The 57,671-nt window shown below is 42.6% G+C and carries 54 protein-coding genes (2 of these 54 running past the window's edge); 29 read left to right on the top strand and 25 right to left on the bottom strand.

Going from position 1 to position 57,671, the window contains the following annotated elements; genetic code table 11:
• The 5 genes from E0F88_RS27570 to E0F88_RS27550 all read right to left on the bottom strand — a co-directional run.
• Positions 1–318, bottom strand: partial view of a response regulator gene (locus E0F88_RS27570; protein WP_131961566.1) — the 5' portion only. 90 nt of this gene lie to the left of the window's left edge; 318 of the gene's 408 nt are visible here — the first part of the coding sequence; the start codon lies at positions 316–318; its stop codon lies off the left edge, out of view.
• A gap of 23 nt (positions 319–341) precedes the next feature.
• A complete protein-coding gene (locus E0F88_RS27565; protein WP_165940167.1) occupies positions 342–3,347 on the bottom strand; it encodes a PAS domain S-box protein in 3,006 nt (1,001 codons plus the stop codon).
• Positions 3,348–3,387: 40 nt separating this feature from the next.
• Positions 3,388–3,831 (bottom strand): response regulator, encoded by a 444-nt coding sequence (locus E0F88_RS27560; protein ID WP_131961564.1) that lies wholly within the window; start codon positions 3,829–3,831, stop codon positions 3,388–3,390.
• A gap of 14 nt (positions 3,832–3,845) precedes the next feature.
• A complete protein-coding gene (locus tag E0F88_RS27555; protein ID WP_131961563.1) occupies positions 3,846–4,874 on the bottom strand; it encodes a sensor histidine kinase in 1,029 nt (342 codons plus the stop codon).
• Between the two features lie 186 nt (positions 4,875–5,060).
• A complete protein-coding gene (locus E0F88_RS27550) occupies positions 5,061–6,284 on the bottom strand; it encodes an alginate lyase family protein (RefSeq protein WP_131961562.1) in 1,224 nt (407 codons plus the stop codon).
• Between the two features lie 260 nt (positions 6,285–6,544).
• Between E0F88_RS27550 and E0F88_RS27545 the strand changes: the two genes are divergently transcribed.
• The 4 genes from E0F88_RS27545 to E0F88_RS27530 all read left to right on the top strand — a co-directional run bounded on the left by E0F88_RS27545 (position 6,545) and on the right by E0F88_RS27530 (position 12,321).
• Positions 6,545–8,440, top strand: coding sequence for a hypothetical protein (locus tag E0F88_RS27545; protein WP_131961561.1), 1,896 nt, complete (start codon positions 6,545–6,547; stop codon positions 8,438–8,440).
• A gap of 277 nt (positions 8,441–8,717) precedes the next feature.
• Positions 8,718–10,013: a sensor histidine kinase gene (locus E0F88_RS27540; RefSeq protein WP_131961560.1), complete on the top strand. Its 1,296-nt coding sequence runs from the start codon at positions 8,718–8,720 to the stop codon at positions 10,011–10,013.
• 23 nt (positions 10,014–10,036) lie between these two features.
• Positions 10,037–10,885 carry an AraC family transcriptional regulator gene (locus E0F88_RS27535; RefSeq protein WP_131961559.1) on the top strand — a complete coding sequence of 283 codons (849 nt, stop codon included), beginning with the start codon at positions 10,037–10,039 and terminating at the stop codon, positions 10,883–10,885.
• A gap of 113 nt (positions 10,886–10,998) precedes the next feature.
• Positions 10,999–12,321 (top strand): amidohydrolase, encoded by a 1,323-nt coding sequence (locus E0F88_RS27530; protein WP_131961558.1) that lies wholly within the window; start codon positions 10,999–11,001, stop codon positions 12,319–12,321.
• 20 nt (positions 12,322–12,341) lie between these two features.
• On the opposite strand, the gene E0F88_RS27525 is transcribed toward E0F88_RS27530, so the two are convergent.
• Entirely contained in the window at positions 12,342–13,004 is a 663-nt protein-coding gene (locus E0F88_RS27525) for a dihydrofolate reductase family protein (RefSeq protein WP_131961557.1), read from the bottom strand.
• Positions 13,005–13,239: 235 nt separating this feature from the next.
• Here E0F88_RS27525 and E0F88_RS27520 point away from each other — a divergent pair, with 235 nt between their 5' ends.
• Positions 13,240–14,145 carry a TraB/GumN family protein gene (locus E0F88_RS27520; protein WP_131961556.1) on the top strand — a complete coding sequence of 302 codons (906 nt, stop codon included), beginning with the start codon at positions 13,240–13,242 and terminating at the stop codon, positions 14,143–14,145.
• A 270-nt stretch (positions 14,146–14,415) separates the two neighbouring features.
• Here the strand turns inward: E0F88_RS27520 and E0F88_RS27515 are convergent, their stop codons facing one another.
• The 3 genes from E0F88_RS27515 to E0F88_RS27505 form a co-directional block, all read right to left on the bottom strand.
• Complete coding sequence (locus tag E0F88_RS27515) at positions 14,416–14,637, bottom strand: hypothetical protein (RefSeq protein WP_131961555.1); 222 nt, start codon at positions 14,635–14,637, stop codon at positions 14,416–14,418.
• 1,117 nt (positions 14,638–15,754) lie between these two features.
• The gene (locus E0F88_RS27510; RefSeq protein ID WP_131961554.1) at positions 15,755–17,626 is read right to left on the bottom strand and encodes a RagB/SusD family nutrient uptake outer membrane protein; all 1,872 of its coding nucleotides are present in this window, start codon (positions 17,624–17,626) and stop codon (positions 15,755–15,757) included.
• A 21-nt stretch (positions 17,627–17,647) separates the two neighbouring features.
• Entirely contained in the window at positions 17,648–20,707 is a 3,060-nt protein-coding gene (locus E0F88_RS27505; protein ID WP_165940166.1) for a SusC/RagA family TonB-linked outer membrane protein, read from the bottom strand.
• A gap of 1,584 nt (positions 20,708–22,291) precedes the next feature.
• On the opposite strand from E0F88_RS27505, the gene E0F88_RS27500 reads away from it, so the two are divergent.
• Entirely contained in the window at positions 22,292–22,924 is a 633-nt protein-coding gene (locus E0F88_RS27500) for a hypothetical protein (RefSeq protein WP_131961552.1), read from the top strand.
• A 306-nt stretch (positions 22,925–23,230) separates the two neighbouring features.
• Here the strand turns inward: E0F88_RS27500 and E0F88_RS27495 are convergent, their stop codons facing one another.
• Positions 23,231–23,881, bottom strand: coding sequence for a hypothetical protein (locus E0F88_RS27495; protein WP_131961551.1), 651 nt, complete (start codon positions 23,879–23,881; stop codon positions 23,231–23,233).
• Between the two features lie 153 nt (positions 23,882–24,034).
• Positions 24,035–24,382, bottom strand: a complete 348-nt coding sequence (locus E0F88_RS27490; RefSeq protein WP_131961550.1) for a patatin-like phospholipase family protein — start codon at positions 24,380–24,382, stop codon at positions 24,035–24,037.
• A gap of 220 nt (positions 24,383–24,602) precedes the next feature.
• Between E0F88_RS27490 and E0F88_RS27485 the strand changes: the two genes are divergently transcribed.
• Both E0F88_RS27485 and E0F88_RS27480 read left to right on the top strand, forming a co-directional pair.
• Entirely contained in the window at positions 24,603–26,579 is a 1,977-nt protein-coding gene (locus E0F88_RS27485; protein ID WP_131961549.1) for a hypothetical protein, read from the top strand.
• Between the two features lie 101 nt (positions 26,580–26,680).
• Entirely contained in the window at positions 26,681–27,514 is an 834-nt protein-coding gene (locus E0F88_RS27480) for a hypothetical protein (protein WP_131961548.1), read from the top strand.
• 43 nt (positions 27,515–27,557) lie between these two features.
• Here the strand turns inward: E0F88_RS27480 and E0F88_RS27475 are convergent, their stop codons facing one another.
• Positions 27,558–28,073, bottom strand: coding sequence for a hypothetical protein (locus E0F88_RS27475; RefSeq protein ID WP_131961547.1), 516 nt, complete (start codon positions 28,071–28,073; stop codon positions 27,558–27,560).
• Positions 28,074–28,208: 135 nt separating this feature from the next.
• Here E0F88_RS27475 and E0F88_RS27470 point away from each other — a divergent pair, with 135 nt between their 5' ends.
• From E0F88_RS27470 to E0F88_RS27460, 3 genes are all read left to right on the top strand, one after another.
• The gene (locus E0F88_RS27470) at positions 28,209–28,748 is read left to right on the top strand and encodes a hypothetical protein (RefSeq protein ID WP_131961546.1); all 540 of its coding nucleotides are present in this window, start codon (positions 28,209–28,211) and stop codon (positions 28,746–28,748) included.
• A gap of 110 nt (positions 28,749–28,858) precedes the next feature.
• On the top strand, positions 28,859–29,395 hold the full coding sequence (locus E0F88_RS27465) for a hypothetical protein (protein ID WP_131961545.1): 537 nt from the start codon (positions 28,859–28,861) through the stop codon (positions 29,393–29,395).
• Between the two features lie 64 nt (positions 29,396–29,459).
• Positions 29,460–30,005, top strand: a complete 546-nt coding sequence (locus E0F88_RS27460; RefSeq protein WP_131961544.1) for a hypothetical protein — start codon at positions 29,460–29,462, stop codon at positions 30,003–30,005.
• On the opposite strand, the gene E0F88_RS27455 is transcribed toward E0F88_RS27460, so the two are convergent.
• The 5 genes from E0F88_RS27455 to E0F88_RS27440 form a co-directional block, all read right to left on the bottom strand.
• Positions 30,002–30,508, bottom strand: a complete 507-nt coding sequence (locus E0F88_RS27455; protein WP_131961543.1) for a glycoside hydrolase family 108 protein — start codon at positions 30,506–30,508, stop codon at positions 30,002–30,004. The genes E0F88_RS27460 and E0F88_RS27455 overlap by 4 nt on opposite strands.
• A gap of 29 nt (positions 30,509–30,537) precedes the next feature.
• On the bottom strand, positions 30,538–30,987 hold the full coding sequence (locus tag E0F88_RS27450) for a hypothetical protein (protein ID WP_131961542.1): 450 nt from the start codon (positions 30,985–30,987) through the stop codon (positions 30,538–30,540).
• The gene (locus E0F88_RS27445) at positions 30,980–31,195 is read right to left on the bottom strand and encodes a hypothetical protein (protein WP_131961541.1); all 216 of its coding nucleotides are present in this window, start codon (positions 31,193–31,195) and stop codon (positions 30,980–30,982) included. The genes E0F88_RS27450 and E0F88_RS27445 overlap by 8 nt, the downstream gene beginning before the upstream one ends.
• A complete protein-coding gene (locus tag E0F88_RS33815) occupies positions 31,179–31,334 on the bottom strand; it encodes a hypothetical protein (protein WP_165940165.1) in 156 nt (51 codons plus the stop codon). Before E0F88_RS33815 ends, E0F88_RS27445 begins: the two co-directional genes overlap by 17 nt.
• A 362-nt stretch (positions 31,335–31,696) precedes the next feature.
• Complete coding sequence (locus E0F88_RS27440; RefSeq protein ID WP_131961540.1) at positions 31,697–32,164, bottom strand: helix-turn-helix domain-containing protein; 468 nt, start codon at positions 32,162–32,164, stop codon at positions 31,697–31,699.
• Between the two features lie 59 nt (positions 32,165–32,223).
• Here E0F88_RS27440 and E0F88_RS27435 point away from each other — a divergent pair, with 59 nt between their 5' ends.
• Complete coding sequence (locus E0F88_RS27435; protein WP_131961539.1) at positions 32,224–32,988, top strand: transposase; 765 nt, start codon at positions 32,224–32,226, stop codon at positions 32,986–32,988.
• On the top strand, positions 32,952–33,887 hold the full coding sequence (locus E0F88_RS27430) for a transposase (RefSeq protein ID WP_131961538.1): 936 nt from the start codon (positions 32,952–32,954) through the stop codon (positions 33,885–33,887). Before E0F88_RS27435 ends, E0F88_RS27430 begins: the two co-directional genes overlap by 37 nt.
• A gap of 586 nt (positions 33,888–34,473) precedes the next feature.
• Here E0F88_RS27430 and E0F88_RS27425 read toward each other — a convergent pair.
• A complete protein-coding gene (locus E0F88_RS27425) occupies positions 34,474–35,589 on the bottom strand; it encodes an endonuclease/exonuclease/phosphatase family protein (protein WP_131961537.1) in 1,116 nt (371 codons plus the stop codon).
• Positions 35,590–36,286: 697 nt separating this feature from the next.
• Between E0F88_RS27425 and E0F88_RS35045 the strand changes: the two genes are divergently transcribed.
• Positions 36,287–36,673 (top strand): hypothetical protein, encoded by a 387-nt coding sequence (locus E0F88_RS35045; RefSeq protein ID WP_510185875.1) that lies wholly within the window; start codon positions 36,287–36,289, stop codon positions 36,671–36,673.
• 66 nt (positions 36,674–36,739) lie between these two features.
• On the opposite strand, the gene E0F88_RS27420 is transcribed toward E0F88_RS35045, so the two are convergent.
• Both E0F88_RS27420 and E0F88_RS27415 read right to left on the bottom strand, forming a co-directional pair.
• On the bottom strand, positions 36,740–37,291 hold the full coding sequence (locus E0F88_RS27420) for a hypothetical protein (protein WP_131961536.1): 552 nt from the start codon (positions 37,289–37,291) through the stop codon (positions 36,740–36,742).
• A 44-nt stretch (positions 37,292–37,335) separates the two neighbouring features.
• Positions 37,336–38,055, bottom strand: a complete 720-nt coding sequence (locus E0F88_RS27415; RefSeq protein ID WP_131961535.1) for an SOS response-associated peptidase — start codon at positions 38,053–38,055, stop codon at positions 37,336–37,338.
• A gap of 285 nt (positions 38,056–38,340) precedes the next feature.
• Between E0F88_RS27415 and E0F88_RS27410 the strand changes: the two genes are divergently transcribed.
• From E0F88_RS27410 to E0F88_RS27385, 6 genes are all read left to right on the top strand, one after another.
• Entirely contained in the window at positions 38,341–38,748 is a 408-nt protein-coding gene (locus E0F88_RS27410; RefSeq protein ID WP_131961534.1) for a hypothetical protein, read from the top strand.
• A gap of 6 nt (positions 38,749–38,754) precedes the next feature.
• Positions 38,755–39,198 (top strand): LexA family protein, encoded by a 444-nt coding sequence (locus E0F88_RS27405; RefSeq protein WP_131961533.1) that lies wholly within the window; start codon positions 38,755–38,757, stop codon positions 39,196–39,198.
• Positions 39,199–40,455, top strand: a complete 1,257-nt coding sequence (locus E0F88_RS27400) for a Y-family DNA polymerase (protein ID WP_131961532.1) — start codon at positions 39,199–39,201, stop codon at positions 40,453–40,455. It abuts the gene before it with no gap.
• 14 nt (positions 40,456–40,469) lie between these two features.
• A complete protein-coding gene (locus E0F88_RS27395) occupies positions 40,470–40,745 on the top strand; it encodes a hypothetical protein (RefSeq protein ID WP_131961531.1) in 276 nt (91 codons plus the stop codon).
• 130 nt (positions 40,746–40,875) lie between these two features.
• Positions 40,876–41,190 carry a hypothetical protein gene (locus E0F88_RS27390; protein WP_131961530.1) on the top strand — a complete coding sequence of 105 codons (315 nt, stop codon included), beginning with the start codon at positions 40,876–40,878 and terminating at the stop codon, positions 41,188–41,190.
• Positions 41,191–41,363: 173 nt separating this feature from the next.
• A complete protein-coding gene (locus E0F88_RS27385; RefSeq protein ID WP_131961529.1) occupies positions 41,364–41,720 on the top strand; it encodes a hypothetical protein in 357 nt (118 codons plus the stop codon).
• Between the two features lie 934 nt (positions 41,721–42,654).
• Here E0F88_RS27385 and E0F88_RS27380 read toward each other — a convergent pair.
• The 5 genes from E0F88_RS27380 to E0F88_RS27360 all read right to left on the bottom strand — a co-directional run bounded on the left by E0F88_RS27380 (position 42,655) and on the right by E0F88_RS27360 (position 49,552).
• A complete protein-coding gene (locus E0F88_RS27380) occupies positions 42,655–42,843 on the bottom strand; it encodes a DEAD/DEAH box helicase (RefSeq protein ID WP_131961528.1) in 189 nt (62 codons plus the stop codon).
• 717 nt (positions 42,844–43,560) lie between these two features.
• The gene (locus E0F88_RS27375; RefSeq protein WP_131961527.1) at positions 43,561–45,498 is read right to left on the bottom strand and encodes a sigma 54-interacting transcriptional regulator; all 1,938 of its coding nucleotides are present in this window, start codon (positions 45,496–45,498) and stop codon (positions 43,561–43,563) included.
• A 97-nt stretch (positions 45,499–45,595) separates the two neighbouring features.
• Positions 45,596–47,011 (bottom strand): alginate export family protein, encoded by a 1,416-nt coding sequence (locus tag E0F88_RS27370; RefSeq protein WP_131961526.1) that lies wholly within the window; start codon positions 47,009–47,011, stop codon positions 45,596–45,598.
• Between the two features lie 10 nt (positions 47,012–47,021).
• On the bottom strand, positions 47,022–48,800 hold the full coding sequence (locus E0F88_RS27365; RefSeq protein ID WP_131961525.1) for an amidohydrolase: 1,779 nt from the start codon (positions 48,798–48,800) through the stop codon (positions 47,022–47,024).
• A gap of 56 nt (positions 48,801–48,856) precedes the next feature.
• Positions 48,857–49,552, bottom strand: coding sequence for a hydrolase (locus tag E0F88_RS27360; protein WP_131961524.1), 696 nt, complete (start codon positions 49,550–49,552; stop codon positions 48,857–48,859).
• Between the two features lie 84 nt (positions 49,553–49,636).
• Here E0F88_RS27360 and E0F88_RS27355 point away from each other — a divergent pair, with 84 nt between their 5' ends.
• The 9 genes from E0F88_RS27355 to E0F88_RS27315 all read left to right on the top strand — a co-directional run.
• Positions 49,637–49,873, top strand: coding sequence for a hypothetical protein (locus E0F88_RS27355; RefSeq protein WP_220466390.1), 237 nt, complete (start codon positions 49,637–49,639; stop codon positions 49,871–49,873).
• Positions 49,874–49,936: 63 nt separating this feature from the next.
• Positions 49,937–52,234 (top strand): GAF domain-containing protein, encoded by a 2,298-nt coding sequence (locus E0F88_RS27350; RefSeq protein WP_131961522.1) that lies wholly within the window; start codon positions 49,937–49,939, stop codon positions 52,232–52,234.
• Positions 52,235–52,530: 296 nt separating this feature from the next.
• On the top strand, positions 52,531–53,367 hold the full coding sequence (locus E0F88_RS27345) for an alpha/beta fold hydrolase (protein ID WP_131961520.1): 837 nt from the start codon (positions 52,531–52,533) through the stop codon (positions 53,365–53,367).
• A 6-nt stretch (positions 53,368–53,373) separates the two neighbouring features.
• Positions 53,374–54,237: an alpha/beta fold hydrolase gene (locus E0F88_RS27340; protein WP_131961518.1), complete on the top strand. Its 864-nt coding sequence runs from the start codon at positions 53,374–53,376 to the stop codon at positions 54,235–54,237.
• 49 nt (positions 54,238–54,286) lie between these two features.
• A complete protein-coding gene (locus E0F88_RS27335; protein WP_131961517.1) occupies positions 54,287–55,096 on the top strand; it encodes an enoyl-CoA hydratase/isomerase family protein in 810 nt (269 codons plus the stop codon).
• 41 nt (positions 55,097–55,137) lie between these two features.
• On the top strand, positions 55,138–56,034 hold the full coding sequence (locus E0F88_RS27330) for an SDR family NAD(P)-dependent oxidoreductase (RefSeq protein ID WP_131961515.1): 897 nt from the start codon (positions 55,138–55,140) through the stop codon (positions 56,032–56,034).
• 13 nt (positions 56,035–56,047) lie between these two features.
• Positions 56,048–56,929: an alpha/beta hydrolase gene (locus E0F88_RS27325; protein WP_229213932.1), complete on the top strand. Its 882-nt coding sequence runs from the start codon at positions 56,048–56,050 to the stop codon at positions 56,927–56,929.
• A 46-nt stretch (positions 56,930–56,975) separates the two neighbouring features.
• On the top strand, positions 56,976–57,578 hold the full coding sequence (locus E0F88_RS27320) for a hypothetical protein (protein ID WP_131961513.1): 603 nt from the start codon (positions 56,976–56,978) through the stop codon (positions 57,576–57,578).
• Positions 57,579–57,628: 50 nt separating this feature from the next.
• Positions 57,629–57,671, top strand: partial view of a (2Fe-2S)-binding protein gene (locus tag E0F88_RS27315; RefSeq protein WP_131961511.1) — the start only. Its footprint extends 455 nt past the window's final position; only the first 43 of its 498 coding nucleotides appear in the window; the start codon lies at positions 57,629–57,631; the stop codon falls past the right edge of the window.

Here is a 57,671-nt window from a genome sequence, read left to right as displayed (position 1 = left end):
TTTTTCAATATCACTTGGATCAATCGAAGAAGAAAGAAGATAAATTCTGATCTGTTTATGGATTTTCTCTTCTAATCCTTCAAAGGCTTTAAGAAATTCCCATCCATTGATGATCGGCATGTTGATATCTAAAAACAGGATGCTACCACCATTTTCTGTTTGATGGATAAATTGTTCTGCGAGAAATTTTAGTGCTAGTTCAGAATCTGCAAAAAGCATGATCTGTGCCTCTTTATCAAATCTGAGAATTACGTGTTTGCAGACCAGATTATTTAAAGAATCATCGTCTACGACGATGTAGTGGTGTGGAATGCTCATTTTTGCGGAGGTTGTGATAAATATTAGACATTAAATTCGATCAAAAAGGTAGTTCCCAGGTTTACTTCACTGTTCACAGAAATGGTGCCACCCAGCATTTCGACCTGGGTCTTAACCATAAAAAGCCCCATGCCCTTGCCTTCCACGTGATGATGAAAGCGTTTGTAAAGCCCAAAGATCTGATCGGCTTTTTTATTCAAGTCGATACCCAGCCCGTTGTCTTTAAAACTGATGATCAGTTTGCCGGCTGTGAGGCTGCTTCGGATCTCAATCACGGGAGCAGTATCAGCTTTACGATATTTTATACTATTGAGGATAAGATTATAAAAAATACTGTGCAGATAGGTTTTCATCGTCTCAAATTCATCTGCTGCGGTAAAATCAGTGGTGATTCTGGCTTTCTCTTTTACGATCAAACTCTTTATACTCGACTGGATCGTGTCGACCAAAATCTGTAAATTAACCGTTTCTTTCTTTTCGCTGATTTGCCGTTTAACCTGTAATATCAGATTTAAATCAACGATCACATCATCCAGTCGCTGGACGTTTTCCAATATGCCATTCAAAAACTCCTGTCTGATATCAGAGGGGTAGGTTTCATCTTTTAGAAGTCCGCCCAGGCCTATAATATTAGCTACCGGTGCGCGCAGATTATGTGAAACCATGTATGAGAACTGTTCAAGACCCTTATTGGAAATAACCAGCTCGTTGGTATGTGCGCGCAGTTTATCGTTTAGATCATTTAGTTTTTTATCAGCCAGTTTTCTGGCGGTGATGTCTTTGAAAAAGACAGACAAACCGTTCGATGATGGATATGCGCTTACTTCCAGCCAGGAATCCATCGGCGGGTAATAGTCCTCAAAATGAACAATCTGCTTACTTTGAACGGCAAGATTGTATTTTTTATAGGATTCAGACCCGACGCTTTTGGGGAAAACTTCCCAAAGATTTTTGTTTAAAACATCCTCTTTTGTATGGTGTAAAAGCCTGTTGGCTTCCTTGTTCCAATAGTTGACTATCCAATCTTTGTCTACTGCAAAAAAGGCGTCTCCGATACTTTCAAGGATCACATTTTTTTCTTCGTAGGCCCTGAGTACTTCTAATTCCGTTTCTTTAATCTTATCGATGTCCTGAAAACTGCCATACAAAATACACTTTTCATTGACAAGTTCTGCTTCACCAATGACTCTGACCCACCGATCATTCCCATTCGCTGTCACAATCTGAAGTTCCAAATCAAAGGGCGTCTGATTTTTCATAACCAAATCAATGGCTTCCTGGACCTTCTGGCGGTTTAAGCCGGGCTTGTAAAAATCCAGGGCAGTTTTTGCCGTAGGAATAAAATCATGGTCTACTTCATGGATCAGTTTGGTCATCGGCGACCAGAAAAAAAGATCATTTGCCAGATCGACTTCGTAACTTCCGATCCGGGCCATGGTAGTGGCCTTGTCCAAAAGCCGCTCCAGTGCCTTTTTCTCTGTAATATCCTGGCAGGTTCCCATCAAACTGATAGGTAATCCGTTATCATCCTTTGAAACGATCCATCTTTGTTCTACCGTTTTTTGCGTGCCGCTGGCGGTTATGATGCGGTGCTCAATGTAATCAATCGAGGAGTCTTTCACTGAATCACGCAGTGCCCTGTCAACCTTTACGCGGTCATAGGGGTGACAAAACGCCAAAAATGACCGATGTGTCGGAGTAAACTGCTCATAATTGGTCTCGAAAATACGATATGCTTGCTCTGACCAGCTCAATTCAAAGCTTTGCAGGTCCATCTCCCAGCTTCCGATCTTGGCCATCGACTGGGCCTGTTTTAAACTTAACTCGCTCTGCGCCAAGCGTTGAATAGCAATTTTTTGTTCTGTAATGTTCTGATGTGAAAGTACAACTTTGGTCTGATCCTCACCAAATTTCATTACGTGAAGAACATACCATCTTTTTTCCTCAGGCGAATCGCACTGGTATTCCATTTCAAATACAGGTTTGTCCTTATTGAAAACGGATAGAACCCCATCTAATGCCTGTTTGGCAATCAAATCACCAGCTAGAATTGCTTTTTCGCAAATCTCAAAATAATTAGTGCCCTGCGAGGTCCTGGCAAGATTTACTGCGCCATTGGTTTTGCCAAAATCCGCCCATGCCTTGTTGACTGCTACAATAACGCCGGTATTGTCAATAACACAGATATGCGAGCCAAGTGAAGACAATATAGCGTTTGTAAACTTACCGCTTTCACTTAAAAGCTGCTCGCCTTGCACACGCTCTGTAACATCTCTGAAGTTATCGATGATTCCGTTTATGTCCGGATCATCCAGCAGGTTGGTAACGGTTGCTTCGATCCATCTCCAGCTTCCATCCTTGTGAAGCATTCTGCCCGTGTGACCGGGTATAGTTTTACCGGGATGGTTTAGTATTTTTTTTAGCATCAAGGTCATGTCGGCTATCTCATCAGGATGCATCAATGTAAATAAGTCCATATTAAGCACTTCATTTGGCTCATATCCTAAAACATTTTTTACCGATGCTGAGACGTATTTAGGTTTACCGCTTTGATCCAATATGACAACTCCGTCTGCACTATGTTCTATCAGGGCGCGGTACCGCTTTTCGCTTTTGATAAGGGTTTCTAAAAAGGTCTGATGGATTTTTTTTAGCCGAAACTTTTCAATAGCATTGGTAATGGCAACCGGCAGCCGGCTCAGACGGTCCTTGATAATATAATCGTCAGCGCCGTTAACGATCAGATCGACAGCGGCTTCATCGCTCATCGCCGCCGTTACGATAATAAAAGGGATGTTCAGATTGGCTTCTCTGAGGAGTTTCAGCGCTTCAATCGAATTGAAGGAAGGCAGTGAATGATCGGAAAGAATAATATCGGGTGAAAATGCTGTCAGTGCTGTGATAAACTTATCGCGGGTGTCGACGATCAGTTTGCGAAATGCAATGTTGGACTTTTTAAGTGTCTTTTCTACAAACAGCGCATCACTGGGCAGGTCTTCAAGATGCAGAATATTGATTGTCGTGTTCATGAGCTGCTTGATAGCGCGATTGGAAAATTGAAGCTGGTGCTCATTGTCTTGGTGCATTGTTGACCGCCAGCCAGTAAAATCCCAGTTCTGCAATGGTCTTAGAGAAATTGGCAAAACCAAGCGGTTTGACAACATAGCTATTTACGCCGAGCTGATGGCTTTCCATGATATCTCTTTCTTCATTCGAAGAGGTCATCATCACCACGGGTATGCGTTTGGTTCTCTCATCCGCTTTGATGATTCTTAGAACCTCCAAACCACTTATTTTAGGCATTTTTATATCCAAAAAGATGACTTTTGGTTTTATTTCCGGATCCCGGCTGGAGAATTCTCCCTTACCAAAAATGAAATCGATAGCCTGTGCACCATCAATGAGGTGAACAAGGTTATTAGCCAGGTTGTGCTTTTTTAACGCCCTGATTGTCAGTGCGGCATCGGATTTATTGTCTTCCACCAAAAGGATTTGAATCTCTTGATTTTCCATATTTTAAAGAAGGATTACGATGAGAAGGGTAGTGAAAAATAAAAACAGGCTCCTTCGTTGACCTGGGCTTGTGCCCAAACTTTTCCGCCATGTTTTGCTATGATTTTTTGAACGATTGCCAGCCCAACACCGGTACCTTCAAATTCGTTGCTGCTGTGCAGGCGCTGAAATACTCCAAAAAGTTTATCGTAATACATCATGTCAAAACCTGCTCCGTTATCTCTGATGGAGAAAATACAGTTGTTTTCTTCTCTGTGGCAGGCGATCTGAATCCGTGTTTTTTGCTTTTTAGAGGTGTATTTCAGCGCGTTGGATACAAGATTTACCAACACCTGTCTTAACATATTCCGGTCACCAAAACCGGCATCGGGGCAGTCAAATTCAAACTGAATTTCACGTTCTGGTTCGAGCCGACAGAGCTGATCTGTTACCGATCTAACAAGCAGGTCCAGGTCTACACGCGCAAACGAAATCTGTTGTTTGCTTAGACGTGAAAAATCAAGCAGATTGTCAATAAGCTGACCCATCTTTTTGGAATTTGCAATGATTTCGCCAAGAAGATATTGGGCATCCTCGCCGAGTTTTTCAATATACTCTTCCAGCAGAATTTCGGTAAAACCGTTGATGGCCCGCAGCGGAGCCCGCAAATCGTGAGACACAGAATAAGAAAATGATTCGAGTTCCTGATTTGCTGCTTGTAGAACCAGCGCTTGTCTTTGTTTTTCAAGATACGCTGTTTCCAGCTCCTGCTTTGCCGCCTCCAGGGCAAGGGTCAGCTCTTTGATTTCAGCGTTTTGTCTGAGAAGATCCGCATTAGCCAAAGTGAGTGCGGCAGCTCTCTTTTCGTTTTCTATATTTTGCAGTACAAGTTCGTGGTTTGCCACAATCAGCTCCTGTGCTCTTTTTTCTTTTTCGTCATTTTGAAAAACGAGCTCTTTGTTGGCTGTAAGAAGCTCCTGAGCCCGCTTTTCCTTCTCCTTATTTTGAAGGTCAATTTCATTTACCGAGACAAGAACAAGTTTCGGGTTCTTCCATTTGTCCATGCTGCTGCGAAGTAAATTCTGATAGGTATGAGAGGGTACGAAAATTGATTGTCATCCAATCAGGATTCCGAATTACTTCGACAATATAAAACAAATTTGATTTGAAAGCGGAGATAAATTTAATTCAGAGATACTTTTTATTTTTTTTTCTTGCAAACCAAAAGTTGCTCATGCCGCAAACCGTCCTTACTCAACAGGATATAGCAGTGCCGCGCGATTGGCCTGAGCCGATTCTTTTGGCAGAGATTCCAGCACTTTTAGCACAGACTTGTCTTGATATACATTTACTCCGATTCTGAGCGCACTGCACAAATCATAAGGATAGTAAACAGAAAAGTGGTCATAATCCTCATAGCCAAGACTTATTGCTTTCGGAGCGATCTGCTGAAATGGCCATGGATTTTTGTCATCTGCATAACCTGCCATAAATTTGATCGATTCAAGGATATTTTTTTTGCCCCCGGCGTTGTAGTGCCAAAGATCAATCCCGGTCAAATCGCCTATTTGAGCCAATGCGATCAGCGCATGCAGGTTGTAAAGACTGTAATCAAATGATTTTGTCCGCTTTAATTCAAGTTTTTGACGGCCCAGAGAATCGATTTGAATATCAAAGAAACGCCTCGAAGCGTTTACGGTTTCTTTGGCAATTGTTTCATTTCCGGTAAAAAGGGCATATCTGGCGATTTGTACTGCGCACCAGCTTCCGTGATTGTTATCCGCGGCAGCTTCGCTTCTGCCCAGCTTGCTTGTCAGAAGCCAGTCCAGGTAACCTTTGAACCAATTTTGCAGCTGCTTGTGATCCGTTTGGGAAATCATACCTGCACTGCTTAGAATGTCGTCAGCATCAATCACCAGGGTCAGCCACCTGGAATCAATGATTCCGATCGGTGCACCTTTTTCGATGCCTGGTGTACATTGGGCAAAATTCATGTTTGGATTCATTTTAGTGTTTGGATCCAAAAACCAGGTTCTGATCAGCGTTACAGCCCTTTGTGCATACTTTACATCTTTGGAGTATGCATAAGCCAGCGCAAGCGTATTTACTGCAACCGACATGCGGCGAAGAAGCGGTTTGTCGGACCTGGCTTCGGTTTGCGGGTTGGTACGCCCGTCGCGGTTGATGTATGGATAGCCGCTTTTGGTATCCGGGTTGGGCCACATATAAGGTGCCCAGCTGTAATAGTCGTGTTTGTCGCCCGCCGGGCTCAGCGCTGCGTTGTCGGTGACAGAATATGCTTTTACCTTCATGGCCAGTTCTGCATCAGCCATAAGCTGTTTAACCGCCTGAGGTGCTTTTAGGGCAGGTGCTAATTTTTGTGTTGATAAGAACTTAGGTTGATTTTGCGCCTTGGTGTGGCAAAACAAAAAGGTTAACAGAAGTGTAAATAGAAGACTTTTAAACCGGGTCATGCTTTAAAATTTATTGGCCGAAACAAAAACGGTTATCCCAATAAGTCTAAAACAGGCATTATTTACTGCGCGTACTTTTTGCATTTTGGCTTGTGTCAGCTCATTTTTGGGTGTGAGTACAGATTCATTAGGATATTCTGATTGAAAAACGTTCTGGCGGCATAAGTCTTCAATCGGTGGTGGATTCTCAGTGACCGCTAAATAAGTCAGACGAGCAAGTTCACAGCAATTTTTTTAAATTTCTAAGCTTAAATCCGGCTATGATGAAATATGAATGTCTTTTTATAATGCTCTTAACCTGCGCGGCACAAAACTGTCTGGCTCAGGGCCGTGCTGATCAGAACATTCAGGACAGCATCATTGGCTGGTGGGCAAATAACAGATTCGACCATCTCAAACCGCAAACCGATCCCGTAGCAAAAAGAAAGGAGGCTGTGCTCAATGAAATCGTCAAGTGGATGAAAACCAGTTATACGCCCGTTGGCGGTTTAGGTACGTCTTCACGCTACATTGGTAGCAGACGTTATGGTGTAAACTTTCTGGTATGGAATGTCAGTCATGATAAGCAGTGGACTGAACCCGATGGCCGTTTCAAACCCATACCCGAGGAAAATACAAGATTTGACATATCGGTCAACCAATTGTACGGCGCATTTCCGATTCATTTTATTAATACCGGCCGTGAATTTTACTTTACCATCCAGCCCGATGGCTATGCTGTTAGCAAACAGGTCCTTGACGGCCGCAAAGGCGCTGATGCGCGCATTCATCCCAATGCATACAAATATATTACCTGGATAAACGAGTGGTGTACGGTGTATTTGGCGCCGGATAATAAACTGCCATGGACTCCGGTAAGCACAGGGGAGCTGCTTGAAAAGGCTGAGCAGGGACTTGCAAAGGTGCTGGCTGACAAAAGAAAAGAAGCGGCTGCGCAGTGGCCCTCAAATCAAAAGACTCAGCAGGAATCGGTAGACCAGTTCATCAAAACTGATCTGGAAAAATACCGCAGCAAAATACAGTTGCTTAAAAGCAGGTACAGTAATTCTTTGCACGAAAATGCGCTTATCAGAAGTATGCAGCCGAACATGTATAGCTTTGATACAGACCCGGACTTGTTTCAAGCAACAGGATTTGAAAAAGGTTTAAAGCAGTTTTATCAGGTGTTTAAACTCGACTCGGCAAGCTGGGCGAAAGCAAATGATATCAATCCGCTGTGGGTGGCAGTTTCGTTCCCTTTTGAAAATAAAGAAAGCGGTAATCAGCTTTATGAACTGTTTACGTCTCTGTCTGAGAATATCAACTATGATTATATCTACAACTACTTCTTTAATCCTGAAAGTATCAAAGCCAAAGCATACAGTGCTGCCAATGCAGGCGAGTTAAAGGCAAGACTGGAAGCCTACCGGCACAATACCGCAGGCAGACAAAAAACGATAGCCAGAAAACAGACCCATGTTTCTTCAAATATGGTCTTGTTTGATGATTTTTCCCAGGAATCACCCGGCGCAAAACCAGCAGGATGGCATTTTAGCTCCATCGGTAAAGCCCATACGGTCAGTAAAGTGGAAGGGCAGAATGGCAATTGGCTAAAGCTCGGATATGGCAACCAGCTCACATCTGCGACCCTGGAGTCCCTGCCAGAGAACTTTAATATAGAATATGACATACTCACCTCAGGTTTTGATGGCAGATGGGGCGCTAATATCACCATGGAGCTAAAAGGAAGCAAAAAAGGAAGTGATGGTCTGCAATATGCTTCCTTTCTGAAAACAAGCATCACCGCGGGCAATCAAAGTGCGCTGGAAGCAAAACATGACTACCGCGGAGAGGTCAATATCGAGCTTGTCAATACGCCCTCAAAAATGGATTACAATGATAAAGGGGGCTATTTTACCGCTCCACAATCTGTTTTCACCAATTCCAAACGCAAAGTGCATGTGCAGCTTTTAAAGAAAGGCGGCAGTGTTGCTTTGTTTCTGGACGGAAAAGAGCTTACCAACTCTTTGCAGTTTAAGACCAAATACGGTAAGCCTTGTGGTGATTGCAGCATTCCTGAAGGGATTACCTACAACAGTTTTACGATACGAAGTTTTACGCAGGATGCGGACTTAGTGGATTGTTATATAGGAAATATCAAAATCAGCAGTCTTTGATTCGCTTTGGTGACTGAGCACTGACTAAATAATTGAGTTGTTTTTTATCCACAGCCATCATAAATCTGTTTTACGGATTCAGATTCTGGATCTTCCATCTTATAGAAAATTGTTTGTAGTCTATGTAAACGATGCTACACGAGGGTCAGAAAACTTCGCGGGGTGGTTTCCAACTTTTTTTGAAATTTTGGTTTCTTTCGGTGCTTGAGAGGGGACTTTATGACTAAAATTTTGAATATTTGTACTCAAACGTTGTGAGCCTCGCAGGATTAAACAAATGGATAAGACATCTTATTATTTTGAACGGTTAGTTGGGAGCGGATCTTTTTTTAAACTTGAGACAAGAATCTTTCATGCAGTGTGTTTGGCCCTTGTGGTCTGCATCTCGATAAACATACCGGTTGCGCTTTACTTACAGATCCCTTCGCTTGCTGTACTGCTATCTGCTGTGGTGGTAAGTGCTGGCATTTTATACTATCTGTCACGGATCAAAAGTATGCATCAGCTTAGCGCTGGTGTTTTCCAGGTCTTTGTCAATGTCGCTTTGGTTTTTAATTATTACTTCAATTCGGGGATAAACGGGCCGACCTACACGATTTTTTTGCTGGCATTTCTCGTTTGCGTCGTTACGAGCCCAACCAAACAATACTACTTGTGGTTACCCTTAAATATCTTGCTGGTAACCGGGCTGCTCACGGTAGAATTCCTGTTTCCTGAAACAATTAAACTGACTTATCCGGACAGTCAGGGCAGATACATCGATATGGTCTTCTCTTATTTGATCATCGCCGGCTTTGCCTTTATGGTCACGGTTTACATCATAAAAGCGTATAATAAGCAGCGTGAGGAGTTGATTATTAAAACACAGGATCTGGAGACGGCCAATGTCACCAAGAACAAGCTTTTATCTGTGATCGGGCATGATTTAAAAGAGCCGATTGCTTCCCTGCAGAGTTATCTGGAGGTGCTCGTCGACTTTGAGCTCGATGAACAGGAAAAGCAGCAGATCAAAAGCCAGCTGCTGGCGATGACGAAAAATGCATCGATGATGCTTTCCAACATTCTTCTTTGGACCAGAGGGCAAATGCAGCATTTTAATCCGGATCTGCATACGCTTTCTGTAAGTGAAGCATTGGAATCGGTAATCAGTCAGGTGCAACGTATTGCTGACAATAAACAAATTCGTTTTTGGATTGACATTCCCGCGGTAATCACAGTGAAGGCCGACCGGCAAATGTTCGAGCTGGTTGTAAGAAATATCCTGATGAATGCAATCAAATTTACTTCAAGCAGGGGTAACATCTGGTTAAGTGCAAATATTGAAAATCAACAGTGTGTAATCTGTATCAAGGATGATGGCATTGGTATACCTGATCAGTTGCAAAAGGATATTTTCTCGCTTTCGGTAAAATCCCAACAGGGCACCGATCTGGAGCGGGGCGTGGGACTTGGATTGATGCTTTGCAAGGAATTTACAGAACTGCAGGGTGGTGAAATTACGTTCAAGAGCCGGCTTGCAGAGGGCACTACTTTCCGTCTGAGCTTCCCAGTCGTTGAGAACGCCAATTCGTAAGCTGTGATTTTGTAATTTACGGCATGAAAACAAAAGTCGACATACCTACACTTGGTATTAGTCAGTTCCAAATGGAGCATCAGCAGGGGGAACGTTTTCAGTACCATCAGATTGATGGTGCGCGTTTTATTGAAAAGCCCCATAAACATGATTTCTTTCTTTTCCTTTTGTTTCAGCAGGGGAGTGGTAAGCACACAATCGATTTTGTTGATTATCAGGTTGGGCCAAACCAAATTCATTTGCTTTTTCCCGACCAGGTGCATTCCTGGAAGTTAGATCAGAGTACCAGAGCCTACCAGATCATGATAAGCAAGCGTAGCTTTGAAACTTTTTCACACGCTTTCAGCAACGATTTGATTCAGTATCAAAATCATCCTGTGCTGGGGGTGGATGATCAAACCTTTGAAAAACTCCTGTATGAATTCCAGTCTATAGCCAATGAGCTTTTATCAGGAAAAGTTCTTTGGGATATGCTCAGTGCAAGGTGTCAGATCATTGCGCACATTGTCAGCCGCCAGGCAGCGCAGATATTTGAAAAGTCAGCAAATGGCCACAGTAAACCTGTACTGGCTGCGTTTCAACTGCTGATCAACAAACATTTTAAAGAGCAAAAGTCTGTTTCATTTTATGCCAGCCAGCTCAATGTCTCCCCTAATTACCTGAACATACTCTGTAAAAGACATTTGCAACATCCGGCCACCTGGCTGATTCATGCCAGGTTGACACTGGAAGCGAAGCGGCGGCTGCTAACTTCGAAGCAGCCTATCAAAGAAATTTCTTACGAGCTTGGCTTTTATGATCTGGCCTACTTTTCCAAATTCTTTAAAAGTCAGACTGGTTTGGCTCCAAGGCAGTTCAGAGATTTATCATAATATTAAAAATTGCCGATCTGATTCGTAAGTGTTATAATTTATACAAGTTATGGCATGAATCCTACCACTTTTTTGGTGATCAGACCCTTATTTTTGCATAAAACTACAAGTTCATGGACGCATCAAAGATTTCCCGTAAAAGTTTTATTAAAAACTCCTCGGTGCTGCTTGCAGCCGGGGCAGGTATTTTGACAGAATCGGCTGCCGCGCACAGAACCGGGCCTGAGCATACAGGTAAATCATTTATGTTAAAAAATGTAAGACTTGAGACGGGTTTTGAATATGAAGATGGCGAAGTTGTCCATACTAAAACAGCGCTGTTTTCCATTGAGATCGCTGAGGGTAAGGTAAAATCAGTCCTTGCCAATCAACCGGCTGCAAAGGCTGTTGATGCCAAAGGAATGCTTCTGTTGCCTGCATTTAAAGACATGCATATTCATCTGGACAAAACATTCTACGGACTAGGCTGGAAGGCAAAACTTGCAAAAAACAAAACCGTCAAGGATATGATCGCCTATGAGCAGCAGATCATCCCCGAGCTGCTTAAAACCTCGGTTCCCAGAACCGAAAAGCTCATTGAGCTGATGCAGTCCTACGGCACAAACTATGCCCGTTCGCATGTTAATATCGAGCCGACTTCGGGGCTTAACTCGTTGATGAATCTGCAAAAGGCACTTGAAAACAAGAAGGATTCCTTCCAGGCTGAGTTGGTAGCCTTCCCGCAGCACGGCATCTATTACACCAAGTCCGAGCAGCTGATGAAGGAGGCTGCCCAGATGGATATCGATTTTATCGGAGGTCTGGATCCGACCAGCATTGACGGCGCGATAGAAAAACATATGGATTTTGTCGTCCAGCTCGCCCTGGATCATCAGAAGGGTATTGATATACATCTTCATGAAAGCGGCGAATCGGGTCTGAAAACGATCAATTATTTGATAGACAAAGTGATCGAAAACCCGGTTTTGAAGGGTAGAACGTTTATCAGTCACAGCTTTGCGCTGGCAAACCTGGATAAAAGTAAATTAGAGCAAACCGCTCAAAAACTTGCCGGTGCCAAGATAGGTATCGCCTCGACGATTCCCTTCGGAAGCACAATAATGCCCATCCCGGTGCTTTACAAGCATGGTGTTGACGTAGTGTGCGGCAACGATTGTATCATTGACTGGTGGAGTACTTTCGGAAGCGGCAGCATTCTGCAGAAGGCAAATATGGCCGCGCAGTTATATGGCTACCGTACAGAGTTTGACCTTTCCAGAATTCTGAAATTAGCTACCCACAACGTTCTTCCCCTTGATGATAAAGGAAACCAGGCCTGGCCAAAAGCAGGCGACCAGGCAGATATGGTATTGGTTGAGGCGAGCTGCTCAGCAGAAGCCGTTTCGAGAATATCACCTGTCAGATCTTTGATCCACCGCGGCAAAATTGTTTTCTAAGCGGGATTAAACCAAGACTTTCATTCAACGCTAAATCCGGAGCGTCTTTCGGTTTCTTTCTCGCTTATCTGATCCGGCACAAAAGAGCCCAGCCTGATGTCTCCATCCGGGATATAACTGGCTATGATCACACCCGTGCTGGCTAGTTTTGCATCCGTTAGTTTCCACTGCGAGGGCTGCGTGCCTGAGTCAAAAAGCTTTTTGCCCGCGCCGAGTGTAATCGGAAATACCCAGGTGTGCAGCAGATCAACAAGCTTGTTTTCCAGCAGGGTCTGGACCAGTTTGCCGCTTCCATTGACAAGCAGATCCGGGCCCTGCTGCTGTTTTAGCTTTTTAAGCTCAGCTGCTACATCGCCAGTCAGAAGCGTGGAGTTTTGCCATGACAGATCTATGGTTTGGCGGCTGCTGACCACAAATTTTTGTATTTTATTGAACTTCTCTGAGGTCGGATCGTCTTTTTGATAGGGCCAGTGTGCAGCAAATATTTCATAGGTCGTCCGGCCCAAAAGCAAATCGAAAGGTTGGGAAGTTGACTGCTGCATGGTTTTATTCATCAGATCATCCCAATACTCAACAGACCAGCCTCCCCATTTGAAATGGTTATCCGGATCTTCAAATGGCCCGCCGGGCGATTGCAGAACGCCATCCATGCTAATAAAAGTGGAAACGATTATTTTTCTCATTACACCGTATTTAAATACAGCGAAAGTTACATGGAATCATCATTTAACACAGGGTGTGATCAGGACAGATTTTGGCTGTTTATGCGACAAAGCGCCGGAAGAGCTACGGTATTAGATGAAAAATAGCCAGTGGTTTGCTAAGCGTGCTTAGTGAGCTAGTAAAATGGATGCAGTAAAGATCCGCCAGCCACAGCTTTTAGATGGCAAGCGATCAGCTTCGAGTTAAGTAAAGCCAATGAAGAGAACAAGTTTGTCGATATTGTTTCTGATATTTCAGCCCCTGGCATCATTTAGCCAAAATCAGCCCGGTTGCCTATTGTGGGAAGTTAGTATGCCGGGTAGTGTGCACAGATCATATTTATTAGGCACGTTTCATGAAGTAAATTCCACCTTTTTTCGCTCGATTCCTCATGCGGCAGAAAAGTTAAAGCAATGTAAGGTATTATTTGTCGAGCAAACAGCCCCGGACGCTCATGGCGGATCACAGAGAAAGGCTGTTGAGAATCTGTCAATGAAGAAAACCTGGGATGTACGGCTGTGGAACACATTGTTGAATGCGGATCAGAAAACGATATTTGGGAATTTTATTGAAAAATCACAGGATTCATCCTGGTACAGATCATCGCCTTTACTTTTGCTGCTGACACTGAACCGGATATATAGTCAGAATTTTTGTGATACCACTGCTCGTAGCTCTAATCAGACAATGGATGGCTACATAGAAAATTTTGCTGTTGAAAACCACTTGCAGACTCGGTCCTTAGACACAGATCAGATGGCGATTATAGAAAATGCGTCTAATGATAATGGGTCAGGGCGCGATTTGATGTATGCCGAGGCCTGCTCGGATCTGATGGATAAGATGCTGCGTGATGATGCATCGCAATGCAGCTTTATGGAAGATTACCGAAACTTTAAATTGGATTATCAATTTGATACCGAATTGAAAAATATAAATATATCTTCTTCATTTCTACTGGACCGAAATAAAAAGTGGATTCAGACTTTGGATCAAGCCTTTAAAGATACCAGCTGTTTTGTTGCAGTTGGAATACGTCACTTATTTTACCAGGAAGGGTTAGTCCGGCAGCTTAGACAAAGAGGGTACAGCGTTGAGCCGGTCGTTCCCGACAGGCCCTAGCCGGTGTTGTCAAGATATCTTCGCCAGAAGCAGAGACGGGCTAATCTGAAAAAAATGAGCTATCAATAAAGCTTGCTGCCTTAGGAGTTCTTTTGAACTATTTCCATTTTGAAAATCGTTGGCACTGCTTTAAGTTTTTTACCTTATTAAGTATTCATTATATTCTTCTCAATAGCAGAAACATCCGTATCCACTGGATGAAATTTGCTTGTAACCACGGGATGAAATATAAAATAAATCTACAGCAATCTGGGCGTTGAGACAGTAACTTTATCGGGGAAGTCTTTCCCACGGATTTTTCTGAGCGTTTATCACTGCGCTATCCCTGCTGGTTTGATCGGTAATTTCAGGGCTGAGCCTTGGACTGCGGGAAGCTAACGCGGGTGCTGCGACTCTTTTGCCTGCTGAATCAGCTGCCTTGACAGCAGATATACCCGAATGTGAAACGATCTGAGTCCTTGCAAAAAGTGTCAGCAGAAGAATTGCCAACATACATAAATGTTTCCTTGTGGTCATATTTACTTAATAAAAAGATGTAGACACCGATTAATCGGAATATATTTCGGATTGAAAAATAACGGGTGAAATCTCATCACCGGTCGTCTGGCAAGCAGGCAGTCCGATGGCGAAAAATGATATGTGGGGGAGGTTTGTCTGATCGTTTTTGTAAAGCAGAAAAATAAAAATCACACTTCCAAAAAACAACCATAGACAAAGCGTAGACAGGTATTGTAAATAACTGTTTATGAGTGAAATAAATTTTTAAAAGATTTAGAAACTAACGGTTTGGCAGGTGGCAAGAAGTTTATTTTTTATAACCGGGGCGCTTTGTAAAATAACAGATTAGCAGTTGGTCCGCTCGAATAGGCCTGGGTATTTACACAAAAATTTTTTCATCCAACAAGATTGGCGCAGGAAAAGACACTGGCTTTACTTATTTGAATGATAACGCATCTCTCTTCCATTATGCTATCCATCGCAAACTTTTCAGATCTACCGTTATATGTATGCGTGCAGACCGGAGTCCAGGATGTTAAATCATAGTCTAATCTAAAGTTGCAGCGGTAACAGTGCACTTTCAATGATGTCAGCCAGTAGGCCGGCAAACGCAAATCAAGTGTAAAATGCCGTTTTTTATTTAGCAACTGATTTGCAAAGAAATCTTGGTGCAATGCTTTCAGAATACTTCGTTATCAGATTCAGAATTTCAAGCGACAAGCTATTAATAATCATCGACATACTAGGTTTGGGTATGTCAATTGGCTGGTGAATTGCCGGATATTGAGCAAAAAACTTATAGTCAGATGAGCATACTGTTTGACTCAGCAAGCAACAATGATACGCCTTCATTGTCGTTGAAGTATTTATTGATACTGTTGTCATGCAAGTAAACTGGTTGCGGATCTTTCATTCACAAAGATTGCTCCGGACTTTACGAGAATTTAAAGTGGTTGAAAATTCAGTAGGTGAATTCGTTTTTCTTGTGGCCGGTGGGGCTAGTTCTCATGCTGCATAAAAAAGCCACGCCCGATTTCACTACACCAAACATGTTGGTGCAGAGAATGGGGCGTGGATTCTCCATTGCTGCGACTGCGCTATTCAGCGGAAATTACCATCCAAAATTCTGAACCAACTGGCGGTTAACGTCCATTTCGTTAATCGGAATGGGCATCAGATAGTGACGATATTCAAAAACACGGGTTTGTAGGGGGACCTTCTTATAAAATACAGCCAAACCTGCTTCCTGACTGTTTACATTCAGGCCAGTTGCCACCAGTTCACCTGAAGCAGGCCTTGAATTCATTCCGTGAACAGCTCCGCGATCTACGTTTTCGGCAATCAGCCAGCGCCTGACATCCCAGAACCTGTGCGCTTCAAATGCAAATTCCACTCTTTTTTCATTTCTTACACGGCTTCTGAAACCTTCAAGTGTATTGTCTGATGCAACGACGGGTAGCCCTGGCATATTTACGCGCGCACGTACCTTATTGATTGCAGCGACAGCTTCCGCATTCGGACCGCCATTGTATTCATTTAGTGCTTCGGCATAGGCCAGATAGAATTCCGCCAATCTGAAAATCGGGTAATTCCGGCGGGCATCAGGTGAAGTGTACCAGTTGCCGATATCAACGCTAGGGTCCAGCCATTTCCGGATCGTGTAACCACTGATAGAAGTTGTGCCTCCTCCCTGCATTGGCCATCCATTGGACCCGTTCGCCTGCCCTGCACCCCACCATGCCAAACGGATCGGTATTCTTGTAGTAGCTGCTGCCCACATACTGTTCTGGAAGGAAACGGTAGCATAGAAACGAGGATCACGATCTTTATATCTGTTCGAAACATTTGTCAGCGTTACTGTCGCTGCCGTACCGTCACCTCCAACGACAGGCGCCGTCCAGAACCCTGTCTCTGTATAACCTGAGGTAGGGTCAGAAATCGGTTTGCCGTTTTTCATTTCATAGCTTTCTACCAGTTCCTCCAAAGGGCTATAATTGGACCAGCCACGGAATGCTCCGCCATAGGGCAAGTGGTTTTGCTCGATCATCTTCGTGTTTGGATGATTGTAGGGTAAAATAGTTTCCTGCCAGTCTCGGGTATAGAATAATTTTTCGTAACTATTAATCGGATCCGTTGAGGTATACAATTTGTAATCCAGATCCAGGACCTTTTTAGCTGCATCCGCTGCCAGTTTCCATTTTTCTTTATCATACGCCTGAGGGAAAAGTGCCTTGCCATCCGGATTTTTAACACCTGCATATTTGCTGTTACCGTTAAATAGCGGGCTGGCTGCATATAACAAGGTACGTGCGGCTAACGCAAGTGCGGCACCTTTATTCGCCCTGCCCAACTCAGCATCGGGGTGGTGAGCCGGAAGCTGCGTGGCAATTTGATTACATTCAGAGACGATAAAATTAACGACTTCATCCACGGAATTTCTTGCTACTGCATATTCATCGGGATTTGTATAGTCCAAAGACTTAGTGATCAACGGAACGGCACCGTACATCCGGAATAAATCGAAGTAGAACATTGCTCTTAAAAAGCGCGCTTCGGCAACATACTGCGGGATCAATACAGCATACTTTGAACTCTGCTCAGCCGGAATGGGGACCGAAGTGATTTTCTCCAAAAATATATTAGCCTTTCGGATATCCTGATATCTTCCTGACCAGTTGCCAAAAGGGTTATTCCCCGCAGTCCATGCTCCCATGTTATACTGATCAGAGGAAGATCCTGCATACCAGTGAAATACCGCTTCGTCCGTCGCACAAGCCAGCTCACTGATAACAGACCCATCGGTCAAACCTGATGGCAACTTGCTGTAAATCTGCGCCAAAGCAGCGTTGGCACTGTTAATGTTTGTCCAGATCTTGTCCTCGGTGACAAGCTCAGAAGGTACCACGTCCAGATACTGCTCACAGGATGTCGAACAGCTAATTAAGGCACTTATAATAAATATTTTAGAAATGTATTTTTTCATGTTGATTTCAATAAATTCAGATTACAGACCAATCGTTAAACCAGAGTTAAATACCCTTTGCTGCGGGTAGTTTCTTGAATTGTCAGGAATCTCAGGATCAAAGACTTTAATTTTATCCCAGGTAACCAGGTTAATCGCGTTAACAAAAAGACGTACGTTTTTCAATCCCACTTTTGCAGATATTGTTTTAGGTAGTGTAAACCCTAACTCTACGTTTTTAAGCCTTACATAATCTCTCGATACCAGCCAGTGTGTAGACGTCCGGTTGTTGTTCACATTGTTGGCCGAGGACAGACGCGGGTATTTTGCATCCGGGTTTTCGGGTGTCCAATAATTGTCTTTTACATCCGCCATTACCCCAACATCACCGCTGAATGGCCATACTACATCACCCGTCAGCCAGACACTTCCGCCGAAGGCTCCCTGTAACAACACACTAAAATCAAAGAATCTGTTGTTGTATCCGAAAGAAAAACCACCCATGGTTGTCGGCAATGTCACTTTTCCGTTGTAAGCTCTGTCCAGGTCGTTGATCACATTATCACCGTTCATGTCCTGGTATTTGATGTCACCTGGTATAATGTTGCCAAACTGCGCCTGGCTTGGGCTATTGTTGATGTCTTCCTGGTTTTGAAAATAACCAAGTGCAATATGTGAAAGCTGCTCATTGATGCTTCTACCGGTTCTTTTGGCATATGGACGATCGGCATAACTTGGCTCATCCATCTGGATGATCTTGTTACGTGCATAGGAAATATTTCCTTTTACAAAGAAGCTTCCGTTTGCACCCAGTCGCTTTCTGAGTTGAGCTTCCAGTTCAAATCCTTTATTCTCTACTTCTCCCAGATTTAGGTAAGGAAGGCTGGTAATCCCGGTAGTAGCCGGAATGGTACCCGGCTGGGCCAGGATATTTTTCCGGCGTTCGTAAAATATATCACCTGAAAAAGTAAGCTCATCGTTAAAAAAGCCAGCATCCACCCCAAAGTTGTATTTCAACGCTTTTTCCCAGGTTACATTCGTTGCTCCGAGTAAATCCTCGGCAGCACCCGGATAAGCAACGCCATTATAGTCGCGACCGAAAGTATATCCCCCTACGCTCTGCGACCAGGTACTTTGGTACAGAAACCGGCGCTGCCCGATTTTATCATTACCTACTGCACCGACAGAACCGCGGAATTTCATCAGGCTGACAAAAGGCAAACCTGATTTGAAAAATGATTCGTTGGATAAAATCCATGAGGCAGAGGCCGATGGGAAGAAATCATAACGGCGGCCTGCCGGGAAGTTCTCCGATCCGTTATATCCGAAATTGACCTCTCCGAAATAGGTACTTTTGTAGGCATATGTCGCTCTTCCTACGAATCCGTTGTATTTGAACGGCAGACCGGCAATGGCATTGGCTCCTCCGGTAGCAATCGCATCGAAGAAACTTTGCTGATTGTACAGCAGCATCCCGGTTACATTGTGCTGTTTTCCAAAAGTGCGGTCATAATTTAAATAGAATTCCATCCATGTCCGTCGGTTACTGTTGGCATTGACCCCGTATCCCAGCGTATTGGTCCCCTCCATAATACGCCGGTAAGTACCCTTAGACAAATCCGTCTCATTCTCATCGGCCAGCGAATACTGATATGTCCACATATTTTTAGTCCTGCTTACGTTCCGGTAACTATATGCATCAAATGACAACCGGCCTTTTACACTAAGACCTTCGGTAATAAAGGGCAACTTCAAAGTAAAACCTGTTGTGGCCTGTAAGGTATTTTCGAAATTACGCTGATATCCCAGCTGAGTCATCCGGCCAAATGGGTTATAAGCCTTTGAATCCAAACCTGAAATACTGCCATCAGGATTGGTGACTGGGTACAGCCAGGGCTGCATCGCCTGAAGATTACCGAATATTTCACCTGCACCCAGCGCAGGAAAATTGTTATCCCGGACGATACTTCCCAGATTGAGCTCCATGTCCAGAAAACGGTTGATGTTCAGGTCGATATTGGATCGGAAATTGTATCGGTTGGAACGAGCCTGGATGTCATATTCCGAGATTTCATTGGCATGGTTATACAATCCGTTCTGACGCAGGTAGGATAAGGATACAAAATGTTTAACCGTGCTGTTTCCTCCGGAAATGTTGATATTCGCCTGAGACATAGTCGATGAGGGCTTAATCATTTCTTTAAGCCAGTTTACATTCGGATAAAGATATTCGTAAGAAGGCTTGCTGCGGTCACGGAACTTATTAAGATAATCATCGGTATACAGCGTCGCATTCTTGTTGTCATTGATCAGTGCGGTGCGGTAGAGCGAAAGCGCATCATAGGAATCCAGATATTCCGGCAGACGTGTCGGCGCCTGTATCCCATGCTGCATGGTCACAGAAATACTTGATTTTCCATCCACCCCGCGACGGGTGGTTACCAGCACGACTCCATTAGCTCCCCTTACCCCATATACGGCGGTCGAGGAAGCATCTTTCAGGATGGTAACCGAAGCAACTTCATTGGCATCGATACTTCCAAAAGAACGTTCAACCCCATCGACCAAAATCAGGGGATTCTGGCTTCCGGAGAAAGTGGCCATCCCCCGTATCCACAACTGCGCCCCGTCATAACCCGGCTCGCCGCTATTCTGAAGGGTGGTAAGTCCAGGCAATCTGCCGGCCAGTGCATTACTTAAATTGGCAACCGGGCTTTGGGTAAGCTCCTTGGTTCCAACAGAAGAGATAGCCCCGGTTACCGTCAGCTTTTTCTGAGTGCCGTAACCCACCACTACAAATTCATTCAGATCATTATTTTGTTCAGCTAAGGTGATAGTCAACTCGCGGCCAGCCACTGCTTTAACGTGCTGCGTTACATAGCCAATAAAGCTAATTACCAAACTATCCTGCTGGGATGCACCAATAGAGAATTTGCCATTTACATCAGAGGTGGTACCTCTGGTTGTTCCCTTAACCTGAACAGTTGCTCCAACGACGGGAGACTTATCGACGGCCAGCACCTGACCGCTGACATCAGCATTTTGCCCAAAAGAATAGGACACACTGACAAGACAGCAAATAAAAAGAAGTAAATGTTTCATGCATTGATTTAAAAAAAAGTAAAAAATGTTAAACAGTCTTGATTGATAGTCAGCCATTAAAGCGCAGGTGCTATCCTTACTCAGCTACTACCATACAATACATTCCATTGTGCACAGCAATCCCCGGCGATCCACTTTTGATGGTCTTTAAATGAGGATCACGAAATCTGTTTACAGGCCCTCAGCACGAGGCTTACCAACAGCCAGCTTCTAAAGTGCAAGCTTTATTTCTTTGGCAAATTTGACTTTGTAATTCAGTCTCGGGTAACCAGGTGAAATTAGGGCAATTTGTTAAAATCGGTAAACTTTTCCGTTGTTATTTAATCCGGTTTTTTGAATGATTTCTCTTTTATCCGTGCGATTTGCTCTCATGGGTATACGATTTTATTGAACATTATTTCCGCTATCCGCGTAATAAACATTGATGTCGCATTCTAAACACAGAATATCAAAAATGACAACTTGTATTTAGTCGGGCCGGACCTGACAGTGCTTGTTATTATTTTCGAAAGTTAGGACGCTCAATCGTTAAATTCTTAGTATAAATTAATCGCTATTTGACCGATCTTAACATTTTTCTTTCATTCGTTATGTGTTCTTGGAAATAAGTAGGCGATAATATCATTAATCCTTGTTTTTGACGAATATTATTTTCCTGCTACACATAATTGAAGTATTTTAATTCATTGATGTGATCGACATGGTAAAGTTCAGTCTGGGGGCAGTAAACCAGAGATCGAATTTACATAACTTGATTTTTAAACCATTTTTTAGGTTAAAGCCTTGGAAATTATTTGATTTTCTAAATGCTTGAAAGAAAGCCATAATATAGTAAAGCGTCAGATACAGGCAGCAAACTTTGCCTGATGAACGCTTTGTATGGGGCCACAGTCGCAGATTAACAAGACAGAGTATTTTAAAAAGGTATAATCATGGATGCAGGTTAATGTTTGGTTCAGGATTATTACCTGATCAGAGATACGAAGATCATTTGGATGAAGGTGGTAAATATCTGCATTCCGGAATGCAGCAAGCCGCAAAGTTTGTGAGACCAATGGTCTTTTGCGGGGTGTATTCCGTAGAGCTGGCGCTTCTTTGGCGCCACTTACGAATGAAATGAATGAGCGAATATGGAAAGCGAATAGGGAACATGCAGAGTCTCAGACAAAAGAAGGCGCAATCAAGTGTGTGTATGTTAGCTGGAAAACAAATCATTTGGTTGATTTTATAGTCAGGTATTGAACGTGATTTCAAAGACTTTTGCTGAATCGGAGCCGCCAGCTGAAAACGCCCGTTGGCAAAAATGTTTCTTTTATTATGACTTTGAAAATGTTTTCTGCAAAAGTGATTTTGGCTTGTAAAGCGAGGTTTGTTGAAAGGTTTAAGTTTGTATCCTGACATGGGCGCAGAACTGGATGGGGAAAACAATGTGATAGCATAAAATTAAGGGCAGAGGCAACCAATAAGTTAAAATAAGTGTCACTTGTTAAAAAATGAAGATATTACCTTTCTTTGAAAGGTCATTGGTCTGAATTTCGTTACATTTTTAATTAACCTGCTACCTACCACAAAATAGCCATAGCCATGAAAATGAAAAGAATTTTAATGTCCGTAATTCTGATCAGTTCATTTTTTGCCTGCAATAAATCCAGCAGAGCAGATACGCCGGCAGAAAAGTCCGAGCTTGCAAAGGATACTTCCCTGATCATGAATGAGGCGCGCAGTGCCCACCTTGCTGATTCTATCGATCTGAGCAAAGTGCCTTTCAGTGAGAAGGAGTTGGGCGCGTTTCCCGTTTTTGACCCTCCGGCGGATCTAGTCCCTCTGAACAAGCCACTTACGCGCGACTTTGACCGGGTGTTTTTCCCCACAAGGGAGGGGATGATTCCCATCGAAGGAAAGGTCTACAAAGCATTTATAACGGGTGTCACCGGTAAAGAATGGTCTTTGCCTTATTTTGAAAAGAGCTACAAGGACCTGATCACAGCGGCTGGCGGGGCACTGTTGTTTCAAGGGAAAGTACCACAAAAAGAACTCGACCGTATCAAAGACGAAGCTACCTATTTTGGTGAAGAAGGCTCGATTGACTATACAAACAATGTGGTGAAAGTTTACGCAATTCGTAGAAAAGAGGGAGATCATCTATTTGTGCAGTTATCAGGATACAGTGCAGGCGGTTCCATACAGATTCTTCAGCTACCCAAAGCGGCGAAGTGATGAAAGCATCCGAATATGAAAACACCTATTGCTAAGGACTTATAGGGATTGCGTGGCTCAATCTGCATGTGCCAGAAAAGCTATTAAAAGAAGGCGCAGTTTCTAGTGGATATAATTTAAAGAGGCTCCTTACAGCCGCGATCGGTGCAGCTGCACAAAAACCAGATGATATAGAAATGTCCAGTCTGTGGCCGGGCCAATCTGCTTCCATGGACAGTAAGACCATCGGCTGAATCGTTAAAGCCTCATAGCGAAGACAAAGCAGCTGGGATCATTTCATTAAAATCATTTATCCGATCCTTGGATTTACTGTCGGGAAGCAAACCGGTATTTTACAGAAAGAATACCTTGTAAATACCCTAAAACATCTGCAAACAAATAACTTCCGGCACCTGGCTGATAATTGTTTCTTGGCCGGCCTATAAAATCCTCCCTGTAGACAAAAGACCTTTGTAAACCCCAATCCAATGCCAGGTGATTGCCCATGTTGCGCGTAAAACCGATTGTAACCGCAGGACAGTATGTTACTCCCTTTGCAGTGACAGCTACCTGGGGAGAGGGCCAGTAGGAACTCTCTAACATCGTTCTCATGGCAGTTTGTTTGTATTGAGATACAATAAGAAACACCCCAACATAAAAATTGGTTTTGCCCGGTGTGCCTGAAAGGTTGGCGGGATAAAACTTTAGACCGGCTTTTCCGAAAGCTCCGGAAGTTATACGGTCATAAACTCCATCGTGTACTTTTCGAAAATCCTGTCCTGTGTAAGCCGTTTTGAATGTATAACCAAAATTGGCATTTAAAGAGAAGGCAGCGTGTCTGCTGAACTCGGAATTAATTTCCAGTGATTTGGAGATTAAAGGCGCAAAATTTAAGCCTACCTGACTACTCCATTGTCCCAGACAGACGGATGGAAACACAAATAATACAAATTGAAATAGGGAGCGTAAAGTTTTCACAAACATAAATTTATCTGACGTTGAGTACAAAGTTGACTTTCAGTATGTTTTGAATGGTATTGCTTCGTCAGCATTGGAAGCAACACCCCGGCATGAGCTGAATAACCACGGTTATAAGGCGTGTATCGCGTAAAATCTACTTTACTGTAAATGTCAGTCATACCGGAGAATTCGGAACCAACTTCTCCGAAATACCCAATCCATCAACGAAACAATTTTATTCTTTCTAAAGATGACGTCTTTTACTGCTTTAAGCCAGTTGATCGTGATCTTCCCGTTTTTGATGCGGCCGATACCTGGCTTTGAGATTGGACGAGCGTCCGTGCTATAAACTTCATCGCAAAGATCGTTAGCTTCTTTGATCAGGCCTTTTGAAAGCATGAATGCACCGATTGTCCCGGTTGAAGTGGTACCAAACATTGCAGGTTTAAAGCCAGCAGCAATTAAATGGCTTGCGACCTCGAATTGCCACGCGAAGAGTGCACCGCCGCCTGATAAAATGTAAAGGTTTTATACTTCCTGATCGCCGTCAGTTGTGATCATCTGTGTACGTATTTCGTATGTTTCAAAACACCACAAATATACAATACTCCAATCAAACGGTACAATAAGTAACGTTTAAATTTCTATTTTATAGGGCATGAAATTAAAGTTTGGCAGGGCTGGTGAGAAAGTGAAGGAACGGTGCTTACATTGATGTAAATTTAACCCCCTCTATAATATGGAAATGATTGAAGCTACGCAGGCGAATTGGGACGAACATGTTAAATTTCTCAGAAATACTAGTGTCCTGCGCGATAACATTGCTTTCTCTGAACGAAAGTTAACAATCTCTCATATTAAATTCCCAGATATCTTTAAAATAGACTTTCAGGAGAACATATCTATTTCTGAATATGAGTTTATCGGTTGCAATTTCGAATGTTTTTACAGTGGCATATCTGGTGAATGGAGTTTTGGTAATGTTAAAGTTACATTATCAAAATGTTCTCTTGACACTTATGCGACGGATGGCAATAACATTGGTCTATCCATTAGCTTTGTGGAATCAATAAGGGTGAAAAATGTCAATATGTTGAGTGACTTTACATCTGTGGAAGTAGTTGGAGATATTAATGTATTTACGAATTTAACGAAGCTAGAGGTTAGGGGTGCAAGAAACCTAGATAAAGCTAAACTGTCTAAGATTAAAATTAATCAATGTAATTTTGATGAAGTAGAAATAAATTCCATAAACAACTTGGAATTTACAGCAGAAAATGTGATATGTCGAAAGTCTTTATTTCGAGGTATTTTGAGTAGTAATGTGTCTATAACAATGTTTTCTAAGGTTGACAGCTTTATAATTTACAAATTTGCTGGTTCAATTAATTTAAGGGAATCTACATTCAAGGATATAGATATATCAATTGACAAACAAAAAGACATAAGTAACATTCAATTTTTCAATGTTGTAGCGGATAATGTCACTTTCAATAGAGAATTTAGTGTTCCTAAAAGAGAAGTTATTATTGATACAATTATCATTAGTCAGGGCAACATTGGTAATATATTGTTTGGCGAGGTAGTTTGCAAACAGATTATATTATCCATGCTCGTTGCATCGAGCGTCATTTTGCCGATAAAACTAACAAAATTTGACTCTTTTAAGCTGTCAGGTAGCTCACAGAATAAGTCATTCATTGATCGGATTTTCATTATAGGTGGAAATTTCCTGGAGGGAGCAACCGGCGACAAGCCATCGATTACAATGGAGCATTTGGAAACTTCGTCGCTTGTATTTCATTCTTTTTATAACAATTCGAACGTTTATATTTCGAATTTATCTTGGGGTTTAACAAATGATGCTATTAAAGCCAAACCAATGCCAAATACAATTTGGGCGGCAGTTGTTGGACAAGACATTCCAATCAATCAATTTGTAGAGGAAAAGGATGATAATGGATTAATAAAAGCAATATTCGAACGCGGTAAACCGATTGAAGAGAATATACTTAGGGGAACGATGTGGCACAACTGGAGGAAATATCTGCGCCCGTTAGATGCTAATCAATTGGTAATTGTTCAATCTGACTTAGGGAAAATCAACCTTATATCTTGTGATTTCTCTGATATGCAGTTAAAGTTTAGTGGATCTAAAATTACTGAATTGTTTTTATCCGGAACAGAAATGCCAAAAACTGCAATTGGCGAATATAAGGATAAGCAAGTTGCATATGCTCAACTTAAAAAGGTGTATGATAATCGCGGTGATAGCGTTTCGAGCAATGATTACCAGGCAAAAGAACTTGAAGCTCACTTCGATTATTTAAAGCATAAAAAGAGAGATGGAGAGGAGCGTCGCGATTACTTCACTCTTTGGTTAAATAAATATTCCAATAAATTTAATCAAAGTTATACTCGCACACTAAAGTATGGTCTACCAGTAATGGGACTTATATATTGGGTTTATTGTCTTTCGCTCGGTTTCCGGCTATTTACTGGCGCCGACAGCTATGATTGGGGAATATTTAAGCATCTTGTCTCCTTGTTTCCGGAATTCATTTATCCGATCCATACAGCTGGATTTGTGCCGAAAGAAATGGGATTGACAACAACGTTCTTGATTGCACCAACTGTTGAATTTATAGCCAGAGCAGTCAACGGGTATTTATTCTTCCAATTCATTCAGGCCTTCCGGAAATTTGGCAAGAAGTGACGTATATCTCTAATGGTTTTCCATGATTTTTAGGATGATTGGCGATGTAACGGTTTTAATATCCTATTTTGCAGGTACTTACTCATCTAACTCTATCACTTATGAAAAACGTTTTAATTACCCTCACTTTTATTTTTATTTTTTCATTCAGTGCATTTTCCCAAGCAACCTATAGGTTCAAATTCAAACACAAATTGTCTAAAATTGAATTGGCAGCACTCAAATTGGATGGATATAAAATAACTGACGCAAATGGGAAAGAATATACCTTCTGTCCCAGTTTAAAAAAAGATTTCAAATTCACAGTAACACATAAGAATTCTATTCTGGAGATAGATCCTTGGAGCATTTTAGACACTAGAACAAATTCTGATGTGCACGCAAGTGATCCATGTTTTGACCAGGCTGGTGTAATTAATGCCAACACCGATAACAATCTCAAAATCGATTTGAGAAAAAGAACCAAAGTTGGTAATGCCGTAGAAGGTATAACTCTTAGATACGAAACAATACTGTTTGCAATTAATACAATTGGGGTTAAGGCAAGGCCGAGGGTAAGTGATTACAATGATAGTTTGTATACTGTTAATTTTATAACCGGTAGTATAAATCTAGGAGTATCACTTGGGTATTCGTTTGGATGGACAAAATTCACTCAATTGACGAGTAATAATTACTCAATTACTCCATCATTCGGACTCGGGTTTAGTTCGGTCAAATTAGCAAATGAGCCAAGAAAGAAAAACATCGGTGTGACAAATAATCCTAGTAATTTTATATTGGGCCCAGCGGCTACTGTTATACTGGCGAGAAATGACATTGGGCTCGTTTTGTCTTATGGATATGATGTCATGATGGGCAAGAATAGTAGTGCCTGGGCTTATCAAGGCAAGCCATTTTATGGTGTAGGTGTTTCGCTCGGGCTAAAACTTTAGATTTGCCAACAACAATAGAAAAAGGGGTATAGATGGCCCTGTTTTATTCAACACCACTCAAATCCAACTCAACACCCGGCAGCAGATCTGAATACAGGTTTTGCAATTCATGAACGTCCAATATCCCCATATACGCCGCTTCGTCAGTGCTGTATTCTTCGGTGTATAAGTATTCGCCACCTCGGGATACTTGAACTGAATAACCAAGTTTTGCAAATTTGGTGATAGTTAGTTGAGGTCCGTCGCTTTCCTCCAGCTCATCGTCAGCCAGCTCAGTGATGTTGATCAGGTCAACGGTTCCGTTTGTAAAGTCACGGTCTGAAAGCTTCGTGAAGCCGAGTTGTTCAGGCATTAGCGAGATCTCCATGATGTACGGATAGTGGCCATCGAACTTCTTGAATTCAACGGACAGTGATTCGCCCGTTTTGACATTGGAAAGTGCAAATAAGGGATAGTTGCCAGGCTCTGTTATCGAATCGATCTTAAAGATTCCGAATTCACCTGGAACGGTGAACACTGTGACAAGGTTTCCTACGCGGTATTGGCTGAATTGAGACATCGGATTGAGCAAATTTCATTGAGATGGCTAAGATATAAAAGATATTGAAATACACTGACCTGTATTTTTGAAATTTTCATGATCTAGATTATATTCGCGTACTCAGCGAATTCCTCAATCCTCCAAATCAGCCGCATGAAAAAATTTCTCCTTAATTTTGCATCACTATTAATACTCCTGTTCTTTTGTTTCGGACAGACCGCATGTACGAAAAAAATTGACATTCAAATTGAAGAGGATCAATTTAATAAAGATGACGGTATGCTAAGGGATGAGGACGCACAATTAATCGACCAATTAAAAACCGTCAATATTGCTCAATTTTCTGATCTGAAGTTTGATGATATGAGGAGCATGGATGAATTTTTAAAGCAGAATGACCCGAAACTCCACAAAGACAGATCAAGAGTGGGAGGAACCGCCGAAAAGTATACAAAGCCGTTCGCTTTTCAGCGTGATCTATTTATCGTCCGAATGATGGTTAATGCATTCTATATTTCAAATAAAGGGTACATAAATTTGATGAAAAAGGGCCGGACAAACCTGCACAGCAAGGAATTGCATATAGTTTTGGCTCCAAACAATATACAGAAAGGCAATCTCCGACACAAGGAACATGCAACATCGATAAGCAAATCCATGGGCTTGATTGTTCTGGATTTATCTATCAGTTAGCTAAACAATCGGGAATAGGAATAACAAACAGGCCAGATCTTTGCAATGTTTCATATTTATCAAATGTAAAGAATTGGAATAGTGCTTTTGATCTGTCATCTGATTACGATATGATGGAGATGAAAGCCTTAGCAGGACAGGCAAGTGAGCTTCGAACCGGGGATATCATTGTATGGGGAAGTTCACATATTGGATTTGTCTATGGAAATTTAATCATCCATTCCAGTGGCATACCCAAACCAATGGCTGGACAAGATTGTGACGTAAATTTTCAGAAAGGTCCTCGTATAAGTGAACTTACCTCAGGATTTTTATCAGCTTTTAACAAAGGGAAGTTTACAATTTTAAGAGTGATTTCAAAATGTGTTGAGGGTATTCCACTCGTTATAACGGTGGATTACAATAAACGGAATGCTCCACCATACATTAACTACGTTAAATTTACTGCCGCAGGAGGCTTTCCGCCCTATCGAGGATCGGTTTGGAGCTCAGCCGACGGTATAATTATTAATGAACAGAATGATTTAGGTTGGACTTGTAATTCTGAAGTATTTGCTGCGGGGAGTGGTGGAAAAATGTCCACTTATATAGTAAAAGTACGTGACTCAAAAGGTGGAACTTTTGAAACGACCTTTATTTATTACTAATTGGAACTTTCCTCATTTCTGTCAGCGTCATTTCCAATTCCTAAAACAAACGTAAACCTGTACTATGAAAAAATCTCTGCTCAACGTCCTTGTTGTATGTTCATGTCTTTTCCTGTTCGCATGTCCAGAAAAGGAAGATCCCGCTCTTGAGGTTGATAACCGCCCTGAATTTCCTTACGACGTAAAGCTATACTTCAATCCGTTAAATTTTAAGGAGCTACCAACCTGTAACAAACCAGTTATCTATGAAAATATTAAGATAAGCATCAGAGCAGCAACGCAGGAGGAATACCCGGGCAATAAAAGTGCATGCGGATATATCAGTGCAAGTAATGGTTTTATCGGACCGGGCACTGCACTTGAAATTGATAAATCCTACTACAAAAGTTTAAAGCAGATCCAGGTTACTGTTTGGGAGGCATGTAGCGTCCCGGATGTAGTAAGCATATTCTTCTATGACAAAAGCGGCAAGGTGGTTCTTTCAAAAAAGTTACAAGGCGATGAAACCCAATACTCAAATTGGTTTAGTAATATGCAGGCAGTTGAAAGGATTGTCATCGTTAATAGATGTGAAGGAGGGGTAAGGTCTGTGACTTTAACGAGTTATTAAAAGGAATTCTCAGTCACGTCTAACACACGGCCAATCCAACCAGCCAGGTACTTCTGTTTGACAGGGTAAAGTTTGACGTGATTGATATAAAAGTCCGATCGCTCTCTTGCATACTTCCAGACGTTTGCCTTACTTAAATTCTTTACTGTAACCGGTCCAAAATCACCGTCGGCAGTAACTCCAAGTGAGCGTTGCAAAATCTTGACGGCTCTGGAAATACCGGAATTTACACAGACGTCAAAGAAATGTAGACGAATCTGCGATGGTAAGGTATCAACTTTGTATTTGTCCCAGAAATCACGTTTGTAGATTTGAATCGCTTCCGGCCGTGATAGATTTTTAATGTTTAATCCAGGATAAGAAGCGGCACTGATGCCGAATTTAGTGCCGTGAAGAATCCCTTTTCCCTTTTTGCCACCAGTCCAATTCCCTGGATCATCCGCATCCATGGTAAAACCGCCTTCCGATGAAAGGACGTGCTCAATAGCTTGTTCAAAATTCATTATTTATGTGTGTATAATTTTCGTAACTCTTACTTCTTCCTTTTAAACAGCCACAGAAACCTGCTGGTAACCTGCTCAGGTGGCAACGTATCAATCATTGGTTCAGGAACAGAAACCGGAATCTCAGGCGGCTGAATAGATGACACTTCCGGTTTTGTCCTATTCTTGTAAACCACAGCCCGCTGAACCAGAACCGGAAGTCTGCCAATCTTGTAATCGATCCGGTCAGCCGTTTTATATATGTCGGTATTTACGACGTTGATCTGCTTTTTAAGGATCTCGTTGGAATCAACAGGAGTAGTTTCAGTTTTCTTAACAACCTGAGGATCCGATTTTTTCAATAGCAAAGGTTCCGCTTTACTATCCGTATCTTTTCTTGCCGAATCTACTGCCGGCAGTCTTTTCGAAGGTTGCTGAGACTGCAAGGCCGTAGCCACAAACAAAATCAGCATTCCTATTAAAATTCGTTTCTTAGTCATGATTTAACTTTGTTACAGTCTGTGTAAGTGCATTATCCGCCTTCACTTCAATATTATTCACTCTACGTTTTACTTTTTTCTGCTCGGCAAGCATATCTTTCAAAAACTGCTTCATTTCAGCATCCTTTGCAGCAACTGCGTCGGAACATTCCTGCTTTTCTTTCACCCGAAGTGACTGCAAAGAGTCGACCTTATATTGCAGCTTCATTGCGGACCTCCATTTTGATATCCTTGCCATCACCCTTCTCTTCCACATTTTCCAGCTTATACCACAATACTGAGATGGCGATTGAAAAAAGGTAGATTGTGAGTTTCTGCGGCGTCAGCTCCATTATCGCTTTAATCACAGTCGTATAACTTAATATTATTAATGTGCCATAAGTCAATAACCTGGTGTTATAGTTCTATGATAATAGTTTGGCGACCATAAGCTCTGAAAGTGCGGCCTTCCATGGTGACATCTTCGTACAATTGTGGAGATAGAAACCCATTATAATAGATTAGGACTTTACCAGCTTTGCCGGATCCTTTTAAAGGAATGCCCGATTTATTAACAAAGATATCTTTGATGTTGTATTGGTCACGGTTCACTGAGCCAAAACCATTTAAATGATATCCAGTAGACCCTTTATGTGGAGTATACCTGGGTATTTCGGAGAAGTTGGGTTCTTCGCCATTTTTGGTGAAAAATATATTTAAAATATACACATTAATTTTTCACCACATACCCTTCTTCTTTTTTGAATTCTACACCGATTCGATCTAATAATTTATAAATCTGCGCACTGTGGTAATTTGTACCATAGTTATTGTTTATCCATTCTGACAATAACGGGCCTGACCATCTTTTTCTTTTATACCCAAAGTTTACGGGTGGCTCATTTAACACAATATTTCGGATTCTCTCCAGATCCGACACTGATAAAATCGATTTCCTCCCCCTTCCAGGTAAGTCATTCAGACCCTCAATGCCCTTTTCTTCAAATCGATGTACCCAATTAGTGACCTGCTTGAAGCTGATGTCATAGATCTTGGCTACCTCTCTACTCGGCAAACCTTTAGCCACCTGATAGACCATATTGAGCCTTGTAGCAACAACGAAAGCCGAATCGGCGCTCATTAACTCTTTGATATCCTCTGGCTTGTAACCTTTTATTTTTAGAACTGACTTTCCCATGTTTTTGATTCTTGCAATTAAATATATCAATTATATGTGTATTTAATTTATATATATTTATGTTAATATCTAGACTTACACTTCCCACAAGTATTCGCTTTGACCAGGTTTCCATTGCTTGTAGTGACGGAAAAATATCTATCAGTGCGGCATCCTCTCAAAAGCAATCGGTCTGTCCTGTTTGTAAAATACGAAGTAAGTGTATTCATAGCCACTACCACCGCATATTGGCTGATTTGCCTATATCCGGATATAACGTCCAAGTTTTGCTGTATTCCAGAAAGTTCTTTTGCAATAACGAGCGTTGTCATCGAAAGATATTTACTGAAAGATTTACTTCCGAACTAAATGCCTATGGTAGACGGTTTAGCCGGACTGCGGATTTATTAGCAAAAATCGGTTTGGAGCTTGGTGGAAATAAAGGGGCAGTGGTTAGCAGGCTGATCGGTTGTCCGGTAAGCGCAACAACTATGTTAAGGGTTGTAAAAAAACTAAGCTACATAGTCCCCGACAAAACCTCCGGAACCATTGGAGTGGATGATTGGGCATTTAAAAAAAAAGGGCGCAACTATGGGACAATCATTGTGGATTTAGTCAGCACAAAAGTTGTCGATTTATTAGCTGACAGAGATGCCGAGACTTTGGCGGCATGGCTTGAAAAACATCCAGAAGTACATACCGTTTCCCGGGATCGGGCTAGTGCCTATGCGCTCGGCATTCGCAAAGGCGCGCCGCAGGCTGTCCAAGTGGCGACCGTTTCCACTTGTTGGTTAATCTCCGTGATGCCATGCAAAGGGTTTTACAGAGACAGAGCAACATTTTAAAGGAAACATTCCGGCTTTTTAACAATCAGGAAAGCATTAACACAGAAAAGAGGCAAATTAAACAAAGGGAAGAGCTCCAAAGATCACAGGTATTCCCCCTCAGTAATAAAAATGCATCTTTATTTACTGGAAACGTAAGTGCACAGCGGCAATTTAAATTTGAAATGGCCAAAGATTTATATGCAAAGGGTTACAAGATTAAAACCATCTCAAAACATCTAAATGCAAACATAAAATCGATTAGAAAGTATGTCAATCTTGAGGTATTACCATCACAGGTCGTTTCCCATGGCTTAACGAACTTTGATATGTATCGGGCCTATCTTATTGAAAACAATAGGCCGGGAGTGACCTACAAAGATCTTTATCATAATATTGTAAGGGATGGCTTTAACGGAAAATACACCAGTTTTTGCGATAGAATGAACCGGCTAATGACAGCAAATAACTCGCTATATATGAATGGAACGGCAGATCAGTGGCCTGTTAAATTACCTACTATGAAAACTTGGTCTACAACAAAATTAGCGTTTATGGCCCTAGGTGATACTGAGAAATTAAAACCTGATGATAAAAAATTCCTCGAGTTCCTTTATCAATCATCCAGCGTTATACGAGCAACAGCTGAACTGGCCATCCAATTCAAAAAGTTATTTTTGGTTAAACAAATAGGAAGTCTGGACCACAGGCTTCAAAATGCATTGAAACCTAATTCAGGTTTTAAGGGATTTGCAAGGGGAATAGAATCAGACTATGAAGCGGTTAATCAAGCGGTTATTTCCAATGTAAGCAATGGGCCCGTTGAAGGACAAGTGAACAAGCTTAAAACGATTAAACGAAACATGTATGGTAGAGCGAGCTTTGATCTATTAAAAATTATGGTACTGGGAAATACATGATAATTCACCAAAAGTGGTGAAGAACCAGCCACTGATCACCCCAATTTGGAAATTGAGGACAGGTTGTTTCGGTTGGAACTGACCAGATTAAGTCAATGGTTGATAGTTATTAGCAAATTGTGAGTAATAGTCTGCTGATGTCATCGATCTTCTTTAGGCCAGCCGCCTGATGGGGGGAAGAGCGGTATTAACTTTTGGTTTAGCGCAAGGGGACAAAGGTGGAACTTTCAACTGATCCGCTTGCGAATGTGCATCCGAATCGGTGAAAGCAACCGAAACCAACGTCTTTGATTTACGCTTTAAAATTGCACTTTCATGGCGACAGCCGATAGTGTTCTTACAAGGGCTTTTTAACAAATGAACTTCTACCAGCTTGAGAGCACATGTTATTTTCCAAGATATCACGATGCCTGCCGGGACAGCTTTTGCATACCAGAGCCATCACCGGACCAGTAATTTAAATGATTATTGTCTTTGCCCAGGAAAACAGCAAGAGCATCTTAACATTCCAGATTATCGGCAGTATATGTTCAAGTGAGCAACCACATGCAGGCTGACTGATTTACTGAATTGTTTGATGAAGGAATTATATAATTTCACACCATATCAGATGATGATCGCTGGCTGCGTGAATTTCTTTTTCGAGTTCCGGGTAAACATCCCATCTCCTGGCGCGCGCACCCGGCCAGGCTCCTTTACGAAATATACCACCCGCAGTTACCCTGTTGAACAAGGCAGGAGACAGCAACAGATAGTCAATTTTCTGGTTATCCCGCCCGGCATCATACGTTCCCTTTCCAGGGTAGCTTCCTGTATTGAAACTTGGATGCTCAGAGATATCTCTAAGGTCTGTGCTGGTTAGTAACGCCTGTATGGGTGCACTTTCGGGCGTATCGTTCAAATCTCCCAGCACAACAATGTTCTGATTACCCTCTGATAGCAAGCCATTGTAGATCTCTGCCGTACGTTCAGCCTGAAGTGTCCGTTTAGCCTGGGAAACCGGGTCATTGCCGCCGAATTTACTTTTGAAGTGATTGGGAAGTACCCATATTTTTTCACCGTCAGGCGTATGTACACAATACTCAGGACAATCTCTGCTAAATACTGCTTTCCCTTCGCCGTTGACATCGTGGATGTGGCTTCGCATCAGGCCGATTGGGTAGCCCTTCCTGGTCATCAATCCAACATCTATACCCCGGTCATCGTTGCCATCGATCAGCATCACGTGTTCGTAGGGGGTGCCGCCTACCTGGTCGAGGACATAATCGCTGAATTGTTTTAAAGCAACACGATGTTCGGCCTCTACCACAGCCAGTATGTCAGCATTCACATCCCGCAAAACACGGCCTGTGTTCATCACCGCCCTGGCGTTTACATGCGCCGTTTTTAATTCAGCCCAGCCTACCCAGTCACCGCGCCCGTCAGCATCAATAGTGTAGCCTGTGCCGCTCTTTGGCCTGTTGATAAGTTTACCTCTGATCTTACGAAGCAGCAAATAAGGTCCGTTGTCCGACTTGAGAATACCCGTTTCTTTCATGATGGACAGTATCCTGTCCTTATCTGCTGCGCTGTAAACAGGCTGCTCGAAAATGGTGTTGAGTTCCGCTTCTAGTTTGACAACTTTTTTGGCTGCAGCGGTATCATCATTGAAAGCTTTGGCACGGTCGAAAAGATTCTCGACGTTGAAGGAAGCAATTTTCATGGTAAATTCATTTTGGGTTGTCCTATAAAGTTAATGACTTCAAGCAGGATACGTATCAGAAATGATTAAGGGTAACGAAAACTTATTATTTGGTCGGACATGTCGCTTGCAGATTAAAAAGGAGCTATTGGCATCCCTTCCGGCCGGGCTTACTGTTGCAATCTTTTGGACCCAAAAGGATTTTCATGCTAATCCCTGATGCTTCTTTGCAGCCGGCGATTGTTTTGTGACTGTGTCAAGGCTTCCTCTCAAATTATGTCTTTGTGCTGGTTGCCAAAGGCTACGTGTTCACAGGAAGGACAAGTAAGTGATTCCCCGATCCACTGTAAGGGCTGATATAGATAGAGTAGGAATACCTTGTTCTGCTGTTTGCGACTTTTCGATTTGTTTACAGATGCGATACATAATTAGTGTGGTTTTGACTGTTTTTCTTCTGTCGTGTAAAAAGCAAGACCTCAGAGAGCCGCCATTTCCCTGCGAACTATCCCTTACCAGCATAAAAAAGAAGCAAGGGATTAGGCTATTGACCAACAACAGGGAACTAACTGATCCGAAAACCATCAATGATTTTGTAAAGGGCTCGACATATTGTCAGTTTAAAGCTATAACTGGGTTTTTTTAGATAATGATTTAACCGGTACAAATAAAGATTCTTTGGCTGCAAATAAAAAAATGAGAAAATTAATAAGGCGATGTAATATTCCAGTTAATTCCTGAATCTTTAAAGTCTTTAAAAAACATTCACACTATTGAATTGATAAATAGTAAAAATCAAACAGCGAAGATAAACGACGGGCCACAAGTAATAACCGAAATAACATATAGTCTATTTCACGGTAACAAATCGCGGAGAGAAAGTCTTAACAGAATTAATACCGTTTGCAGAGTCGATGGCTGGATTTTAGGAAATTGGTATTTAGAATTGTTGATACTACATGAATTAGAATTTAGATGGAATCTACAACAATGGAGCTGTATCCATAAGATCCGGATGGGCTTCTATGGAAAATGTTCGGTGGCAAGAATAATAATGATCTTATCTCAGAGAGAAATCCGCTGTATGGTAAGGCCATACCGAATTTAAACATGGAGACGAATGTCTTCTCTGATTACTACAATCACCCTAATTATCTATATTTAATACACTAAGTCAAAACTTCCCAACCACTTCCAGATATTTCCCTGAATCTCCTTCATACAATTCCCGAACTGCTTCATAAAAACCCAAAATCTCATCCTGCTCACTAAAAACTCCGTGCAGCGCTGCACCATACCGGTCCTGATTTCGAGAAAAATCAATCGCCAAACCATCAGCATAATATTCATAAACCAGTTCAATGATCGTGTCGACCACCAAACCTGGCTCCGTATTATACGGATATTTTGAAACGACCGTAAAAAATTGATTGTAAACGAAATCGTAATGAAGCAGAATAAAGCGGGCATTTCGGTTTTGAGAAACCTTCTCATAAATGTTCGCTTCAATTAATGTCAAGTAATCCTGCACATAGAGATGATGGTATTCTGCCGATGACATCGGCACAAGCGGATCGGCCTGGTAGTGGATATGGCTGGTTTGAGCGATAATGTTTTGCAATTTCCTTAACCTGGTGTGCACACCGGGATTTTCTGCGTTTGCTCCTTGAAAAATATCTGCTTCGAGTAAAGGGACTTCTTTTGAAATATATATATTTTCAGCCATGATTGAACAGTTTACGGGTTTGAAGTTGATCAGACGAATACAGCCTATAATCCAAATAAATCCAGAGCATCAAATGCAGGTCTTTCATATGGCTTTATGGCTTCCGGAACGTTTGTATTTTGCTTCGCATTATAAATACCATCCACGGTGCGATAAGCATCCAGCTGATCATCGGGATATGGAAATTCCATCAAATTGATCATCTCATTTTGGGTCAGGTTTGGTATTAGCCACGAAAGCGCTGCATTGCCGGTCAGGATTAACGGTTGTCTTTCACCGTCATTATGTACAGCAGCCATTTTAGGCGTAGCGTCTTTTGTTACAATACTAAAAGTCGGTATTCCTTTCCACACTGAATAGATTGCACCCAATGCAAAAAACTTTTTATTTTTTGGCTTTATATACCAGGACTCATGTTCCTTCGCGCCTAATTCAGGATAATGGGGTTCGAAAAACCCGGTGCAAATAACCAGACATCTGTTTTGCCAGGAATCCCGGTATGATGCTTTTGTAAACAATTCGTCGTTACGGGCATTAAGTGTATTCGCTTTCCAGTCTTTTTCCTCTTTAACCCAGCTAGGCACAAGTCTCCAACGGTAGGCCGTCAATTCCTTCGGATTTTCTTTGGATATAACAGGCAAGTAGGGTTTTTCGAACCCGTTAAAATCATACTGCTTTTTAAATAGGTCCAGTTTTACTTCCGGAAGCCGGAATTCGCGGGCTACTTCTTCGGCATCAAACTGATTTGAAACATGATAGCACATAATCTGTTGTTGTTTTTGAAATATTAATATATAGGAAATGATAGAAAATCGTGCTAACGCAAATTTTCGCATCCGGGCATGTAATCACTGCAATTCTGTCAGCATATACGCAACAATCGAGGGAAAATATTTATTCTAACTGTGTTGCGAAACGCAGAAAATTAGTTTAACATTGGTATCTAATAGATCATTTTTTTGATACTAAACGTATCATTTAATTTTTAAGTTCTATTAATCAGCAATATATAACGGAAAAGATAAATTATCACTTTAACCAGCGGCAATATGAAAACGATAGACGAGAGCAATTTGATGGAGCACCCTACCGGTCTCATCGTCCAATTTCAGGATGAGAATATTAACCGGGATTCATTCGCCCGGATGACTTTCAGGTTAGATATTTTTTGCAGCATTCCTATACTTGTTTTTGAATTTGCAGATCCATCACAAATCCTTTTTCTGCCAGTACGCTTTTGGCAAAATTCAGAACTAAACAATACCGAACCCTGGACGATCACGATTCAAATACAGGGACACGATTGTCACCTGAGGCATGAAAGAATGTTCGGGCTTACACCAATTCAGCTTGCGAAGATCCAGCTTTGCAAAAAGGAACAGGAAGCTTTGAATCCTGGACAGCTTGACGCCATCGAAGATTACATCTATTCCGACTTCATCGGAATGTTGAATTGATGTAATATGAGAGATGCAATTACAGAAACAGAAAAATTTCGATTCTTTTCTGCCAGTGTAACAACTGCACTGGAACTTGTGGTCATACCTGGTCTGGCTGCTGGCTTCCCGTCGCCGGCAGCTGACTTTATTGATTTGACAATTGACCTCAACAAGGAACTGATTAAAAATCCATCATCCACGTTCCTGGCCCGGATCGAAGGTGACTCGATGAGTGATATCAACATTTGCAACGGCGATATCGTCGTAATAGACAAGAGCCTGGACGCTACCGAAGGTAAAATTATAGTAGCTTTTCTGAACGGAGCATTCACGGTAAAGCGTATTCAGTTTGAGAAAAAGGGTTGCTGGCTGGTAGCAGAAAACCCCAAGTACCCTGCAATACGCGTGACCGAAGAAAGCGACTTCCAGATTTGGGGTGTTGTTGTTCACGTTATAAAATCCTTCTAAATGTTTGCCCTGGTCGACTGTAACAATTTTTACGCTTCATGCGAACGCCTTTTCCGTCCGGATCTGGTAGGCAAACCGATTGTTGTACTTAGCAACAACGACGGCTGCGTGATTGCCCGAAGCAAGGAAGCAAAGGATCTGGGAATAAAAATGGGTGCTCAGGCTTTCATGAATGAACGGTTTTTTAGGGACAATAACGTTCATGTATTTTCTTCCAACTATGCGCTGTACGGAGATATAAGCTCACGCGTGATGGGCATGCTCAGCGTATTTACACCTGATGTCGAAGTTTATTCAATTGACGAATCGTTCCTAAAATTTGACGGCTTCGATTATTTCAGTTTGCAGGAAATTGGTTTAAAAATGAGAAAAGCGGTTACGCAGGGTACAGGAATACCTATTTCAATTGGCTTTGCCCCAACAAAAGCATTAGCGAAAATTGCCAACAAGCTGGCAAAGAAACGTCCGGAGACAGGCGGAGTATATGTCATGAATTCGGTGGAAAGATTAGAAGAAGAAATTGCGAAATTCACCATTGACGACGTTTGGGGAATTGGTCCGCAGCATTTTAAACGTCTGCAGGCGATGGGTATCAGAACGGTACTTCAATTTACCCAGCTTCCAGACGAGTGGGTACAGAAGCATATGAGTATTGTAGGGCTTCGACTAAAACGGGAATTGGCTGGCATCAGAACCTTGGACCTGGAAGAAGCCAAGCCAAAACAGAATATTGCCATAACCCGCAGCTTTAACGAAAATTATACAGAGTGGGACAAGGTGAAAGAACGGGTAATAACCTTTGCCACCATTTGTGCAGAACGATTACGGGCGCAAGATTCCACCTGCAGGGTAATTCAGGTGTTTGTTTTAACCAACCGATTCCGGGCCGATCAACCGCAGCATAACAAAAGCATTACAATGAAGCTGCCGTTTCCAACAAACTCCGGACTGGAACTTGCTCACTTCGCAGTCGACGCATTGAAACGCATTTATCAGCCAGGATATGGATACAAAAAAGCCGGAGTGCTTGCAATGGAACTCGCACCCGCAGCCGATACGCAGCGCATGATATTTGAAAACTCCGACCCAAGGCATGCAAATCTCATGGCCGTAGTAGACAAACTAAACCATGCACTGGGACAACAGAAGGTTAAGCTAGCGTCCCAGGATCTGGACAGAGTTTGGAAAATGAAGCAAGAACGCCTATCGCCCCGGTACACTACGCGGATTAACGAGATCATCACAATAAGCTGTTAAAAGACTGAAATACAATGGCACCAGTCAAAAAAAACTACTCTATCTTCGTGCATGCACTGCACAGCCGTTTACAGCTTGTCCGCAACAAGTTGGACGTGAACAAAAAAATGACTCCCAACGACGTAATCACCAGAAACCTGCGAATGTTTGAAAAAGCCGGTGAATCCGTAAAAATTTACCACGATCACAAATGCGGAAAAAGTGAATATTACGACGCAGCTGAGTTGTTTTTGCTATCCATCGATCCGGACGAAGCAAAGATTATGGCGCAGCCGGTTTGGAAGGGATAAAGCCAACATCTGTTAGCTGCGTATCAGGAAAAGTTTAAAACCCCATAACCGGGACTTTTTGAAAATTGTTGACGACAAATGCGAGTTGCAAATCGGAAAACTGTATTATGTAAGATGTGCGTAAATCCAAGTGGAAACGGACAAAATAATCTCCGTTCCAATCCTGGGAGAAAAGCACACCGACGTAAAGTTTGGGATTTACTTTTTTCACTATCACCTGGACGGCCGATTTATCGACGATGAGATACATTCCAGATATGCTGTTGATGATCTTGGTAGGACCAACACTATAATTGACGTTACCGCAGACAATCTTCACGTATTCAAAGGCATTGAAATCAAAGGCAAAAAGTGTATGCGGCTAACAACCGGAATTAAACCGCCACCGCCTGGGTCGGACAACTACAAAGGCAAAACCCCAATTAAGAAGTATTACCAGTGGTAGGATTCAATGGTCGGCAAGTCCTGCAAAGGGAAGATCTGCCCGCACCTGGGAACCACGATGCAGGTTGTAGGAGATAAGCTGATTTGTCCACTGCACAATTTGAGGGGAAGTGTTGACTTGGAGGTTATCATTAAATAACAAGATTCACATCTATCAGCTAAATAAATGGAGAAATGACAGATAAAACGAACGAAGAAACCCAGTCAGACCATCCAGGCGATCAAAAACCAAAGCTTATCCACCTCCGTGACATCTTGCCAGTTGTGGAAAGACACACTGATGAGACAAAAGTCTATTTGAAAGACAGGCCGTTGAAGGAATATACTGAACGGGAAAATGAGCTTTATATCCTGGTTTGGAAAAAGGGGCTTACTGTTTTACAAATTATCGAACGATGTAACCCAACCGCGGAAGAATTAGCCTGGCTGTGGAATCGTGATCGAAGTGATCTAAAATGGTCGCGATCACTTGAACATGCTCAAAATTCTAGAGTAAAAGCAGGCACGTCACCGGCTAAGGAATCACAATGATGTGCTGGTCTAGGTATTTACCGAACTTGGGAATATAGTCAGGTAGCACCAATTGTAATGTTCGGTGTTTGGAGCAGTTTTTAGTCAAACGGATCACTTCTGTCATCTAAACAGTGCTGTTCCGGGCGCATGAAAAAAATTCTAAGTTGAAACGCGAATTAACAGAATCGTATATATACTGTTGCTTTTATGAAATCATTCCTGCTATTAGTCAGCCTTCTTTTTCTATCAACTTGTTCTTTTAGTCAAATTTTCGTTGGAGATGTAGATATCAATCTTATAGACAGCGTCAAAATCGTAGAGGTCTATGTAAATCGACGTGTGAAAAGAAATATCGTCTATGTATCTGTTGACTTCGGGCAGAGAGACGATTCGAATTCCCAAAGTGCAGGAAATCGAAGAGATGAGCTTTTGGTATTGGAACCTGAAACCAAAAGGAAAATGGTTTTCATTCCACTGGAGCTGTCTTGAACTTTTTTGAGCGAAACGGGTGGGAATATATAAATGGTTTTGCTGAAAATAAACCCGATGGCGCTGGGTATTATTATCATTTCAGAAAAAGACAATCAAAATAGTACCTTTTATTGAATGGTCATATTTCGATAGGTCTGTGTTAAGTGAGAGGTTAACGACCTAAAAGTCGGTTTCATGTTTCTGCTATATTAGCTTTTAAGCGTGTCGGATTGTTAGTTAGAAAAAAAATAAAAAAGATTAATAAAGCTAATATGCATAAGTTGAGTTAGTATATTGTCTTTTTTTTGTAACACTACAAAACCTACGCAGCGATTGTAGATGATTTGAAGCTAAAAGCTTCTAGCAAACTAATTTTAGCTCACTTATCAGCTTGATTCGCTGCTAAGGAACCGGTGTATTGACGGTTAGCGGTTGTAGTTGTACCATTCGTGGTTTAGTTAAACGATTAAGGAATGTCCTGCTAGTTCATAGTGTCTAGCGGACCACCTCTTGCAGAAACATGCTCATCAGCAAGCTTTCGACTCTGCTCCTGCACATTTTTTTCCTCCAAAGTATCCTTGCAAATCATCCTGTAAGCCATCACATTATTCTTTTGTCCAATACGGTAACATTGTTCAATGGCCTGTGATTCACCGGCAGGGTTCTCCATGGAACAAATCGGAAAACATACTTTGCGGCCGTTAGATTTTACTGTGTGCCGCCTGCTTTCAGACTGAATAGAAATACGCGGGTATCATAATCGGTTTGAAAGCGCTGGACCAACTTGTTTCTTTGGTCTTCTCTGGTTTTACCAACCAGATAGGCATAGCAAATTTTACAGAATTTCAGCTGTCGACTAATCAGTCCGAGGAGTTTGTAAAGCTTGAAAACCCCAAGCAAGATGCTGCGGGGGAACTTTTGCCAGCCGGGCTATTATGACAATCAACGCTATTACTGCGGTATCTGTCCGCCGGTTGGGATGCCCTGCCAGCTAGTTTCATTTCCTGCCGGTCGGCAAGTGTATAAACTAAGGGTGAATTCTGATCCATCCATGGGCCGATGATCTGTCATCGGTCACTGCTGCCGGTTGAAGAGTATCATTGGCAACCGGCTATTCCTACCGGATCATGGGACATTTTAGTATGTTTTTTATTATTCAATGCGCAGCTTTTTTATCCCAGAGCTAAGGCTGGAAGTTTACACCGGGGATGTCAGCTGCGCAACGTTTTTCTGAATATTTTTCCCTTGCAGTTTTTAACGACTAGCCTGATGGGATCACGTTGATTTCTTGAGTGGTTCGGATTTTACATATTTGATATGACTGGAATTGAATCAAAGACCTGTGCAATGAAAATCCAGCATTTGACGCGGATTGTAAATTTCAAGGTTAGAAAATCTTTTCCTTATCAATGCCGAGTTTTTTTATCCTGGAGTTTAGCGTTGAAGTATTCAAGCCCAGGACTTCGGCTGCGCCACCTTTTCCGAATATTTTTCCATTACAGCTTTTGAGCACTTCCATGATATGATCACGTTCATTTTCTTCCATGGATTTTAACCGGGGTTTGGTTGTATTGTCTGCCTGTTCCATACCAGAACCTTTTGGCAGGTTAAGTTCATTGATAACAGTGCCCTGTGCAAGCAAAACACCCCTCTCAATTTGGTTTCTGAGCTCACGAATATTTCCAGGCCACTGATATGAGAGCATTTCCTGCATCACTTTATCAGAGACTCCACTGATTTTTTTTCGGTATTGACTGGCAAACTCATCGGTAAAATGTTTCGCAAGCTCAGCAATGTCGTCTTTTCGTTGCCGGAGTGGTGGAATTACAATTGGAAACACATTCAGCCGATAGTATAAATCAAGCCGAAAACGACCTTTTGATACTTCCACTTCCATTTCCCGGTTGGTTGCTGCAATCACGCGTACATTTATCTTAATTGGCATCGTTCCACCCACACGTTCTATTTCTTTTTCCTGCAGTACACGCAGCAGCTTTACCTGGGCATCAAAGTGCATTTCGCCGATTTCGTCCAGAAATATCGTTCCGCCCTCTGCCTGTTCAAACTTACCGATCCTTTTTTCGGTAGCACCGGTAAATGCACCTTTTTCATGGCCAAATAATTCTGATTCAATTAAGGAAGCGGGCAGGGCGGCACAGTTTACTTTAATAAAAGGTTTATTTTTTCTCGGTGAAAGACGATGTATCGCGTCGGCTATGCTTTCCTTGCCCGTTCCGCTCTCGCCTACAATGAAAACGGAGGTGTCCGATGGGCTGACAACAGTGATATGATCCAGAACGGCGAGTAGACCATGATTTCTTCCAATAATTCCTTCAAACAATTCGTCTTGCTGTGCACTGTTTGAATTATTTCCGGCCGATGCTATAAGCACATTACCTTTTGCTGTTTTCGGAGTGTTGTTCTCAAAAGCATCCGTGATGAGCACTTTCCAGCGGTTGAACATCGCAACATGGTCTGTATAGTATGCATTGGGATTCTGGCTAAAAAGGAAAAACTGATATAGCGTCCCATCCGTGAGATGAATTGACATGGAGAGACAGGATTCTGTGTCGTAGATATCAGCAAGAATTCGTTTAAAAGAACCTGAATTGTGAACCTGTTTAAAAGTGTTTTGATTATAAAAACTCGTCCTCGTTTCTTTGTAAGCTGCTTTTTGTAAGTAGAGAATATCCTGCCTTGATATGCCTGTCAATTGCAAAAGATCTTCCTGGGAAAGCATTTTGTATTGATTGAGGCCAATTCTGTGAAAGCCATGTATCTTCTCCGGCTTACCGGTTGGATCAAAAGGCAGCGTCGTAATAAAATCGAATGGAACATAGGCCTGAAATGCCTTGGCAAGTGCAATTACTTTTTGCTCAAATCCCGATGATTCTGCCACCGAACCTTTGAGCTGTTCCAGAAGACCGGCTTCTCTTCTTTGAATGGCATCCAGGTTCTGCTCATGCAGGTAGTTGGAAATATTCAGGGTAACCAGCACATCCTTTTCACGAAACGGCTTTACCAAAAAACCGTATGGTTTGGTCTGTTTTGCCGCTTCGAGAATGTTCTTGTTTGAATTCGCTGAGAGATAAATGAAAGCAATATTTTTTTCTTTTAATATTTTGGCCAGGTCAATTCCGGTCAGGTTACCCTGTAAAAATATATCAAGTAAAACCAGACCAGGACTCTCTTCTTCAACAATTTTCAGGGCCTGAGGTACAGAGAGCGCGATCGTACATACGCTATAGCCTGCCCGCTCCAGAATCATCTGCAGGTTGTTGGCTTCTATAAACTGGTCTTCTACGATCAGTACCTTATTGTTCATAGCGTTGTGATTCAATTCATGTATCAGAATGTTAATCTAAGGCAAACTCAGCAAATATACAAAGATGACAACGGGCTCTCCTGAAAATGAAACACCATTAAAACCTGAGCTGCGCGGTCACACCCGTCATGGTAATATCTTTGCCAGGTCCTGCTTCTTTAAGGTAGCCACCTGAATTAAACCAGGTGAACTCTGCGCGAAAATATAAAAACGGATTGGGCCGAAAATCAAGCTCTGTTCCGAGCTGACTACCAATAAAACGCGAAGAGGCAGTATGGCCGGGATATAAAATTTTTCCATTGACCGCGTAAACGCCGTCGCTTTTGCGCATCCTCCAGAAAAGATCATAGTCTGCCAGCCATGATATTTTTGGGGATAAGTTAATTTGAAAATAGGGGTGAAGATCACGCAGGTTGTAAGGTCCGATCAGGGAAGCAAGTCCGAAGTAAGCACCCTTGGGATAAAGGGGATTAAAGGTATTCAGTCTTTGGTCATTCAAATGGCGGTCACCGCTGATCAGCTCAGTTTTTAGCCCGACTACCGGCTTTGATTTAAGAGATTGAAACGCATAGAAAATGTTGGAAGATATCGTCCAGGCGCTGACTTTTTTTTCACTGACGTTTCCAAACTGGTAAACCGCTTCCAAGTCATACACCCATTTCCCTTTAGTTTTCCAGATTCTGCTGCCGAAAGAATGTCGGAGCTCCTTACCGTCAGCATCCTGAAAAACGCTCACCTGCTTTTTTAATCCAAAATAATACAGATCAATATTTTGGACCACAGGGACTGTGTTAAAAACCAGATAGAAAGCCCCGAGTTTGTTGGAGTTATCTAAAATGGGGTCATCAAAAATGCCTGTTTTGGCCATTACATAATCAGCATAAAATACATCGGCACTAAAATTTTCTGACTCATACATTCCTTTGATAACATCGAATGACTGCCGGTTATTGGGAGCTTCCCGAACGGAGATCAGGCGTTGAGACCCATAGCTGAGCTCCTGCCTTCCGAACCTGATCAGCAGACTCTTGTGGCCTTTATTAAAAATCAGATAATCGAAGAGTAATTGATGAAGATCCAGAGGATTTTGATTGACAGCCGTGTTTTCTGATACGGTTCCGCTTGCAAGGCTGCCCTGGAGTTGGGTAAATAATCTTAGCCGCTTGCCGAAGTGAAGGTCGGCATGAGCAAGAAATCTGCTTAACACAAATCCGTCGCGGTCTTTGGGCTGCTGGCCCCATTCCGGATTGTGATAATAAAAATACTGATACCGGATTTCGCCACCCAGCGACAGGTAAGCCTTACTTAATTTGTCCACATGCCGGTATTTTAAATGATGATACCAGTTGTGTAAGGTGTCTTTGCCAAAAGCGGTATAGTCTTCATCGTAGCGAAGAGATCTGAAATTTACCTGCTGGGCGCTGAGCTGAAAATAACCTGAAATCAATAAGGACACAAAGACAGTTTTTCTGAATTCAGGTCTGTACGACAAAAAGAAAGCTGCCAATTTCATGACCGGGTGGTTATTTTGTTTGATAGCCCCCATAATACTTCACCGGGCTCCAGTCAGGAATGACTGGCAGTTTGCCGGCAGCCAGCGACTGATAGTCCTGATCGGCCCATACAACCTTACCGTCGACGATGGTAAGGTTAGCGGTAATGAACTGGATTTGATCGTCTGCGACAGAAAAATAATCATCGCTGAGTATAACCATATCTGCCAGGTAGCCTTTCTGAATTCTACCTTTGTTTTTATCTTCACTGATCAGGGAATATCCCCTGAAACTCATCAGACTTAACGCCGTTGTTCTGTCAGGCAGATTATCTGTTGCCATTACCTGGGTGCCGCCAACTGTTTTACCCGTTGTAATCCATTGCAGGGCAACCCAGGGATTGTAAGAAGCTACGCGGGTACCATCTGTACCTAATCCTACCGGCAGGCCTATTTCCAGCATCCGTTTTACAGGTGGCGCGTAAAGCGCTGCCTTTTTTCCGTAGCGTTTAATAAAAGTCTCGCCCTGATAGGCCATCCGATGCTGAATGGCAATGCCGCCACCCAGGGATTTAATCTTTTGCATGTTTTCCTCGCTGATCGTTTCGGCATGGTCAATAAACCATGGCATTCCGTTGATCGGTAATTTTTTATTAACCTTTTCGATGACCGCCAGATCTTTGGTAATGCTTTCGTCGTAGGTGGCATGCAGCCGGAAAGGCCAGCGTTTGCTAATGAGCAGATCAAGAACAGCCAGCAGGTTTGTTTCCATCGTTTGCGGCAGATCCGGCCTTGGAAGCAGGAAGTTTTCGAAGTCGGCGGCCTCTGCAACCAGATTTTCACCACCCCCTGCGACGCGGTAATCTAGTTCATTGAGATGGTTGCCATCGCTGCGGCCGATATCAGCCAGGCTGGTCCAACGGGTATAGTCTGCAAGTTCACTGCCCTTTTTTTGAGCAAATAGATAATAGGGGAGCCGTAAGGTGATCTTACCAAGCTTGCTGAGAGAATCTGTGATCGCATAATCGTCCGGGAAATTTTGAAATCCACCTCCTGCATCCATGACTGCTGTCAGCCCGAGCCGGTTTAGTTCGCTCATATACTGGAGTGTTGAATTGATTTTTTCATCCCTGGATAATTCGGGCAATTTTGCCAGGGTAGAGTATAGGATAAATGCATTGGGCTCAGCAATTAAAACACCGGTCGGATTTCCATCGATGTCTTTCTCTATCAATCCGGCAGCAGGATTCGGCGTTTCGCTGTTGATATCTAAAGCCTGCAGACCTGCTTTATTAAGCCATGCTTTGCCATATAAATACAAAATGAAAGCAGGAACATTGCCGGTTGCCTGATTAATTTCATCAAGAGTCGGAAGGCGTTTTTCTTCAAACTGGTATTCGGTCCAGCCGCCTACAACCCTTACCCATTGACCAGGCGGTGTTCTTCGGGCCTGCTCTGAGAGCATTTCCAAAGCGCGTTTCAATGTCTTTACACCGTCCCACCGAAGTTCCGTATTATAAAAGCGTCCTCCACGAATCACATGCAAATGGCTGTCAAACAGGCCTGGAATGATCGTTTTTCCTTTTGCATCGATTATTTTGGTATGTTTGCCGCTTAGCCTGGATACTTCTTTGTTTGTTCCGGTCATCAGAATCTTATTGCCTGCAATGGCAACTGCCTGCGTCACACTGTTTTGCTGGTCCAAAGTATGGATCCGGCCATTGGTTATGATCATATCCGCCTTGATTTGGGCAAAACCGGGCAGATCAGCCAGATAAAGGATCGTTGTAAGTATGATAAGCGATTTCATGGGAATGATTTGAAAGCGGGCAGCACTGCCCGCTTTGTGACTGATTTATTCAGGTCTTAATGTTTTAGCATATCACGCGAATACTGGATCCCGATACCGTAAGCGCCGCCAAAATTCTTGAAGATATCTGTAACACCCTGATAAGTGGCACTTCTGGCCCAGTCCCGCTGAATTTCAAGTACATATTGCGTTGAGGTCATTGGGGTGGCGCCGCCTTTGATCATACGCTGAATGGCCATTTCATGTGCTTCTGTACTGACATCACCACAGGCGTCAGTTATTACATATACCTCATAGCCGTCCTGGATGGCAGATAATACAGGACCCACTATGCAGACGCTGGTCCATAATCCTGCAATCACCAGCTTCTTTTTGCCTTTGGAAGTGATGGCCTTGTATGCATTGACATCTTCCCAGGCGTTCATAGTCGTCCTGTCAATATAGCCAGATGTCGCCTGTGGATAAATCTCAAGCAGTTCAGGAAATACCGGCCCGCTGAATGACTTTTCTGCAACGGTGGTCACCACCGTTGGAATATTGAATATTTTAGAGCCGCTTGCGATGATGGCAACATTGTTTCTGAGTTCGTCAATCCCGATGTTTTTAACAGGAAAAGCCATCTGACTTTCGTGATCGATCAATACCAGAGCGTGATTAGTCGGCGTAAGAAGCGAAGCGGCGGGTTTCTGTGCATAAGAAAAAGAACAGATGCTTAAAGCAAATAAAAGAGAAGAAATAAACTGTTTTTTCATGAGTGAAATTTGTATTAGGATGGACGTATAAAAATTGGATTACTATAATAACTCGCGGATCCTTAGTGAGTGAATCTAAAATCCTTGTGCAAATTTCATGGGATTTGGAAAGTCGGACAATGGATGGATTTTGGATTATGTTGTATCATTTTATCTGCTTCCGACACCTTCATGGGTCAGCAGACAGATTTGGATTCACTTTTGAAAATCCAGACAATAACAACCTTCAAACATCCATTTCCGGCCAGACAAAACGGTCTTAATATTGCATCGGTTAACAGTACTGTTGCGCCGGACGTTTTACCTTTTGCGAAGATTTAAAGGGCTGACCTGGATGGTGATTTATACGTCTATGACCCCAAACATTATTACCTGCTTTAAGATATGAGCCAGATTTCGACTACAGCCAGCCCGTTTAAGATTGAATTTTCATTTAATTCTATCATTGAAAAGCTGGAGGACTTTGTTGAGAATAACCTTGTCATGTATACTTTCAATGAGCGGGAATTGTTGTCTGAACTTGATCAGTATCCTGAGCTCCGAGACGGGATAACAGACTTTACCGGCATGCAGCCTTATTCAGATCTGATTGGCGAGCTGGTCCACACGTTTTTCCCATCCGGTCTTTCCAAAAATGATATTAAGGCAGTCACCCTGCCCTATGCTGCGCTTATAGTAAATCCGACTGCGAGACTTGAAAAAATACTGACATCAGCAGCAGAGGGTTTTCAGATACAGATCAGCGATTTTTCGGAGCATCAGTTTTATATCAGGAGTTGCTGTATGATACTTGATGAGCACTATGGCTATAAACTGGATGCCAACCAACCAATGTTTTGTGAAATTCCGACTGCGGATGGTGTTTTAAAATACTACCGTATCATGTATAATACTGATTTTATCAGGCTTTATCCTACAAATAGCGCTGTGCCGATTACAGAAGCCGACATTGTGCGTCTGATTAATAATTATGATGACCTGGATCTTTGGAAAGAGAAATTCCCGGTTAACAGCTGGGTGATGAGTGGTTTTGCTATTATGACGATGTATGACGCAACCGTAGAGCATGCGGTTTCGTTATTTAAAGAAAAATTATCCGGACTGCATTCGTCAGATTTCAGCTGTCAGGTGCATTCTCTGTTTCGGTCTATTTATAACCTGGCTGATCTTGCTGTTGGTTTTACGATATTCAATACCTGCCAGGATCAATTCATCAGAGCCGGCTTTGGCCATCAGATGCCCAGCTATATTCTCGGTGAAAATATCGATGAGCAGTCTGGGAATTTGGCACTCTGCGAACAAGCCTATAAAAGTTTGATCGAGCGAAAAGTGACTTTCGTTGTTTCTGATACTGACGCTTTCTTAGCACGGCATCCGGAAAGCAATTTGGTTAACAGTTTTAAAAAAGGAAATTATGGAAGTTTTGTCCTGGCTCCGGTCGTTAAAAATGGCGAGTTGCTTGGGGTCCTGGAACTGATGGGAAGCAAACCAAGAGATCTGCACAGCATCAACGCCGACAAATTGAATGTGGTCATGCCGTTTCTGACAGAATCTGTTGAAAGATTACTTATACAGCTCAAAGATATCTCCACTTCCATCATACAGGAAAAGTATACATCCATTCACCCGAGTGTGTACTGGAAATTCCAGGATCAGGTGCAGAAACATCTTTATGATCATTATGCAGGTGTGCGTTACGAACTGGATGAAATTGTATTTGAGGATGTTTTTCCGCTCTATGGACAAATTGATATCAAGGGTTCATCACAGGCAAGAAACTGGAGTGTGCAAAACGATCTGCAGCATCAACTGAGCACTCTTGACGGTATTCTGCAGCTTGTCAGTCACCTGCATTCCGAAGGATTACAAGCATCGAAAACACAGATCAGGCGGTTTTTACGCGAACTTGCTGATCCGATAAAGGCCAGCACCGAGCAGGATATTTTACATTTCACCCAGGTGCATGTTCATCCCTTTCTAAAAGAGATAAATGATACGGTTGTGCGAAAGGAAATTGATTCTTATTTCTTTAATCTGGACAAGAAAATCGGTGGCTTTCATTTTAACCGGCGTCAGTATGAGCAAACTGTTTCTTTGATAAACACGGAAATGGCTGCCACCATCGACGCCAGGCAGCCTGATGCACAGTCCGTCTTTGCCCACTATTACGAAAGATTTAAAACGGACGGCGTAGAACATAATCTCTATATTGGTCCGTCGATATCGCCATTTGAAAAATTTGACCTAACTGTTGTGAACAATCTTCGTTTCTGGCAGCTGATGGTCCTGTGTGAGATGGAAAAAGCACACCATCAGTTAATATCATCTCTGCCGATCCCGCTGATGGTTACCAGCCTGATTCTGGTTTACAATACCAGAATTTCCATTCGGTTCAGAATGGACGAAAAGCGCTTTGACGTCGACGGCAGTTATAATGCCCGTTATGAGATTGTAAAGAAGCGGATCGACAAAGCTTATATTAAAGATACACAGGAGCGTATCACGCAGATCGGGAAAATTACAATTGTGTATACCAGCTCAGATGACGAATATGAGTACAGGTCCTACATCCACAAGTTACAAAGAAAAAATTTACTCGACGAGGTGATTGAATGTTTTCAAGTAGAGGATTTACAAGGGATATCCGGGCTGAAGGCACTCAGGATTAAGATCATTCACTGACGCGCAGACAGAGAACGAATAAAAAGAAATGCGTATAGTGGGTATGGTTATAATTTTACAATCGGGAATAAAAAGATGTGTGTCTGTTTTATCCGGGTAGCGTCTACGGTTTTCAGATCAATATACAATTTTAGCTTTTTGGGAATATAGCTTCAAAAATGTACAAAACTACTCCACATTTATACATTGCCGTTACTGTACAAGCCAACTACTTTTGACCTATAGCTTAAAGGAAAATACAACCAGTAAGGCTCATGGATTCAGAACCGGAGTAATTTAACCGCTCTAACAACATAATGAGTAATCTTCATTTATCAGCAGAAACCCGCCATGTACAAGGTGGAGAAATAAAATTCGCATACCGTTCTTTTGGTTATCGCTCACAAGTTCCGGTAATCTTTTTACAGCATTTTACAGGGACGATGGATAACTGGGATCCGCTCGTTACCAACGGAATAGCACTTCATCAACAGGTCATTTTATTTAACAATGCCGGTGTTGGTTCCAGCAGCGGCATTACACCGGACAGTGTTGATACCATGGCAGAAGACGCGCTGGCTTTCATTGACAGTCTGATGCTCCAAAAAATTGATCTGCTTGGATTTTCACTAGGTGGTTTTATTGCGCAGGTGATCGCTGTCAAAAGGCCTGATCTGGTACGAAGAATTGTTTTGGTCGGAACCGGACCGAGGGGAAGCGAGGGGCTTGGGAATCTTCCTGTTACGGTTGCCCTGGCTTCACAGAAAGAACCGGTTGAGAGAATGCTTTTTATGTTTTTTAGTGAATCAGAAAACAGCCTCCGGTCAGGCAGGAATTTTCTGGCCCGTATTTTCCAAAGAGTGGTAAATAGAGATCCCGAAATGACGGAACAATCTATTGCTTCCCAGCAAAAGGCCATTGTAGATTGGGGCATTGCCAGACACGCTGGCTACCCGGATCTGAAAAATATCGTGCATCCGGTATTGATTGTTAATGGTGGCTATGACAGGATTGTACCAATTAAGAATTCATACATTCTTTTTGAACAGTTAAGTAACGCTTTTCTGCATTTGTATCCCGACGCCGCGCATGGTGCTCTGTTTCAATATCCTGAGTTGTTTGTCAATCAGGTAGTTAATTTTCTAAAACAATAAAAAAATATGGAAACCTTTGAAAAAACAACTGCACTTGATGCGGTATCCTCAGAAATACTTTTTGCTCATACCCCGGATGGCAAGATTGCTTACCGCTCTGCGGGAAGCGGGCAGCCGATGATTCTATGTGCCCGCTTCCGGGGTAATCTGGATTCCTGGGATCCGGGCTTTCTGGCTGCACTGGCAAAAAATTACCGGGTAATCACTTTTGATTACAGCGGACTTGGTTCATCAACCGGTACGGCTCCAAGCAATGTTCTCGCCTTTGCAAACAATGTCAGGGATCTGGCTCAGGCGCTCGATCTTGAAAAGATCATTGTCGGGGGCTGGTCACTTGGAGGTTTTGTTTCCGCTATTGTGATGACCGAATATCCTGAGCTGGTATCACATAACATCATGATAGGAACCAAACCACCTGGCGCAAATGAGCACGATATGGAGCAAATCTTTCTGGATACCGCCTACAAGCCCTATTACGATCTGGAGGATGAGACAATTCTTTTCTTTGAACCCACATCAGAGGTCAGCAGGGAAGCAGCCAGACTGAGTCATGAACGCATGAAACATTGGGCGAGCAGTCCTGATTTACGGATTCCGGAGGAGTTCTGGAATAATTACATGTTGTGCGGCGCCGATTATGCACAGGATGTATACAAATCCAGGGATAAGTTTAGCACGACCAGTATTCCCGTATTGGTGATTTCCGCTGACCACGAGATATGTTTTCCTCCTGAGAACTGGTTTGCACTGAACCGCAGACTGCCGACCACACAGTTGATTGTCATTCCTGAAAGCGGCCATGGGGTCCAGCATCAGTATCCTGATCTGGTAGCTGAGTACATCACATCCTTCATCAGCAGCAATTTGTAGGCCTCAGGGTCAAATCCAACTACTTGAATCATTTCTTAACCACAATTTTATGAGTTTACACATTGCCAAACACTCATCTGCTTACTGGCAGGTGACGCTGGACAACCCGCCGCTGAATTTAATGGATCCCGAAATGATCAAAGATCTTGAGGATCTTATGGATACACTTGAAGCAGACAAAGAAATCAAAGTGGTAGTCTTTGACAGCGCCAATCCCGATTATTTCATGGCTCATATAGATCTGGTCCGCTCGGCGGAATTCGATCTTTCTGCCGGACCTTCCGGATTCTCTCCCTGGCCGGCCGTTGCACGCCGGCTGGAACTCGCACCATTTATCACAATCGGATTAATACGTGGCCGGGCAAGGGGGGTGGGAAGCGAGTTTCTTCAGGCACTCGACATTCGATTTGCAAGCAGGGAAAAAGCAAAGCTTGCCCAGATTGAAGTTGGGTGTGGTCTGATTCCGGGTGGGGGTGGACTGGAAAGGTTACCAAAGATGATTGGCAGGGCGCGCGCTTTGGAAGTAATTATCGGAGCGGATGACTTCGATGCTGACAGGGCTGAACTGTATGGGTGGGTTAACCGCTCGATTGCTGATTCAGAACTGGATGAATATGTCGACCGCTTTGCCAGACGTCTCGAAGGGTTTGAAGCTGCAGCCATGGCTGCTGCCAAAAAGGTCATATATGAAAGGACGGGATTGGCAACCGTTGAACAGTTCAGCGAAACACAGGAGATCTTTTTCAAAGCCATCAACTGGCCTGGCACGCAGGCAAGAATTCAAGACATTTTCTCTAAAGGCTTTCAGCAACCAGGCGATTTTGAATTGAATATGGGAGAGAGATTAGGTCCGCAGTAAACTATGATTCGGTTCTTGAATTAATTTTAAATACAACTAAAATGAAGCATATCATTCTTACCGGGAGCAGTAGCGGATTTGGCATGATTACAGCTCAGGTCCTGGCAAAAAGTGGACATCAGGTGTATGCCACCATGAGAAACATTCATACATCGAATGCAGACACCGCCAAAAATCTGCGTCATTGGGCTGAACAGCAGCATGTTAATATTCAAATCGTGGAACTCGATGTTACCAGTGATGTTTCGGTCGAAAAAGCGGTTCGTGAAATTCTTTCCCATTCGGAAGGAAAAATAGATGTCTTGATCAACAATGCAGGATCCGCGTTCATTGGTTTAAATGAAACCCTTAGTGCAACCCAGACGGATCAGATGTTCCAGATCAATGTGATTGGTGTCGACCGGATGATCAAAGCGGTTTTGCCTTTTATGCATCTTCAAAAGAATGGGTTAATCATTACACTTTCAAGTGTTGCTTCCCGCCAGCCCATACCCATCATGGGAGCTTACGGCGCGACAAAAGCGGCAGTTGATGCCTTATCCGTCAGTTACTATTACGAACTGATGTCGTCGGGGATTGATGTCGCTATTGTTCAGCCAGGGGCCTATCCTTCGACCGACATTTTTACCCGGCAGGCCATTCCCGCAAACCCTGACAGCGAAAAATATTATGGTGCAGATATGCGAAAATTCAAAGCGTCAGTCGTAAACCTGTTTACACCTGGCCCTGAAAATCCGGATACGGCCGAGGTCGCAGGTGTCATTGCAGAATTGATCGGTCAGGAAAAGGGGCAAAGGCAGCTGTGGACAATTATCAATGGCGGACCATTAGCGGATTCAATCTCTGAGACGAATCAATCAATCCGGCAGATAGTGGATACTATCCTGTATGCTGCCGGCGTGGCAAAACAAAGCCCGTCACTGCAAAATCACCATTAAAACTCATTTAAAAATGAAGTTACTACTATTGAAATGCCTTTTTTTACTGACCGCCCTGATGTGTCAGACAACCGCTTTTTCACAGACACAAAACGACAGTCTTCTCAAAACTGTCGATTCCAAAACCGTTGTTTTTATTACTGGTGCATTTGTTAGTAACAGTGGCTGGGATGAATGGAAAACTTATTTTGAAAGCAAAGGTTATAAGACCATTGCACCTGCATGGCCTTACAAGGAAGGTAGTGCCGAAAACTTAAGAAGTCGTCATCCCGACAAGGATCTTGCTTCCCTTAGTCTGAAATCCGTTGTAGATTATCATGCGGATCTGATATCAAAACTGCCCGAAAAACCAATCTTAATCGGTCATTCGTTTGGAGGGCTCATCGTTCAGTTATTATTGCAGAGAGGTATAGGTGCAGCAGGCATTGCTTATCATTCCGTTCCACCAAAGGGCGTAATTACTTTAAAACATTCTTTCATCAAATCGCTATGGGCGCCGCTAGGGATTTTTAAGTCTGCTAAAAAGCCCTTTCTGATGTCTTTCAAGCAGTGGCAGTATGCATTCACCAACGGAATGCCGCTGGATCAGCAAAAAATGTACTACGACAAACTTGTTATTCCTGAATCACGCGTGCTGATGCGAGGCGCTTTGAAGAAGACGGGTAAAGTAGATTTTAAAAAGCCACTTGCTCCCTTGCTGTTTGTTTCCGGATCTGAGGATCATATTATGCCTGCTTCCTTAAACAAGAAAACATATAAACGCTACAAAAAGAAGGGTTCAAAAGCTGCAGTGATCGATTACAAAGAGTTCAAAGGGACCAATCACCTGGCCATGTCGCAACCCAACTGGAAGGATGACGCGGATTATATCATCTCATGGGTAAACAGTCATTAATCAGGTTTTGTTACAAGTACCCTGACCATCTTTAAACACATAGCTCATGTTGAAACTGACTTTTTTTAAAGTAATGATCATTGGCCTGGGACTTACAGGAATGCTGAACGCAACCGTTCTGGTGAATTATAAAGATACTTCTTTACTCAAGCCAGTAAATGAGGACGACAGGGAAAAATCATTGAAAGCGTTTGGTACTGTTATGGAAGTAATTAAAAGTCCACGATGTATAAACTGTCATCCGACCAATGATATTCCCCGCCAAGGTAATGTACACCGTTTGCATCCTTTCAATGTTAATCGTGGGGAAGACGACCATGGAGGACTTGTACAAAAATGTGCTACCTGCCATCACAAGGAAAATAACGGTTATACAAACGTACCGGGAGCGCCGCATTGGGGACTTGCTCCAAAAACCATGGGCTGGTTTGGACTCACCGATGTTGAGATTGCACATGCATTATTGGATAAAAGTAAAAACGGAGGGCGAAGCCCCGCTGATCTGGTTAAACACATGAGTACGGACTCTTTGGTTTTGTGGGCATGGAATCCTGGGAAAGGCCGCTCCGCTCCGCCAGTTCCGGTTGATGAATTCAGAAAAGCATTGGATGAATGGTTAGAGACCGGAGCGCATATTCCGGATAAATAGTATGAAGTCTCTTGGGTTAACGCCGGTCTCTAATCAATAATTACCCACTCATGAAAATAGATTTTGAAATTAACGGGAAAGCCACATCTGTGG

The organism is Dyadobacter psychrotolerans (genome assembly GCF_004349265.1).
In the GTDB taxonomy this organism is placed as follows: Bacteria; Bacteroidota; Bacteroidia; order Cytophagales; family Spirosomataceae; genus Dyadobacter; species Dyadobacter psychrotolerans.
The sequence above is the reverse complement of the archived record's forward strand: the minus strand, read 5'-3'. Positions and strand labels throughout refer to the sequence as shown.

Coding starts and splice junctions, on each gene's coding strand:
- E0F88_RS27565 (WP_165940167.1), bottom strand. CDS start 3,347: ATGAACACGACAATCAATATTCTGCATCTTGAAGACCTGCCCAGTGAT.
- E0F88_RS27560 (WP_131961564.1), bottom strand. CDS start 3,831: ATGGAAAATCAAGAGATTCAAATCCTTTTGGTGGAAGACAATAAATCC.
- E0F88_RS27555 (WP_131961563.1), bottom strand. CDS start 4,874: ATGGACAAATGGAAGAACCCGAAACTTGTTCTTGTCTCGGTAAATGAA.
- E0F88_RS27550 (WP_131961562.1), bottom strand. CDS start 6,284: ATGACCCGGTTTAAAAGTCTTCTATTTACACTTCTGTTAACCTTTTTG.
- E0F88_RS27545 (WP_131961561.1), top strand. CDS start 6,545: ATGATGAAATATGAATGTCTTTTTATAATGCTCTTAACCTGCGCGGCA.
- E0F88_RS27540 (WP_131961560.1), top strand. CDS start 8,718: ATGGATAAGACATCTTATTATTTTGAACGGTTAGTTGGGAGCGGATCT.
- E0F88_RS27535 (WP_131961559.1), top strand. CDS start 10,037: ATGAAAACAAAAGTCGACATACCTACACTTGGTATTAGTCAGTTCCAA.
- E0F88_RS27530 (WP_131961558.1), top strand. CDS start 10,999: ATGGACGCATCAAAGATTTCCCGTAAAAGTTTTATTAAAAACTCCTCG.
- E0F88_RS27525 (WP_131961557.1), bottom strand. CDS start 13,004: ATGAGAAAAATAATCGTTTCCACTTTTATTAGCATGGATGGCGTTCTG.
- E0F88_RS27520 (WP_131961556.1), top strand. CDS start 13,240: ATGAAGAGAACAAGTTTGTCGATATTGTTTCTGATATTTCAGCCCCTG.
- E0F88_RS27515 (WP_131961555.1), bottom strand. CDS start 14,637: ATGTTGGCAATTCTTCTGCTGACACTTTTTGCAAGGACTCAGATCGTT.
- E0F88_RS27510 (WP_131961554.1), bottom strand. CDS start 17,626: ATGAAAAAATACATTTCTAAAATATTTATTATAAGTGCCTTAATTAGC.
- E0F88_RS27505 (WP_165940166.1), bottom strand. CDS start 20,707: ATGAAACATTTACTTCTTTTTATTTGCTGTCTTGTCAGTGTGTCCTAT.
- E0F88_RS27500 (WP_131961552.1), top strand. CDS start 22,292: ATGAAAATGAAAAGAATTTTAATGTCCGTAATTCTGATCAGTTCATTT.
- E0F88_RS27485 (WP_131961549.1), top strand. CDS start 24,603: ATGGAAATGATTGAAGCTACGCAGGCGAATTGGGACGAACATGTTAAA.
- E0F88_RS27480 (WP_131961548.1), top strand. CDS start 26,681: ATGAAAAACGTTTTAATTACCCTCACTTTTATTTTTATTTTTTCATTC.
- E0F88_RS27475 (WP_131961547.1), bottom strand. CDS start 28,073: ATGTCTCAATTCAGCCAATACCGCGTAGGAAACCTTGTCACAGTGTTC.
- E0F88_RS27470 (WP_131961546.1), top strand. CDS start 28,209: ATGAAAAAATTTCTCCTTAATTTTGCATCACTATTAATACTCCTGTTC.
- E0F88_RS27465 (WP_131961545.1), top strand. CDS start 28,859: ATGATGGAGATGAAAGCCTTAGCAGGACAGGCAAGTGAGCTTCGAACC.
- E0F88_RS27460 (WP_131961544.1), top strand. CDS start 29,460: ATGAAAAAATCTCTGCTCAACGTCCTTGTTGTATGTTCATGTCTTTTC.
- E0F88_RS27455 (WP_131961543.1), bottom strand. CDS start 30,508: ATGAATTTTGAACAAGCTATTGAGCACGTCCTTTCATCGGAAGGCGGT.
- E0F88_RS27450 (WP_131961542.1), bottom strand. CDS start 30,987: ATGACTAAGAAACGAATTTTAATAGGAATGCTGATTTTGTTTGTGGCT.
- E0F88_RS27445 (WP_131961541.1), bottom strand. CDS start 31,195: ATGAAGCTGCAATATAAGGTCGACTCTTTGCAGTCACTTCGGGTGAAA.
- E0F88_RS27440 (WP_131961540.1), bottom strand. CDS start 32,164: ATGGGAAAGTCAGTTCTAAAAATAAAAGGTTACAAGCCAGAGGATATC.
- E0F88_RS27435 (WP_131961539.1), top strand. CDS start 32,224: ATGTTAATATCTAGACTTACACTTCCCACAAGTATTCGCTTTGACCAG.
- E0F88_RS27430 (WP_131961538.1), top strand. CDS start 32,952: ATGCAAAGGGTTTTACAGAGACAGAGCAACATTTTAAAGGAAACATTC.
- E0F88_RS27425 (WP_131961537.1), bottom strand. CDS start 35,589: ATGAAAATTGCTTCCTTCAACGTCGAGAATCTTTTCGACCGTGCCAAA.
- E0F88_RS27420 (WP_131961536.1), bottom strand. CDS start 37,291: ATGGCTGAAAATATATATATTTCAAAAGAAGTCCCTTTACTCGAAGCA.
- E0F88_RS27415 (WP_131961535.1), bottom strand. CDS start 38,055: ATGTGCTATCATGTTTCAAATCAGTTTGATGCCGAAGAAGTAGCCCGC.
- E0F88_RS27410 (WP_131961534.1), top strand. CDS start 38,341: ATGAAAACGATAGACGAGAGCAATTTGATGGAGCACCCTACCGGTCTC.
- E0F88_RS27405 (WP_131961533.1), top strand. CDS start 38,755: ATGAGAGATGCAATTACAGAAACAGAAAAATTTCGATTCTTTTCTGCC.
- E0F88_RS27400 (WP_131961532.1), top strand. CDS start 39,199: ATGTTTGCCCTGGTCGACTGTAACAATTTTTACGCTTCATGCGAACGC.
- E0F88_RS27395 (WP_131961531.1), top strand. CDS start 40,470: ATGGCACCAGTCAAAAAAAACTACTCTATCTTCGTGCATGCACTGCAC.
- E0F88_RS27385 (WP_131961529.1), top strand. CDS start 41,364: ATGACAGATAAAACGAACGAAGAAACCCAGTCAGACCATCCAGGCGAT.
- E0F88_RS27380 (WP_131961528.1), bottom strand. CDS start 42,843: ATGGAGAACCCTGCCGGTGAATCACAGGCCATTGAACAATGTTACCGT.
- E0F88_RS27375 (WP_131961527.1), bottom strand. CDS start 45,498: ATGAACAATAAGGTACTGATCGTAGAAGACCAGTTTATAGAAGCCAAC.
- E0F88_RS27370 (WP_131961526.1), bottom strand. CDS start 47,011: ATGAAATTGGCAGCTTTCTTTTTGTCGTACAGACCTGAATTCAGAAAA.
- E0F88_RS27365 (WP_131961525.1), bottom strand. CDS start 48,800: ATGAAATCGCTTATCATACTTACAACGATCCTTTATCTGGCTGATCTG.
- E0F88_RS27360 (WP_131961524.1), bottom strand. CDS start 49,552: ATGAAAAAACAGTTTATTTCTTCTCTTTTATTTGCTTTAAGCATCTGT.
- E0F88_RS27350 (WP_131961522.1), top strand. CDS start 49,937: ATGAGCCAGATTTCGACTACAGCCAGCCCGTTTAAGATTGAATTTTCA.
- E0F88_RS27345 (WP_131961520.1), top strand. CDS start 52,531: ATGAGTAATCTTCATTTATCAGCAGAAACCCGCCATGTACAAGGTGGA.
- E0F88_RS27340 (WP_131961518.1), top strand. CDS start 53,374: ATGGAAACCTTTGAAAAAACAACTGCACTTGATGCGGTATCCTCAGAA.
- E0F88_RS27335 (WP_131961517.1), top strand. CDS start 54,287: ATGAGTTTACACATTGCCAAACACTCATCTGCTTACTGGCAGGTGACG.
- E0F88_RS27330 (WP_131961515.1), top strand. CDS start 55,138: ATGAAGCATATCATTCTTACCGGGAGCAGTAGCGGATTTGGCATGATT.
- E0F88_RS27325 (WP_229213932.1), top strand. CDS start 56,048: ATGAAGTTACTACTATTGAAATGCCTTTTTTTACTGACCGCCCTGATG.
- E0F88_RS27320 (WP_131961513.1), top strand. CDS start 56,976: ATGTTGAAACTGACTTTTTTTAAAGTAATGATCATTGGCCTGGGACTT.